This window comes from Dyella marensis, assembly GCF_900112865.1.
GTDB lineage: Bacteria > Pseudomonadota > Gammaproteobacteria > Xanthomonadales > Rhodanobacteraceae > Dyella_D > Dyella_D marensis_A.
In genome coordinates, this window is record NZ_FONH01000020.1 from 1 (window position 1) to 56,423 (window position 56,423).

Here is a 56,423-nt window from a genome sequence, read left to right on the forward strand (position 1 = left end):
CCGGGAGAAGGTGGCGGCAGCCGGATGAGGGTGCGGGCGGAGCGGTGCGCATCACTCTTGCGCTCCGCCCGTACCCTCACCCCAATCCCTCTCTCCCACGGGGACTACCTGCGGGTCGCCGCTGGGAGAGGAGCTCACATCGAGGTTCGCTCAACGCACGTCCACATACCGCACCCCCTCATCCCCCGACACCACCAACACCAACTGCCGCGGCTTCACCCCAGCCAAGCGCTTCATCGTGGCCAGATTCGGAATCCGCGCATTCCCCACACCGATCACCACATCGTTAGTCCCCAATCCAGCCAAGGCCGCGCGGCTCCCCGGCTTCACACTCTGCACCGCCACCCCAGCCACCCCCTGACCGCGCAAGCTCTGCGACAACTCGCTGAACATCACCCCCGCCAAGCGCGGATCCAACGTCGCCCCATCCACCGTCGCCAGCTTCTCCGGCGTCAGCTTGGCGGTCACCTCGCGGCTGGCGCCATTGCGCTGCAGGGTCAGCTTCACCGTGCTGCCTACCGGCAGCAGGCCCTCGGCGTTGCGCAGTTCCTGTGCGTTGCGCAGCGGCTTGCCGTCGATCGCGGTGATCACGTCGCCGGTCTCGATGTCGGCGCCGTCCGCGGCGGAGCCCGCGCTCACCCGCGTCACCACCGCGCCGCTGGTGTTCTTCAGGCCCAGCACCTGGGCGATGCGCGGGGTGATGTCCTGCGTCTCCACGCCGAGGTTGCCGCGGCTCACCTTGCCGTGCGCGATCAGCTGCTCCATCACGTCGCGGCTGAGATTGGTCGGGATGGCGAAGCCGATGCCGACGTTGCCGCCCGAGGGCGAGAAAATCATGGTGTTGATGCCCACCAGCTCGCCGCGCAGGTTCACCAGCGCGCCGCCGGAGTTGCCAGGATTGATCGACGCATCGGTCTGGATGAAGTTCTGGTAGCCCGTGCCGCCCAGGCCCGAGCGGCCCAGCGCCGACACGATGCCCGAGGTCACCGTCTGACTCAGCCCGAAGGGATCGCCGACAGCGACTACGAAATCGCCGACACGCAGCTTGGATGAATCCGCCACCGGTAACGCCTGCAGTCCGGTGGCCTGGATCTGCACCACCGCCACGTCGGTATCCGGATCGGTGCCGATCAGCTTGCCCTTGAAGTCGCGCCCGTCCTGCAGGCTCACCGTGATGTCGTCCGCACCGCCCACCACATGGTTGTTGGTGAGGATGTAGCCCTTGGCCGCATCCACGATCACGCCCGAACCCAGGCTCTGCGCCACCCGCTCGCGCTGCTGGCCGGGCAGGCCGAAGAACTGGCGGAACACCGGATCGTCGAAGAACGGATCGCGCACCTGCACGCGCGTCTTGGTCGAGATGTTCACCACCGCCGGCGTCACCTTCTCCAGCATCGGCGCCAGCGAGGGCAGGGCCTGGCCGTCGACGGTGGCGGGCAGGGAGGCCTGGCTGGCCAGCGGCACGGCAGTGCCGAGCAGGGCGGCGAACAAGGCGGCGAACGGACGGATACGGCGGTGCGACATGGAAAGCGACTCCCTTTCGAGTGAGGCGCGTGCACGAGGCGCGCGAAGGTTCGGATCGATCGGCAGGCGGAGCATCTTAAGCCGCGCCCTGCGGCGCTTCTGTTGGGATGACAGGCGTGTCAGACAAGCCCTACCGAAGCCTCCGGAAGACGCCGGCAGATACGCAAACAACATGCCGACACACTCACCGGAAAGCCGCTCACTTCGACGTAACTCAACGCCGACAGTTCCAAACGTGATCCCGCGCAAAAATCTTTGACATCGGCCGGCCTCGGGGGTAACTTGCACCTCCGTTCGCACCACAACATCTTGTGTATGGGCGCCGGCGCTCCAACTAATGCTGGTGCCAAGATGACAGCTCTAGGGGGAGTTGTCGCAGAGTCGGCAGGGGGACGTCAGGCACGGCCTCGCATAGAGCGACGTACGCGCGGACGGTCCAAACCATAAAAGAAGAAACCAACGGGGCCGCAAGGCCAAGCCGGGAGGTCAGGAAGCCGATGAGCACTGTGCGTGCACCTGCTGTGGGTGCGGAAATCAATCGAGACGGCGTTGCCATGATTCCGCTGCAGCCTGCGTCCTACGACATCTGGGACAAGAAGTACCGCCTGAAAGCCAAGTCGGGCGATCCGGTCGACGGCAGCGTCGACGAAACCTACCAGCGCGTCGCGCGCGCGCTGTCCGAAGTGGAAGCCACGCCGGAGCTGCGCCAGCACTGGTTCGAGCGCTTCCTGTGGGCGCTGCGCCGCGGTGCGATTCCCGCCGGCCGCATCACCTCCAACGCCGGCGCGCTGGAGCACAAGCCCGCCACCTCGACCATCAACTGCACCGTGTCGGGCACCATCACCGACTCCATGGACGACATCCTGGAGAAGGTGCACGAGGCGGGCCTCACCCTGAAGGCCGGCTGCGGCATCGGCTACGAGTTCAGCACGTTGCGCCCGCGCGGCGCCTACGTGTCGGGCGCTGGCGCCTACACCAGCGGCCCGCTGTCCTTCATGGATATCTACGACAAGATGTGCTTCACCGTCTCCTCCGCCGGCGGCCGCCGCGGTGCGCAGATGGGCACGTTCGACGTGAGCCATCCGGACGTCAAGGAATTCATCCGCGCCAAGCGCGAGGATGGCCGCCTGCGCCAGTTCAACCTGAGCCTGCTGATCACCGACGGCTTCATGCAGGCGGTCGAGCACGACCACGACTGGCCGATGGTCTTCCCGGTGCACGTCAAGGAACAGGACGAGATCGACCTTACCGACCCCGCCAAGGTCGTGTGGCGCGAGTGGCCCACCCACCAGAACTACGTGTCCCGCGAGGACGGCCTGGTCGCCTGCAAGATCTACGGCCACATCCGCGCCCGCCACCTGTGGGACATGATCATGGTCTCGACGTACGACTACGCCGAGCCGGGCTTCATCCTGATCGACAAGGTCAACGAGATGAACAACAACTGGTGGTGCGAGCACATCCGCGCCACCAACCCCTGCGGCGAGCAGCCCCTGCCGCCGTACGGCTCCTGCCTGCTGGGCTCGATCAACCTCACCACCTTCGTGCGCGATCCCTTCGGCCCCAAGGCCCGCTTCGACTGGGACGAGTACCGCGAAGTGGTGAAGGTGTTCACCCGCATGCTCGACAACGTGGTCGAGATCAACGGCCTGCCGCTGGAACAGCAGCGCCACGAGATCCTGTCCAAGCGCCGCCATGGCATGGGCTTCCTGGGCCTGGGCAGCACCATCACCATGCTCAAGATGCGCTACGGCAACGCCGACGCGGTGGCCTTCACCGAGGACGTCTCCCGCGAGATGGCCGTGGCCGGCTGGGAAGTGGCGCTGGACCTGGCCAAGGAAAAGGGCCCCGCCCCGATCCTCGCGCAGGACTTCACCGTCACCGGCGACATGCTGCGCAAGCGTCCGGAAATGGCCGCCGACGGTTGGAAAGTGGGCGACGCCATCCCCGGCCGCGTGCTGCACGCCAAGTACAGCCGCTACATGCAGCGCGTGGCCTCGGTGGCGCCGAACCTGGTGGCTGAGCTCGCCGAAGTCGGCGCCCGCTTCACTCATCACAGCTCGATCGCGCCCACCGGCACCATCTCGCTGTCGCTGGCCAACAACGCCAGCAACGGCATCGAGCCGAGCTTCGCCCATCACTACTCGCGCAACGTGATCCGCGAAGGCCGCAAGACCAAGGAAAAGATCGAGGTGTACAGCTACGAGCTGCTCGCCTACCGCGGCCTCATCAACGCCGCCGCGGTGCCGTTCAGCGACGATCCGCAGGCCAAGCTGCCGGATTACTTCGTCGCCGCCGACGACATCACGCCCAAAGAGCACGTGGATATCCAGGCCGCCTCGCAGAAATGGATCGATTCCTCGATTTCCAAGACCGCGAACGTGCCCACGGACTATCCGTACGAAGATTTCAAGGACATCTACTTCTACGCCTATAAGCAGGGCCTCAAGGGCTGCACGACCTTCCGTTTCAACCCCGCCGCGTTCCAGGGCGTGCTGGTGAAGGAGGCCGATCTTGAGAGCACCCTCTACCGCTTCGAATTGGAAGACGGTAGCGTTATCGAACTGAAAGGCAACGAAGAAGTGGAATACGACGGGGAGCTGCACACCGCCGCAAACCTTTTTGATGCCTTGAAGGAAGGCTATTACGGCAAGTTTTGAGTACAGGCCGGCGGTTGCCCAGCAACCGCCGGCCTATGCCCGGAAAGCTGTTTTCAAGCCTTGATACACGCAGGCCCACGCCAAGTACTGAACTCACGTCGGAGGGGAAACCCAGATGTCCATTGATACCGATTTCGATTCGATCGCTACGCCGGCCATGCCGGAAGCCCCGGCTGCTGCCGAAGCCCCTGCCGCCCCCAAGAAGGCGCGCAAGAAGGCTGCCAAGAAGGCCGCTCCGGCCAAGAAGGCCGCCAAGAAGGCGGTGAAGAAGGCCGCTGGCAAGAAGACTGCCAAGAAGGCCGCCAAGAAAGCCGGCGCCAAGAAGACTGCCAAGAAGGCAGTGAAGAAGGCTGGCGCCAAGAAGACGGCCAAGAAGGCCGTGAAGAAGACCGCCAAGAAGGCCGCCGCCAAGAAGGTCGCGAAGAAGGCGACCAAGAAGGCCGGCGCCAGGAAGACCGCCAAGAAGGCCGTGAAGAAGACGGCCCGCAAGGCTGCAAAGAAGGTCAGCACCAAGAAGACGGCCAAGAAGGCCGTGAAGAAGACGGCCAAGAAGGCCGCCGGTAAGAAGACCGCCAAGAAGGCGGTCAAGAGGTCCACTGCCAGCAAGAAGGCCGCCGTCAAGTCCGCGCGCAAGCCGGCCAAGAAGGTCGCCCGCAAGAAGAAGTAAGCCGTACCGCGTGCCGGCCCGGCCTTAAGTGCCGGGCCGGTGCCGTTTCAGGGCTACGCAGCTGCAGCGCCGTTCTCCCGCCAACATTGAAAAAAGAAGCATCCCTATGGCGATCAAGATCGAAAAGAAGATCAAGGGCTACAACGTCGTCAAGCCCGAGGACAAGGCCGCGCCCGCCGCAGTAGCCGCTCCCGCCGCGCCCAAGGAGGCGCCCAAGGCGGAAGTCATCCAGATGCACGAGAGCCTGGAGCGTCCCGAGACGCTGGTCGGCTCCACCTACAAGATCAAGTCGCCGCTGTTCGAGCATGCGTTGTACGTCACCGTCAACGACATCGTGCTCAACGCCGGCACGCCTCACGAGCAGCGCCGCCCCTTCGAGATCTTCATCAACTCGAAGAACATGGACCACTTCCAGTGGATCGTCGCGCTCACCCGCATCATCTCCGCCGTGTTCCGCAAGGGCGGCGACGTCACCTTCCTGGTCGAAGAGATGAAGGCGGTGTTCGACCCGCGCGGCGGCTACTTCAAGCCCGGCGGCATCTACATGCCCAGCATCGTGGCCGAGATCGGCGCGGTGATCGAGCAGCACATGAAGACCATCGGCCTGATCCACGACCCGGAGATGGACGAGTCGACCAAGCGCCTGATCGCGGAGAAGCGTGCGGCCTATGAGGCTGGCGCAAAAAAAAACACTGAGGTGAGCCAGGCGGGGCCCAGCGTGGAAGCTGAGGCGGCCGCGGGCGAATCGAGCAATGGGTTTCCGCCGGGGGCGACGTTGTGCGCCAAGTGCAATACGAAGGCGTTGGTGTTGATGGATGGGTGTCAGACTTGTTTGAATTGTGGGTATTCAAAGTGTGGTTAAAGGGCAGCACATAAATGAATTGACTCTCAAGCCGATGCGGCTACAACAGGGGAGGGATTCTTATGAAGGCATGTGTGGTCTATATCTCGGCCATGAAGGGAGAGGCCGAATCGCTTGAGGCACAGCTAAAGAAAGCTGGTGCTGAAGTATGTAAGGTGCTTGTCGATGCTGCAGTAGCAGAGGCGCTCCAAAATGCAGGCGGCGCTGTTCCGGCAAATGTGCGGGACTGCATGGCGGCGTCGGATGTCTGTTATTTTCTATTGGACGGGAATCCGGCGATTGTGGGCATTGGTGAAGCCCTACTGCTTGCTGCAACGCTAGGAAAAAAGATTGTTGCTGTCGTGCAGGGCGACGACCTGCCCTCTGACGTCGATGATGTCGCTCATACCGTTTTGGTACCTGGCTCCCCCTCTGCAGTTGCTGCTGGTAAGGAGGACATTCCCTCCGATCATCCCGCCAGAAAGGGGCGCAAGCGCGAAATTGATCGAGTTAGGTGCCAGTGATATGGCTCGCGTGTTTTCGTACAAGCTTGTACGAGATTATGGCTTCGCACCAAATCCTTATGGCGGATGTTGCACATTGGCAACATGTAAGCCACAGATACGGGCGGTAGCTCAAGTCGGAGATCTAATTATTGGCTCCGGCAGTAAGCAAGGTTCATTGGCAGAACGAGCAATATTTGCGCTTGTTGTTGGTGAAAAGCTTACATTTGATGAATATTGGGTTGACGATAGATTTCAGATTAAAAAGCCAGTCTTTAATGGCAGTCGTGCCGAAGCATTCGGTGACAATATTTATCACCGCGAGAATGGAGTGTGGATTCAATCCAATTCTCACCATAGTCATGTCGACGGCACAACTAACGAGCTAAACCTAGATCGAGATACCAGCCAGAATCATATAATTATTTCGAGGAGCTTCGTTTATTGGGGCGCGTCGGCAGCCATCTTTCCTGAATATCTTAGGGATTGCGATGGGGACGATATTTATCCTTCCGTCCGAGCGCATCGAAGTCGCTTTTCTCCAGAAATGATTCGAAGAGCTTATGCATGGTTCAACGAGCAGCCTCGTGGCTTACAAGGTCGACCTTCTGATTGGTAGCTCCAGTTAGAATAGCGCTCGCTGTGCACTTCCAGAGAAATCCCTTTCGTAAATTTTTTCCATGCCCGAAATGAAGTCGGCAGTGCCGCCGTAACTTGGATGGCGAACCGTGATGCATCTGAGTCCTGCTTCATTGAGGCCAGCAGCGGCATCGTTGCCTATTGCAATCAAATCGCAATCTCCAGTCCACTCGAGAATGGCCTCTAAAAGGGCGGTACAATCTCGTCTTTCTTGCCGGCGATGGGATCTATTTGAGCTTTGATTCCCTTCTGAATAAGGATGGAAAGGGAAGATGTTCCATAAAAAAGGCATGTGTTCCAACTGCTCAAGTATTCTCCAAATGGTTCCTGCAGTACGCTCCGCTATAGCGGGGCCGGTAGTTGCCCGGCGAATGTCCAGCGCTCCAGAAATTTGCATCAAGTTTTGAAGGTGCGCTTCATCTGTAAGTGCTATGCCTGTGCGACGACCGCCGAGATAGCCTAGGTCGCGACCAAACCAAATAGTGCGCACTCTTCCATCAAGCGCTTCCATAAGCGAAGCGAGATTCTTCTCTCGGATTCTGGGGGCGCCCGGAGTGTCCCAGTCTGTGCAATAGTCGGTATAAGGATTAAAGACAAAAGGGAAGCTGAGCCTCTTCAATTGTTTAAGAATTTTATCTCGACTTGCCATGACTTCGCTCCGGTAAGAAAAACATTATACCTGAACGTCCACCGCTACGATCCTACGCCGCTTGCCTTCCTCTCTAATCAGATTGGCTGTCTTTCGGCGATCCGTAAGGGTGGGCTTCCTAAGCAAGATGGTCTGATCATCCATATCACATATTAAGCTGCCGCCCATATTTCTATTCAGCCAGGAAAACGTCTTCCATCCTAGTAATACAGCTTTCTGCCATTCGAACGACGAAGTCTTCTTGATCTCTAGGCGCCTAGTCATCTGTCGAAGAACCAGTAGGAGTTCATCGTCAATGATGTGCCTGCCGCTTGCTAAACCGTTATCGCTTCCGTATTCGAAAATAAGCGCAGCTATGCCCTCTTCAATGACTATTGCGCGGCCACCGTCCTCGTTTTCATCTTTCTGAGGATCCTTTTTGCGTTTCTTGTTCATTAGCTTGCGAAGAACAGGGGACCAACCAAGGACTGTTAGAAACGCCACATGAAATGCATCGTGGAAGCGATAGCCATCGGCTTCATCGGCATTATCAGTTAGAGGGTCGCCTAGCAAGGTGTCATTCATACACATTACTGCCTTCGTTTTACCGTCGATGGTGTGTTGCGTTACAGTAATTTTGAATTTTCTTGGAAGCTTCTGGGACTTTGGCATTCCTTTATCATAATTCATTGCAGCCTGAACGCCTTCCTTCCATCTGCCGTCAATTTTTTCGATATTAAACTTTGCGACATCATCTAACTTAAATCCAAATTTATCGGCGACTACGGCTAAGTACCAAAGAATATCTCCCAGCTCCTCTTTTATATGATATTTGTGAAATTGATAATCTTTACCGTCCCGCAGATATTTCTTGTATGTGGCGCAAAGGGTGCCTAGCTCTCCCGCTAGACCTAATAAGGAGACTACCGAGCCTCTATCAATTTTTGTATCAAATCGCTTCGCGGTATGGTCGGTGGAGAGCGCGCGCTCTTGGTACTTTGCTAGCTGCATAGAACATTCCTTTGCCCTTAGCGGGTCCCGTTGCTATAAAGTAAGTTAAGCCTCCTACTTCGCCGGCTCGGTTGCAATGGGGCTAACGGAAGGTAGTAGGAATGGCGGGTGCGTGGGCGATAGAGCATATGCAGAAGTAGGGCATTCGCCCATAGTGAAGTATTGCCGATTGCCGGCAACATACGGCCGCGGAAACCTAAGGCAGATCTTTTGCGCTCAATGTTGGAGGAGGGGACGTGGCGCTATTTCATTTCCTTGAGGACTTGAAGCCGTCGAAGCTCGCAGACTTCTGGCGGCTTCGCGAGCACGATATTCCCGCGCTTCCAGGTGTCTATGTGTTGGCCGCAAAAGCTAACGTGCGTTATCCCTACCCAACTGGAAATAGCCCCATTTTCTATATTGGACAGGCCAAGTCGCTGAGGCAGCGCTTGCGAACGCATCTTTTGTACTCAGAGCAAGCAAGCGGAGACCGGCGTATCCCGCTCTACTGGCCGCGTTATGAGTTCGCTGCCGTACATGGCGGCCGTTATTGCTATATCCGTACATGGCAAGGTATGGGCCCTAAAGTTCTTGAAGATACGGTGCTGGCTCGATTCGCTAAACGATTCCGTGCTTTTCCTATAGCGAATGGTGCGGGCGCTTGGAGCCGAATTGACTTAGAAATGCGTTAGATGGGATGTGGCTGTTGAGGTCGCAAAGTTGCCTCTCGCCCCTCAAGTTTTCCTCAAAGGGCGAGAGTCAAAAGGGATGAGAGTATTAAATGAGTCCGCAAGCCTCTGTTTTAGCCCGCACCTGCTGCCACCGCATCCGCATATGCGCCTGCGTCGCGCAACGCGTCCCCATATCCACGAACGCCGCGATGCCTTCAAGCATGATCGGAAGGCGATGTACATCGATGCTGCTGCGCTCGTCTACCAACTCGGCGAGCAGCTTCAGAGAGTTGTAGGCGTAGTGCAGCCACTCGGTGGCGTCGTTGAGCAGTTCATCCGGGCCGGCTGAGGGATCGGAGAAATAGTTGGTGTGACGGATGATCCATGGTTCGCCGAAAACGTTGTTCATAAGCAACTCCTTGCTGAGTGCCGCGCCTCCGCTCCGAGAACGGCACGCCGCAGACAACACGACGTGCCGCGATCACACGGACTCGAAGATTCACCGACGGCCCAAGGGCTGGGCGCCGGGCGGCTTGATTAAGAAAGTGGTGTGCGGTGCTGGGGGGGGCTTTAGAAACGGAGTCAGGTTCACTTATGCTGCGAGAAACGAGCTCTCCCCCTGTTTTGGCTTAAGGGACCTCGGCTTCTCCTAGGGTGTGTCTTGTGGCTGCATCCATTCCTTTTCCCTACGCACATCTTCTTGAACTGCTGGAGCGCTCTGACGCTTCGGCATGCACGGAACTGAAGAAGCAGCTGTCGCCAGATATCGCCCACTTGATCCTGTTAGCCGGCGAGCCATCGAGAGTGACGGCGGCGGCGGCGTCACTGACTTCTCTTCTGAAGGCACGCATAGCTGTCACGCAGGCGGCCTTCGATACCAGGCTGGTGGCCGATGAGCTACGCCGTTACCAGAAGTTCGCCAAGCCAGGTAAACCGGAGCCTCACATCGTTCAGCTTCGGCGCAAGCAGGCGGCAGCGCGGCAGGCCGGTAGCGTGGCGCGGCAGTCACTGATCAAGGCTGCCACGGTGTTCGTGCGCGACGCCGGCCTGGCTGTTCCCCCGCGCATTGCGCTGGATGTATTCATCACCAACTGGATGGACGCAAACCTGCCGCGCTAAAGCTTTAGAGGGGGCGGAGGTAGTTAAGCCAAGTGCGACGGGGCATCACGTCGATGCTTGAGCCTCTGAAGGGTTACCGTTGCGCCGGCGGACACACTTGCATGACGGACGATACGGCTGCTTGCACGAGCAATTGTTGAATGGTGGAGGGGGCATATATCGCCCCCTTCTCTTAGGCGGGTTAGAGAGGGATCTTCATGTTGGCTCGGCTGTTATGTTTCTTCGTAGTGATCACCAGCATGCTGTTTGCGGGTTCGGCGCGCTCAAACGACGACGAGCTCACCGGCTGGGAGAAAGCCTATGCAATAACGGGGTCAGGTTCACTTGTGACTTTAGAGGTGAGCCCGACTCGTTGAGTTGGCAGAGAACGGGGGAGATGTGCGGAAATATCTTTTGGTTATAGCGAGCGCGATGCTTCTGGCCTGCCTAGCGGCATACGCCCTAGTCCGAGCGCCGGGCGCTGAGAGTGCGAAGTACGAGGTTCCTGGGATTGGCGTCAAATTCGCGCTACCCGTCGGCGTGAAGCCGCCTCTCTTAGGCTCGATGTTCGTCAGTGATGATCGGGCAATCAGGATCGTCGTGGAGGTAAGCTCGATAGAGCTACCCAGCGAAAATCTGACTGCTCTGGAACGAACGTTTCCAGATCCTGCGGTTCCGTTTCATAACGGCAAGCTTGACGGAATGTTGCGAAGTCGAGCACTAGTTGATGGCCGCAGTTGGGGTGGTTGGTGGCTGACTGTAGACCGAGGTAAGCAGAAGCTTAGTTTCATGATCAGCTATCAAGGTGAGGATCCGGCAAAGCTTGATCAGCTGAAATCGCTTCTATCGACGATCTCTTGGGACGGCCGCACCGCTGATTCTGAGGTTGCGTTTGGGGCCAAGTTCGAGGTCCCGGGGTTGCAGCTTGTAGCAGGTCAGGGCGGTGCTTTGTTGTACACCGCGAACGGCTCCTCGGATTGGCATCAACCTTTTATCTACCTGATGGCACAGCCCAGCAAGGTGGAGGGTGATCAACTGAGGAGCGCTGAGCTCTGCGAGCTTGCTGCATCAAAGATTCTGAAGGGCAACAGCACCGCAGCACCTCGATATACCGAGACGAAAGAGATCAGAATGTGCGATGTCTTTGGTGGCACTACCGAAGAGGGCGTGAACTACTATGCGATCGTGGCTTTTCCTGATGGCGCTGCTTTTCATCTCCTGGGGCAAGGTGACCCTGATGTAATTCGTAACGCGATCCAGAAGGGTAGGCGATAGAGCAGTGCCAGGTTCACTTATAGCGAGTTAGGTCAACGCCGTTTTGATCCATTTGATCATTGGATGGTATCGGCGACGGAGGTTGGTAACCCCCGTCGCGTCACTCGGGCAGTGAAGGAGTTGGGCGCGTTGTCTACGATCCCATTGTCGGTAGCTCTCTCTCGCTCCTCACCCTCTGCAACTGCATCCGCATATGCGCCTGCGTAGCGCAACGCGACCCCATATCGATAAACGCCCCGATCCCTTCCAACATCACCGGCAACCGGTGCATGTCGACGGTGCCGCGCTCATGGGCCAGTTCCGCCAGCAGGTGCACGGCGTTGTAGGCATAGCGCAGCCATTCGGTAGCGTCGTTCAACAGCGCATCCGGCCCCGCGTCGGGATCGGAGAAATAGGTGGTATGGCGGATGATCCAGGGTTCGCCGAAAACATTGTTCATAAGCAACTCCTTGCTGAGCGCCGCGCCTCCGCTCCGAGAACGGCACGCCGCAGACAACACGACGTGCCGCGATCACACGGACTCGAAGATTCACCGACGGCCCAAAGGCTGGGCGCCGGGCGGCTTGATTGAGGAAGTGGTGTGCGGGGTTAGGAGGCTTCGCTATCGCACAAGGCAACGCGCCGGGTAGGTCGGCTCGGAAAACTTCCAGCGAAAACTCTTAGTCCGCGGTTCGTCAACCGTGTCCGCGATGTCGTCGGACGGCCCGGATGGTCGGTGGGTGTGTCGCCGAGGGGATCGGCGAGCGCGTAGGTGCCGTATGATCTGGGGTAGCCATGATCAACTCTCTGATAGTTGGTGATGGTCAGCGGGTCAGGGGTGTTAGCGCACCCTTGGCCCGCGCTCTCACAGCATTGCTGCCATGGTTGCCCGCGATGCGTATCGAGACACTGCGCGGACAACGCCATCGACACTATCAAATCGATTTTTGGTTGTCTGTAGGCGCGCGCCCGCATGGAGCGTGCATGACGCAATTTGCGGATATGTCCGATAGTTCCGTCGAACCGATGCGGAAGGTTGCCATGCGATTTTTCTGTGTGCGCAGACCAGAAAGCACCACAGCGCCCGGCGATCTTTGATCAGAACGCCTTGGACTCTATGAGTCGACTCAGTACCGCAAGACTAGGTAATCACTTGCAGCCGACCTCTCGAATGCCTGGACCGCCGATCACGTAACCGGCTCGGCCATCCGCAGTCTTGACTTTATATAGGTGGAAATCCTTCTCGTAGCGATCGTCCAAGACAACAGCCTTCTGCGCGATGAGTTCGGCCAGGACTTCATTCTGAGCAGGCTTGGAAGTTGGGTATCCCATGGGATAGGGCTCCCGGAGCAGCTGAGTCCTTCCATCCATAAACAGCTCACAGTGGTGGACATCACAACCACAGAGCGCAGCGATGGAAATCACTAACGAGCACCGGAAGGTGATCATCGCTGCTTCCTTAGCGCAGAGCTTCCCAGGCATCAGCCGCCCTGGATAGTTTGATTGAGGGATACTTCCTGGCGACAGCATCCTGATCGAAAGGCCCCTCAACTTTCTTGCTCGCGATATCCAGAACCATCGGCCCATCCGGATCCCCGCCAGACAAAGCCTTCCGATCCGCAACGATCACCTGCTCGTTCCACCCAATGGCCCGCACGGTCCCTTCCAGCACCCCTCCACCCGAAGCCAGCTCACCAGCCGGCTCGATGTAGAACACGACGGGCCCGTTTTCCTCTCGGCAGAGTGCATATCCGGATTCGCCGATCGAGCGGCAGTCGGAATTGAATAAATCCACATCACAACCAGGCAGCGCCAGGACCAGGAGGATCGGCAAGAGTCGCGCAAGTTTTGCGCTGGAGCTGGCCTCCTCAGCCAGAAGCAGGTGACTGCCGCTCGATCTTGTAGGAGCCTTCGACATGCACGTCGTCACAGCGAGCTCCTAATCCGATGGGGTCTTTTCTGGCGAAGGTGGAATTCAAAGTGACGATCCAATGCTCGCCGTCCTTTTTGATCGAGAGCTTTCCACTCGCGGCATAGCCGAAGCACCCGCTATTTCCCCGGAAGGCGTCGCTAAAGGTGGAGTAAAAAGCGATGACGCCGTTCCTTCGTTCGGACAGGTCGATGGACAGCTCCTCAGGAGCGCCTTCCGGCACGTACACGGAGAGCTCCTCAGTGTAGGCACCGTCGGCCCCTCGCTTTGAATCGTGCTTCTGTCTGAACTGAAATACGCGCCCCGCTCCTTTTGCCACCTCGTGGCCGGCGACAAGGAAGCCGAAAGGCACTTTTTCTTTTGTGCTGCCATCAAGCTCCGCACGATGAACATCAGCCAGATTCAGTCCGGCGTTGCTGAACAAGTCCGCCTGCTCCGGTGCGCGACAAGAAAAAGCGCACAGAACCAACACAGCCAAAAGAGTTTTCATTTTCCACCTTTTGAGCAGTCGCATTGAGCGCGAATTAGACCAAACTCGTCCGCCACCGTTTGTGACAGTTCGAAAGACCACATGTCCACCTGGGCGTGCCAAGCCACGTACGTGGGGTTGGAGGCTTGCATGATATAGAGCGTGGTGGACTCTGCCCGGTGCATGCTCTCGTGCAAAAGCGTCCAAATCAGCTGATCCGCATCCTTCGCATCCAGTTTCTTATTGAACGAACTATCAATAGTCACAGAGCGAAAAAGTCCGGTCGTCAAGCCCCAGGCATTGTCTGATTTGATCGTGTCGCCAGTACTGACGCGCGAAGGAACATCGATTTCCGGGAACCTGCTTGTTGGAAACTTTTCACGTAAGAAGGCCAGCGCCGTAGAGATGTCGCAGGGCGTCAGACCGAGAATATCCACCAGGTGTGTAGGGTTTGCCCGAGCGTAGATATAAGTGTTCACTCCACCGCTTTGGCCCACGGGGTCACCTTGCAGATAACGCCCCAGCCGGCTGTCATAGTCCCGGAATCCGTTCTGCCAGGTACCTGACTCGGCATCCAGGTATTGGCCAGGGAAACCTATGTTCAAGCCGCCAATGGCGTCCTGCAGCACGGTGCGGCCGAAAGCGTAGTTGGCGGCGCGCCAAGTCGTCTGCTGTGCTCCATTGGTCACCAGCTCCGGGCGTCCCAGGTGGTCGGTATGCACGAATCCAAGGCCGGCGCTGGTGCTGTATACGCCGACCAGCTGCCCGCCAAGCCACAGGTAGCTCTTCCATCCATTGGGGCCGTACTCGGCCAGCAGTTGCCCTGGTGCGCCGTACACATAGCGTGTCTGGCCATCGGGTCCGCTCTTGCCTACACGTTGATCCTGCGCGTCGTAGAGATAAGACCAGCTGCCCGCCGGATGATAGATGGCTTCTCCATTCGGCCCGTTCGGTTCGCCGAAAGTCGTGGCGACATTGCGGCTGTATTGGCTCAGGCGGTTGAAGGCGTCGTAGGTATATGTGGCCGTCGACGCGTCGTATTGGAAATAGTAACTGGAGCGATTGCCGCGCGCGTCGTAGCCATAGCTGTGCGGCCCCATGCTCGTCGCGCGATTGCTGGCGGGATCGATGACGGGATATTCGTCCCACGGGCCGTTGTTGTGAGTCAGATTGTCCGACGCGTCGTACTCGCGCAGCTGCTGTCCACCTGAGCCGTACGTCTGCTTGGTCAGCCGCGAAAGCGCGTCGTATGCGTATTGCTGGCTCAGTCCCGTATTGAAGCCGTTGGTTGCCGCGGTCATCTCGTCGGCCGCGTTGAAGCCATAGGTCAGGCTTTGCAGCACGCCGCTGGCGTTTCCGGTGCTGATACCGGTCAGGCGGCCATCGCTGTCGTAGCCGTAACCGCGTGCAAGGCCGTTACCCACGGTCCACCCCGCGACCGGTCCCAGCGGCTGGTAGTTCACCCCGGTGGCGAGGTTGCTGGTGGTTCCGTTGGCGGTGACCGTTGCCGCGCTCAGCTTGCCGTACGAGTAGGCGTATCCCACGCTGACGCCACTGGGATAGCTGATGCCCGTGACGCGGCCGGAATCGTCATAGTTATAAGCCGTCAAGTTCTCCGTGCTCTGCATGGCATCGTCGCGTGTTGCGATCAGGCCATCGACGGTATAGGTGAATTGGGTCCAGGTCTGGGTGGTCGCGCCGACGGCCGAGCTGAAACCACACAAGCGCCCCTTGCCATTGGTGCAAGAGTCATACGTATAGCTACGCACTTGCTGACCGCCGCTGACGCTGGTCAGCCGCCCCATGCCGTCGTATCCGTAGGTGAGCGAGCTGCCGTCGTTGCGCACCATGCCGGTGCGTTGGCCGGAGGCATCGTAGGTGTAGGAGGCGGTTCCCGTATCCGGACTGACCTGGGTCCATAGCTGGGCAAAGCCGTCGTAGGTATACGTGGTGGCCTTGCCGCGCGGGTCGGTCACCTGGACGAGGTTATCGGCGGTGTCGTACGCGTACTGGGTAATGCCACCGGCCGGATCGGTCGACTTGATCGGACGACTGAACGCATCGTAGTCCACGGTGGTGGAGCGATTGAGCGCGTCGGTCACCTTGGTGATGTTGTTGTCGGCATCGTAGGTGTAGCTGACCTTGACGTTGCCGGCGCTGTCGCGTCGCGCGATCACGCGCCCTAGCTCGTCATAGTCGACGCTGCTGTAGGTCGATACCACCGGCGGTGGCGGGCTGACTGCGATGACGACGTTCGGGCTGAAGTCGCCGAACCAGGTTACTCCCTCCTGCAGCATCCTCCACTGAAAACTGAAGTTGCCGGGAGGCGGGGCCTGAATCTGGAAGCTGAAGGTCGCGGTCTGCCCCGGCGCGATATCGGCCGGCAAGGCCACCCGCGCGATAGCCCAGGTACCGTTGTTCTCGGGATTCTGCGAGCCGAGCTTGAACGCATCGGCCGTCTTCCACGTGCGCGTGCCGGTGTTCTTGAACTGCAGTGTGACGGTCTGCGTGGTTGCAGTCTGCATCGCCGTGTTCACAGACTGGCTGACGAACTGGGCATTTGGCGTGGGCGTCGGCACGACCAGGTTGCCCGAATTGCCGATCAGGTTATTGGCCGCGCCTACGGGAGAGATGCCATGGATGTAGATCTTCTGGCCCGCGTACTGCAGTCGTTGGGCTTCGCTCAGCGGAATATTGAAGCGGAAGCTGCCGCTGCCAACCTTGCAGGCGCTGGCCACGCCGGGCTCGCTGGACTGGTTCGCCAGGGTGCGAACGATGCCAGTACCGGTGCCATAGGGGCCGCCAAGATAGAGGTCGACGTTAATCGAATCCGTGCGATAGGTGGAGCAGGCCCAGCCGCTGATCCAGCCGTCGGCGGAAACACTGTCGATGTTGCCGGTCACGACCGTGGACACGACCGTCACGACGACCGAGTTGTCGGAGGTGGCCGAGTCATAGGCGCCATCCACTGTGGCCGAGAAGCTGTGGACCCCGGCAGGCACGTTGCTCCACGTCGTCGAGAACGAGTAGTTGAATCCGCCGCCGCTCATGCCCGGTGAAAGGATCTGCTGGCCGTTGTCGAATATCCTCAACTGCAACGGCGTATCGCAGGTGATGGTTCCTGAGAGCGAGATCGAGACGCCAGGTGGCGTCACCAAAGTCTGGCCGTTCTGCGCCGAATTGAGGCTGATGGTGCACATCGGTCGCGCGGAGGCTGTCGGCGCCAGCAATGCGCTCAGGCACAGGCACAACAGCACGCCGAGCAGGCGAAGCATTCCCTTGCCACTCATGGCGTGGTCCCCCGCTGCGGCTCTACAAAGCTGCGCTGCTTCTTGACCGAAGTCGGCAGCGACATGGCGTTGTAGGTGTAGACCGTCTGTGCGAATGTCCCGCCCGGCTCCGGTTCGTACTCCGAGAGGAGACGGCCGGCGGCGTCGTACTGGTAGGAGTGCGTCATGCCGTCCGGGGCGGTCATGCGCGAAAGACGGCCGAACCCGTCGTACTCGTAATAGGTATGCTGCGTTCCGCCGTTGCGGAAGGTCTGGCGGTCGACAACACGACCACGGCCGTCATAGACGTAGGCCTCCTTCTCGCCGTTGGGGCCCGTGATGCTTCCGGGCAGGCCGAGGTTGTTGTAGCCGTCGTAGGTCGTGGTCTGACCGAGGCCATTCTTCGAGGACAGCAGGTCGCCTGTCTGCGAATACGTGAGCACCGTAGCGTCACCCGAGCCCGCCAGCGGACCATCGATCGTCATCGTGGCCAGCAGGCCGTTTGGCCAGGTGGTGTAGGCGTAGGTCGTGGCGCGCGTCTGGCCTGCACTGGCAGCCACGGTGGACGACAGGTTCTTCACCGTGGCGGAGGCAAGCCGCTGGTCCGCCCCATAGACGTAGGCGATCTCGCGCTGGCCTGCCAAGGTTTCCTTGGTCTGGTGGTTGTAGTCGTCCCAGACATACGTCCTGACACGCTGTGCGCTCGGATCGGCACCGGCATTCTCGGTGACCTTCAATACCTGGCCCTTGGCGTCCGATTCGTAGGCGGTGATGTTGCCCCTGAAATCGGTCGATGCAGACATATAGCCGTTGGAGTCGTACTGCCGCGCAGCGTAGCTGGCGGAGCAATGCGTCGAGGCCTGGCCGTCGATCGACAGCTGATTGCCGCTGGCGTCGAAGGAGTAGGTCGTTACTTTGCCAAGGGGGTTGGTAATCGCCGTTGCGGTCACTTTGCCGTTGGTGTCGAGCGTGTAGGCGAACTGGTAACGCTCCATGCCATAGGCATGCTTGGTTTCGATCGCACGGGCATTGGCATCGTAGGTGAACCACGAGTAGCGCACGCCCTGGATGGTCTTGCCGGTCAGCGCGGTTTGGAACCGGCTGTCTTCGTACAGATAGGCCAGCGTGGTGGAGGGCGAACCAGGCTGTGTCACGCCGGTAAGCAACGCCACCATCGTCTGGATCGGCGGATTGACCGGCGTCGGCGGCGGATCGTCCAGGTCCGGCTGCATCATCAGCATCGGTGCGAGTGACCTGGAGGCCGTCTGTGCCGACGCCATCTGCATCGTGTTGGACGAGGTCAGGGCAATGGTCTTGTAGGTGTACTGATAGACATTGCCGGCCGGGTCGGTGATCTGCGTGAGCAGGCCTCCGCTCCAGGTGAAATCCACATGGCGTCCTGAGTCATGAGTGACCCGGGTCAGGTAGTGATTGCCGTCGTAGGTGAAGTTCCAGCCGATGCCCTGCTGGTTCTTGATGGTGACGGGAAAGCCGGCGGCGTCGTACAGCTCGACCGTGTGGTCTTCGCTATAGAGCTGGTAGTTGCCGCCGACCTTGAGGATCTTGGCGATGGGCGACGGCTTGTCTTCGTACCAGCCCGGCACTGGTGAGGTTGCATAGTTGAACTTGATCTTGCGCCCGTCGGGGCGCTGCGCCCAGATCGAGGCGCCGGTGGGATCGCAGGTGCCATTGCCGGGGCGTGGATAGCAGGCGGAGGTCGGGTCGTCCGTGGTGAACAGCAGTTTGTAATCGAAGCTGCTCAGCCAGCGGCGGCCGAAAATGCCGATGCCGTCCCAATAGAAATCGTAGGTGCGGTTGAGGGTCAGGGGCATGTCCCCGCCGCTGCGAAAATCGACTTCGGGTTCGATCTTGTTGCCAGTGGAGAAGACGACTGGATTGCCCGCGGCTTGAGGGGATCCCGACTGGTCGCATTTGGTCTTTATGGAAGCGTCGCGTTTCTGGTTGGGCGAATTGCCGGGATTGGGCGCTGTCGTGCCGCCGCCACCACCGCCAGCGCTTATTCCGCCGCCGCCGCCATAACCACCGCCTGTGTCGGCATATACGGGGTCGCAGAAGCCCGGGTTATACGTGCTTCCGTCGCTGGTGGTCACGGTTCCGCCGCCATAGCATTTCCAGCCGACGACTTCGACCTCCGCATGCAGCTGCGTCGGAACGTGCAGCAGTGCCAGCGCCGCCGCCAAGGCGGTGAGGTGGTATCCGACGCGTGTCGCGCGGCGTGGAGGCTCGATCCGGCGACATCCATCACCTTCGTGCTGCAGGGTCTCAAGGCCGACACCGTCAAAGAGCGGTTGCCGCTCGCTGCGATGCTGGAACGTACTGAAAACAGAAACGCAAGGACGGATTAGCCGTCCCCATGGCCATTGCAGCATCCCTATTGTCCCCTTGTTTAGAGCCATGCATTGCGCAAGGCTGCGAGCATTTGACATGGGTGATCGGCGAGCGTCAAGAGCAGGTGATCGTCGCTATCTGCCGGCTCGCGGGCGGCTTGCGGCGGTTATCCGGGCACAAAGCCTGATGGGGGTTCCAAGGCGTCTTTGCTTGCCTTTTGGCTAGGCCGAGGAGCGCTATGACGCTGGATCAGAACGGGGGCATCCCATAGCGGCGGGTTAATGAACCTCGTCTCCGCTTCCTTGCGATCCCTTTCCCTTCGCCAGATTTACGGCAAACATAGCGACGCTCAGGACCGAGAAGCGTTGCACCGAAACTTATTACCTAACCGTATTGCGTCAGGTCCTTTCGCTATGAAACGGAATCACCTCGTAATCCTCTCTGTCGGCCCACTGGCCGTGGCTACTGCAGCCTGGGCTATCTGGCATTCAGCCGACTCGAATGGACGGGATCACAAGCCCGTTGCAACAATGCCTACTGCTGAGGTGGAGTCAGCGGCAGGTGATGCGCCAGAGGCTCCGCGGGCGAGGCTTGAGAGCTCCCTAGGCCAGGCTGCGTCAGGCAAGCAACTGACCGCGCAGTTCGAACAAAGCCGTCGATGCTATTTCTCGCATGGCCAAGCCAATGCACGAAAATCCGTCGCCAAGGCCTGCCAGGAAATCGCCAAGGGTGGACAGGCGAAGGCGCAGGCGGATAGCTGCATGGCCAATATAGCTGCGGATGAGGATGAAGCGGCCAGGAGCAACCAGCAAGATGCGGCCGATTGTCCTGGCGATGTCGCATCCGCCAAGCATTTCTATGAGATGACCAAGGCGGCCGCATCGAGTGGCAACGCCGATGCGCAGGCCTGCTACGTGCAATCCGTATTCCAGAACAACGGAGTGGCGCTCACCTATTCCCAGCAGGACATAGCCGACTATCGCCGCGATGCGCCCCGCTATATATCCGACGGCCTCGCCCGCGGAGACTGGAGGATCGTAAGCATGCTCGCCCGAGGCGGTCACGGCGACAACGATGGCTTGCTGCCGCTGGTCACGAAGAATGATGTCTATGCCCAGTACGTGATGAACCGGCTGCTTCAGCAAGGAGCGGAAGGACCTTATGCGCTGGAATTGGAGCGGTCCATTCGAATGTCCTACTTGTCGCCTGGCATAACCACTCCTCCGCCATTGACGCAACAGCAAGTTGCCGACGGTACTCGAGAGGCACAAGGGCTCTACCGCAAGTCTTTCGATAAGCAGCCAAAGTTGCAGGCCGCACCGATCGCCTGTCGCGGGATTTGAGGATGGCAGATGCGTCCATGGGAGGCGCTGTCATCCCCCGGACAGGACTATCACGCCGTATTAGGGGCGACCTGCTCGGTGATGATGCGCGGAGGATCAAATTGATGGGCATCAGGGTTCCTAGATTCGGACGAGCCTAGGGCGCATGAACGGTACTCCTGCTTTCCTGGTCCTTTTCCTCCTCTACGTTTATGGCAAACATATAGGTCATCAGGAGCAAGGGAGAATGGCAGGGATGTCTACAAAAGCCGGGAAGCAGATGACTTACTTGTGGATACCCGGCACAGGGCCGGATGCTCAGGCCCTTCGTCGGCTGCAGGAGCACGCCCGCAAGCCAGCCCGCCCCATGGGCGAAGCCTGGTTCATGGCGGAGCATCGTCGGTTTTTTACTGAGCTGCTGACTGATGATGCCAGCCGGTGGGAGCGTGAGTTGATCGAAACCGCCCTGATGACCCTCACCTCAGGTCCCGGCTGTTTCGGTCTCCGGCGAGAGTGGTCAGATTGGCTGCATTACCTGACGCCAAGGCTGCTAGGGCGCATCGACGGCCCGCAATGGAAGAACATCTACGAAAGCCTGATCAGTGCATTCATGGCGCGATACCCGGATGAGCGCTCGGAGTATCCGTACGATCGGTTCCTGGAAGACACATTGGCCACACTCGGCCGGATGCCCATGGCTCCATCTAACTGGAATGACGGCGGCCTTGTCATGGACGGATTGATTCCAGCCGTTGAAGAAATGACGTACGGGCTAGCCCTTTTCTGCGGTGGTACGTTTTCTGCGGCGCTCTTCCTCCATCTAAAGTATCTGGATGAAGGGCTCCTTCCTGACTGGCTCGCATCGGTGCTGGCGATCGAGGATGCGGTCTGGCGCGTCAAGATGGTCCTGTGGGTCGCGAAGTCACGCGAGCTTCTACTGCAATCCGGCCAACAACCAGGCGTCCTCGAAATGGAGCCAAGCTATGGATCCGGCTGGGATGGCTGCTGGGGCCTGATGGGCAGCAATCCGTCACCGGAAGTCGACCCGTCGCAGATCGCCATTCCATTTCTCAGCGACGCGCGCAGGCAGTGCTTCCAGAGCGTGCTTCGACGTCATTTGACTCGTGCATCGCTGGAACGTCTTGGCGCGGAAGTGGCTGAGGCCGAAGAAGCTCAGCCGAGGCTTTACGGCATTCGTGTCCAGTTCGATCAAGCGGTACGCGAGATCGTTCTGGACTATCAGTTGCGGTAGTGCAATTTGTTGCGGATACAACACGACAATCAACCTAGCCACCCTGTAAAAATCGCCCGATTAGAGATTGGATCTCCTTATATGAGTGACGCCCCGCCAACCGTACGCATGTGGCTGGAAAGCCTCGTAGTCGCTGCCGCCACCGCGCGGCCGTTGGCAGAGCTGTCGCCCAACGCGCATATCCACGGTGGCCTGCGGCTTGAGATCCAGGGACGTATCGTTCCGTACATGGGCTATTGGAGACCGGACGACGTCTGCATGCACGACTGGCTCGTGGAGTTGCAGTGCGCGGCGATCGCGCTTGGCCAGGAAGGAGGCCGCCATGTCTTCGACGAGGGCGAGCAGGGACAGCCGGCTTTCGTATTCTCCCGGCGAGAGGGGCGCGGCTACTTCTCCATCGTGGAATCTGAAATCTCCGACGCCGAAGGGGACGAGGCTTGGCAGGAGGTGGCGTTCGATCCCGATGAATTCATCGAAGCGCTGCGAGTGCTGCTGGAGGACTTCAAGGGGCGTCTGCTATCGGAGAGCCCGGGCGTGGCGCCGCGTTGGTTGGCGAGGGTCCGGCTTGATCAAGGATAGAGGCCATGCCGTGTCTACGGCGATGAATGCGGTGTCTTGGCGATAGCTATAGCATTCGGAAACGATACCGACACAATGGCCGCGGCAGCCGGCGGTGTGGCAGGCATTCGCTTCGAACTATCAGGGATACCGGAGACATGGCGCGAACGCACGAGAGGAAAGGATGTATTGGCTGAACTTCAGCACGCGCTACTTCTGCGCGCCGTCGGCCCTGAAGGGGCATAGGAGAGGGGTTGTGCAGCAGGACGAGACAGGGTTTTGGCGGAACGTTGGAGTGCTTGCGGGGGTTGCATTCATTGCGCCCTTGCTGACGGAGATCACGAAAGAACCTGTCGGCTTCGACAAGGTCTCATGGTCGTGGCCTTGGGTGGTGGCGAGCCTTTGCTTTATCGGCATCGTTGGCTTCATGGGGGTGCAGGCCATGAATATGTCGGATCAGCACCGATGGAGGCTTCCTTCCCTGCATTTGAAGTCCTCAGGTTCCGAGGAGCCTGTCCAAGTGCACTACATGAATGCGCTAGGGATGTTCTCGATCGGTGCTGGTTACTTTGTGCTTGGGTGGTTTGATCCCGAAGTACGTTGGCTCTGGGAAATTCCGGTTTCGGCAGGGATCGGGATATGGCTAGGCATGCGGTTCTACATCTGGGCCTTTCCGAATCGGTTTGAACAGCGAGAGGGCGCGTCGCGCCGAAAGATTCGGCATCGTTGAAGGGGCGACAAGGGTCGCTATCCTCTTAAGCGCTGACTTTCGCTGTGGCTCTCACGGAGCGGAGGCCATGGCGTAAAGACCTGACAACGTGATTGCCCTAATCAAGTCCGCGCGGGAGTGCAAGACATGGAATACCGCTTTCCAAGATGGATTTCCTACCTTCTTTTGTTTTTCATCGCCGCGATGGTCGGCCTTGCTGCTTATGCCGTACGCACGCCAACGCCGAGTTCGAGCGTTGGATCAGATATCGTCATCGGTCTGATCGTAGTTTGTCTTGCTACCGTGTCGGCATGGGGCTACCTGTACGTAAGCCGCTATGTCATTGAAGTTGGCGCCGAGAATGTAGCCATCACCGGCGTGTTTCACACCAAGCTCATTCCGCTTGGTTCGATTGCGCAGGTCATCACGGTGAGCTCGCCAAGAGCCGGGACAGATTCATGGCTATTGAACAAGCAAGACGTCAGCCTCGCAAAGATCGATGGAGGATTGATCGGGTTTGACGAACTTCTAGGAGATCTTGGTAAAAAACTGCAGCCATACCAGGCGCTTTTCTACCGCAGCAGGACGTGGGGTCCATGGGAGATGCAGGTTGCTGGCGACTCGAAGTGGGTGCCGACCGAGGCGCCAAGCCTGGCGCGCAGGACTAACCGGCGACTAGCTGTGATTCTGATCGGTGGGTTGCTTCTCGTTATCGCGGAAGTAATGGCCAGTGCTTGGCTGTAGATCGTAAGATTCGCTTCGGACCCATCTCAGATATTGGCCATGTCACAGCCGAGGAGCGAAAGCAACGATGGGGAATGTTCTTCGATTCGTCTTTACCACGTTGCTACTCGTGTGGTCTTTCGTGACCTTCTGTACGGGTTTGTGGAGCATAGCCGGTACATATTTCTTTACCGATCGATTTACGATCGAGTCGCGCCATGATGTTTGCGAGCAGCCACTCAATAACCGTTGTGTTACCCACTATGAAGTAAGTCGGGGCAACGGGAAGCTGGATGACTTTGTGCCATTCATCTATCAATTTGACCGGGGCTACCTCGTAGAGGGCTGGACGGTTGCCAAGGTTCGATGGGGGTTCTCGTACGAGATCAATGGTGTGCAAAAGCCATGGCCTTATCTCTGGTCGCGTGTGGAATGGTCGCTGCTGGGGCTCGCAGGAATGCTTGCCTGGTACTTCGCCGGTGGCCCTCGGGCGCTGAGAGGTTGGCTGCGTAGCTTTAAACACAAGATATTTACGGGGCCCTGATGTTCGCTTTCGACCCAAAGCAGGCCTGGCGATCTTGAGTAACCATTTCTCCTTCACCGGTACTGGATGGCCAGATGTCGCTGACTCAGAAAGAACGCATGCTCTATCTCCGGGTAGAAGAAGTGCTGCACTACATGTGGGATCCGATTGGTATAGCGGGTGTCCCACAGGCGCGGGACGAATACGAAAGCTACGCACCCAAGGTCTTCGACCTTGTAAGAGGCACCACGGATGGCAAAGACGTGGCTGCATATCTGTCTTGGGTGAGCATGGATCTTATGGGCCAAAGGCCAGACCCAGATGGTGACTCGGCGGTGGTTGAGGCGCTGCTTGCCTGGAGAGACTACCTCAGGTGATGCCCATCCTTAGGGCAATAGGTGAGCATTAGATTCCCTCCAAACGAACCGCAGTTGATATGACAACCCCCAACGAATTGACGGTGATGTACCGCCCAGTCGGTCCTGAAGAACTGGAACTATTGAGGCAATCCGATTTCAAGCGGTGGCCTCCGCGTCTGCCGGAGCAACCCATTTTCTATCCAGTGACCAACGAGGAATACGCGGCCGAGATCGCGGGCCGTTGGAATGTGCGTGACGGTGGCTACGGCGCGGTCACCCGCTTTCAGGTGCGGACGTCATTCATGATCAGGTACCAGATTCAGCGCGTTGGCGGATCCCATCACACGGAATGGTGGGTGCCGGCCGAGGATCTGGAGGATCTGAACGACAACATTGTCGGCTCGATCGAAGTCATACGGGAATTCAAGTCATAGTTGGCGAGAAGACGCCGACCGGAAGCAGATGTCAGGAGTAACTGAGTTACACCTCAGCCAAGGCTTTGAGCATGTCCATCCAAAACGATCATTCCCAAGCATCGCGCATCGCCCAACGTATCGCCGCACTCCGCCAGGAACGGGAGGCAGTCCAGACGCAGCTGAGCGCGCTCGAAGCACGCAAGCACGAACTGGGGAACCTTATGCTGCGCATCAACGGCGCCATCGCCGTGCTGGAGGAGATGGAGGCGGAGGGGCGGACCGCTGGCGACGAAGGTGCGCAGCTTTAAATGGCGTAGCGGCGTAGGTTGGGGTGAGCCATCGGCGAACCCCAACAGGCCAGCTGCATAGGCACGGTGACGTTGGGGTTCGCCGATGGCTCACCCCAACCTACAAAGATGTCAGGGTCGTTGCCGCAGGCATCAATCACCGGCGCGCTCTCTGATGTTGAATGCGTTGCGGTTTCGTGGGGAGGGCTAGCGCCCTGAGAGGTTGGATGCGATTTCGCTGTTGACTCAAAGCAAGCCGGTCGGATTCTTCAATTGCGGCAATACAGGTGTCGACGAATGCATCGAACCATCCTCAACTACAACGAAGCGCTTCTTCGTCAGGCTGTTGGCGGCTTTTGGTGGCGGGTCACCGGCTTGCGCTTTTTCCTGGCCTGGGCAGCCGTCGCTTTTGGTTTTGCCATGGCCATTCGCGAAGGCGACGTTTCGTGGTTTACAGGTGTGCTTGGCAGCGTTTTGATGGTTGGCACGCTCTTCCCGATCGCCCTGTACGCTATGCACTATCGCAATGCTGTCCAAAAGCTTAGGGCCATGGGCAATGCCCAGGCGACGCTCGAGGCCTCTGATAACTCGCTGTCGATATCTTCCGGCGCCGGTAGCGCGTCCATCCCGTGGTCGGCAATCGCTGAGATATGGCAGCTCAAGGCTTGCTGGCTGCTCCTGCTTTCCAAATCGCAGTTCATGACTCTTCCACTCGCAGACGTGACGCCGGAATTGGAGGCTTTCATTCTTGCGAAGGTGCGCGCCTCGGGAGGAAAAGTTGCCTGAGAGAACGAAACTCGGCGTTTTCGAGACCATCCCGCCTCTTCTTGCGTAGTGGCGTAGGTTGGGGTGAGCCACCGGCGAACCCCAACAAACCAGCTGCATAGGCACGGTGACGTTGGGGTTCGCCGATGGCTCACCCCAACCTACAGAGGTGTCAGAGTCCCCAGTGTGTTGTCACGTAGTTGTCGAACTTCCCCATATCCAGACTCCCCCATCCCGCACAGGGCGTCCAGCCACTATTGGCGCAAGCGGCGCCATTCCACGTCCCGCCACCAAGGTTGTGCAGTGGACTCACATCAGTGTCGAAGTTCGCGTACATCTGCGGCGTCGGTAGGCCAAGCCGGTTGCCATGTGCCGATTCGATACGCGCAAACAGCCCGGTAAAGATGCTCGATGCCAGCTCTGAGCCATTGAACAGATGCTGCTCGGCGCCGTTGACGATGATGCGCGCGCCGCTGGTGGCCGGCAGCATCAGGGTCGAATCCCAGTTGCTTGGCACGTTCTTGTACGCATCGAACGCGATGTCGGGGACCAGTCGTCCGGTGACAGGCGGCTGCGGGCTGCCGGGCAGGGGATTGCCGAGTGACGTCTGCCAGAACGGTATCGGTGCATAGGTGCTGGTTCCGGTGGGGTCGAGCCAGTAGTTGACGTAGGTTCGGCCACCGGGGTCGGCGGAGTACGACACCTCGTACCACGGCGATTCGCTCGACCAGTGGCTGGCGCCGTCGTCAGTCACCTGGGAGCCGCCCACGGCGACGACGTTGGGCGAGGTCGATGGTGCGGTCGGCGGTGCGAAGGGAACGAACATTTGCATATCCATGAAGACGGCGCTGCCGGCCGTGGCCATCACCACCTGCCCTTGCGCGCGGGACGCCAGGAAGATCGTGTCGTCGATCGCCTGCTGGCCAGTGAGGTGGGAGCTTTCTTCGTCCAGCGACCACGAGGTCTGGATGAGCTTTACCGCGTCGTCGGCCACGGCGCGGTTGTATGTGGCCGTGACATCCGCCTGGGTCGGCTTCGTACCGGTGGGCGCCATGGCGTAGAACACCATCTGCTCCAGTTGCCCGGCGGTGGCCGCGATGACCTGGCTCTCGTCCTGCGCGCCACCAGCGCCTAAGCTGCCATGACCGACTTTCACCACGCTGGTGTTCACTCGCGGCATGGACTCGCGGTCGGTGAAGGTATTCAAGTCGGCAATGGTCTGCGTCATGTCGCCGGCGGCGATGATGCCTACCGACGTGGCATGGCCGGTGCTCACCGCATCCGCGCCATAGATGGTGCTGTAGGCGAGCGGGTTGCGGCCAAAGCTGGAGATCGGTCCGTCCGGTGGCGGCTGGTAGTCCGCATGATGGTTGCTCGGTGCCGACAGGAAATCCGTCAGTCCTAGCACTCCGGTGACAATGCCGCCCAGTGCCGCCGGTACCTGTGCCGGTCCGACATTGACCATGAACTGCGGTGGGTAGTAGTCGCTGTCGGTCAACGTCGCCATGGTCAGGTTGAACGCGGAAGACACGCCGCCTGCCGTGCCGTCGGCCGTGATGGTCAGATGATTGGAGGCCACTTCGATGCCGCTGAAACCGTGCTGGCTGAGATACGCGACGACGGCAGCTACTTGTTCGCTCGTGGGTGCGTAATCGCGCATGAAGGTGTCGCGGTCCAGGTACTGCGCATAGACGGGCGAGCCCGGTTGCGTTACGTCGTGCAGATAGGATTCGAGCTGTGTCCGGTTGCGCAACTGCAGGCCGAGGGTGATGTGCACCGGTGCGTTGGCGGCCAGGGCGGCAACGTTGGCTGGATCGAAGCATCGCAAATACGTGAAGTTCAATTCGTATTTCGCGCCGCAATGGGTGGTGGGCGGTGCATTGATGACCGCCTGCGTGGCGGTGGTCGACCATGTGGTATCGGCCCATGACGGCGCCGTTCCAAGCAGCGCGACGCACGCCGCAACGAGCGGCAAGCCGGATCCGGGCCGGTGTATGGAATGCGGACGATGGGGAAGTGGGACAGAGCAACGGCGCATGACTGCCTCCGATGACGGGCACGCGCCATGTGCGGCTTGCGCCCGGTCGCGTGGTGGTCATCCGGTCCCTGTGTCCGGCGGCGAGTCTAGGTCGCCGGTTTTGCGGCAATCCGAGTACTGGTTGGTGTTGGCGAGGAAAGCTCGGTTCAGGTGATACGGAGAGTTGGCAGAGTTCGAACTGCGGCTGGCGCCAGTCGCGCTGACGCCAACGGAAAATATTGCGAATTCCGTTCGCCCTCAGACCGCTTGTTTGCCCTTGCCGAGCATCTGCGTCACCGCCTCAAGGCCGCAGAACGAAGGCTCGTCGCCGAGTTCGCCCGCTTCGATCCACGCAACTTTCGCTCGCAGATAGCTCTGCAGCTTGCCCAGTTGCGCCGCCTTCTCATCCACTTGCGCCAGCTGCGCTTGCATCACGGCCAGCCGGCGCGGCCGGTCGATGCCACCGGTCTCGTATTCGCGGTTCAAGGTGACAATCTGCTTCAGCGTAAAGCCGAGCTGCTGGCCGACCTTGATCAAGGCAACGCGGTCCACATCGCTCTCGTGAAAGTGCTGGTAGCGATTGCTGCCTGCTCCCCCTGTGCTCGGCCTGATCAGCCCCAGCTTCACGTACAGGCGCACGGCATCGCGAGTCAGTTCGGCGCGCCGGCAGAATTCGGCAATCAGCATGGCGGGGCTCTTGACTAGGGGGTTAAGGCCCTAGTTTAGACTCATCCTTCGCAACCCACCAAGTGAAGGCCATGAGCAAAACCGTACTGGTTACCGGCGCATCGTCGGGCATAGGCGAAGCCACCGTGCGTCGCCTCCTGGCGGATGGATACAAGGTGTACGCCGCGGCGCGGCGGGTGGATCGAATGAGCGGCCTGGCCGAGGCCGGCGCGCAGGTGCTGTCGCTGGACCTGACGGACGATGCCTCGATCGTTCAGGCGGTGGAAGCCATTTCCCGGCGCGAAGGCCGCCTGGATGCGCTGGTCAACAACGCAGGCTATGGCTCCTACGGCGCGCTGGAAGACGTGCCCCTGGACGAAGGGCGGCGCCAGTTCGAGGTGAACGTTTTCGGCCTCGCGCGCCTTATCCAGTTGTGCCTGCCCATGATGCGCGCCCAGCGCTCGGGCACCATCGTCAACATCACCTCGATCGGCGGCAAGATGCACGAGCCGATGGGCAGCTGGTATCACGCGACCAAGTTCGCCGTGGAAGGACTGAGCGATTGCCTGCGCATGGAACTGGCGCCGTTTGGGATCGATGTCGTGGTGGTGGAGCCGGGTGGCATTCGCACCGAATGGAGTGGCATTGCGCAGGAAGGCATGTTGCGCTACTCGGGTGACACCGCCTACGCCGAACAAGCCCGGATGCATGCGCGCATGTTCTCCGCGGGTGACAAGTCGTCCATCGTGTCGCCGCCGGAGGTGGTGGCAAAGACGATCGCACGCGCCTTGCGCGCCTCCCGGCCCCGCACGCGCTACGCCACCGGCGGCGGCGCGCGGACGATCCTGTTCCTGCGCCGCTGGTTGAGCGATCGGGCGTTCGATGGATTCATGCGATGGGTCGAGAAATCGATGGCGCGGGCCTGACGCAGGACATCAAGCGCGCGTCCCTAGGGTTCTCGCCGCCCCGGCAGCGTCAACAGCACCTCCAGCCCGCCTCCATCGCGCAAGCGGGCGACGACGCTTCCGCCGTGCATTTCCATCGCGCGCCGTGCAATGGCCAGTCCCAGGCCCGACCCGTGGACGGCGTCATGGCCGGGCAGGCGGGTGAAGGGCTGGAAGATGGCTTCGAGCAGGTGTTCGGGTACGCCCGGGCCGCGGTCCCGGACCAGGGTCTCCAAGGTTTCGCCGTCGTCCGAGGTCCGGCAGCGGATTTCCACGGTGGAACCGCCGGGACTGAACTTCACCGCATTGCGGATCACGTTCTCGAAGGCCCGATAGATCAGTTCGCCACGGACGGCGGCAACGAACTGGGTGGGCGCCTCGATGCTGACGGTCTTCGAGGCGCTGCGCGCTTCGAAATCGGCATCCTCCGCGATCGACTGCAGCAACTCGATGATGTCGACGCGCTCGCCGCAGGGTGTGCTTTCGCTGGCTTCCAGCCGGTGCAGGACCAGCAGTGCTTCGATCAGCTCGTCGAGCCGCTCGCTTTCGCGGCCGATGCGCTGGACCATCGCCTCCGACTGCCCGGGCTCCTGTCGCAGCAGGCCGATCGCTGCCTGGATGCGCGTCAACGGCGAGCGCAGTTCATGCGAAATGTCATGCAGTAGCACTTTGCGCGACTCGGTCAACAGCTGCAGCTGCGCGGCCATGCGATCGAAGTCCTGCGCCAGGTCGACAATCTCGTCGCTGCGCTTGCCCATGAGGGGTTGCACGCGCGTCTCGAAATGGCCTTTGGCGACTTCGCGCAACGCCCAGCGCAGATGCTGCAGGGGGCGCGACAGATACCAGGCCAGGATGAGTCCACCGCCGGCGATCGCCAGCAGGCCCGATACGACCGGCACCACCGGAACGCCGCCGATCCGCGTCAGCTCCTCCGGCGGCGGCAGGCGTTGATTAGTGATCTGCAGATAAGTGGACATCCCTGCGATCGATAGCAGCATGCTGGTCCAATGGGCCAGCACCAGTTTCCAGAACAAGCGGCCGGGCGCCCATCGGAACATGTCAATCCTCCAGCAGCTGATAGCCCAGCCCACGCACGCTCTGAATCCAGGACTGGCCGTCCGGACGCGTTCCCAGTTTCTGGCGGATGCTGCTGATGTGCACATCGATCCTGCGATCGAAGCGCGCCAGCGGACGGTCGAACGCCTGCAGGGAAATCTCCTGCTTGCTGACCAGCTGTCCGGAATGCCGCACCAGCACTTCCAGCAGGCTGAACTCGGTGCCGGTGAGTTCCAGCGGTTCGCCGCGCCAGGTCGCGCGGCGATTGCCCGGCCATAGCATGAGGTAACCGGCTTGCAGCGCACGCGCGTTGCCGGAGCCGTCGAACCGCTCGCCGGTTTTCGTGCGCCGGAGGATCGCGCGTATGCGCGCCACCAGCTCGCCCGGCGTGCAGGGCTTGGGCACGTAATCGTCGGCGCCCAGGTCCAGCCCCACGATGCGGTCGATATCGTCGCCACGGGCCGTGAGCATCAGGATCGGCACCGCACTGTTGGCGCGAATGCGGCGCAGCGCATCGATGCCCGATAGCCGCGGCATCATGATGTCCATCACCACCAGTGCGTAATCGTTGGATGCCGCTTCGGACACCCCGGCCTCGCCGTCGTGCACGGTGCTTACATCGAAGCCCTCCCGCACCAGATATTGCGAGAGCATGGAAGTCAGATCGACGTCGTCGTCGACGAGAAGAACCCTGGTCATGGCGCCAGTATCCGCCCGGATTCCCCGGAAAACACGCGCTCCGGCAGGACTTTTACCCAGTTTAACCTTGCCGAACCGCGGCCAACGATCGCGCCTCCTACGATGCGGCCCATCTCACCTGGCCCGTCGTGCGCATGCAGAAATCCGCCCTCATCCGTACCCCCTGGGCAGCAGGCCTGGGCCTGGCCCTTGCCGGCTGTGCGGTGGGCCCGGACTACCGCGAGCCAGCCCCGGCGGCACCCGTGGCGTGGAGCGCGCCGCTTCCGCATGGCGGTGCCGTGGGTTCGCTCGATGCATGGTGGGCGCAATTCGACGATCCGCTGGTGGCCAGGCTGGTGGCGATGGCCGAGGCCGACAGTCCGTCGCTGGCCAAAGCCTGGGCGAATATCGAGAAGGCTCGCGCCACCCTGGTGTCCGCCAGGGCTGACGGCCTGCCGACCCTGACGGGCGGCAGTTCGATCACCCGCAGCAAGCAGCAGATCCTGCCGGGGAGCGAAACCACCAGCAGCACACGCAGCGGCGAGCTGGACGCGTCCTGGGAGATCGACTTGTTCGGCAAGGTGCGCCGCACTACCGAGGCCGCCCGCGCGCTCGTCGGCGCGCGCGTGAGCGACTGGCACGATGCGCGGGTCTCGCTGGCGGCGGAAGTCGCCGATACCTATGTCGAATACCGCGGCTGCGCGCAATTGGCCGATGCGTACGAGCGCGAACTGCAGTCGGAGACGCAAACAGAGCAGGCCACGGCCAGCCTGGTCCGCGCCGGTTTCAAGTCCCCGTCGGACGGCGCCCTTGCACGCGCGGGCACCGCCGACACCCGATCCACTCTTGTTTCACAGCGCGGTCAATGCGAGCTGCTGGTCAAATCGCTGGTAAACCTCACGGGATCCGATGAGGCCCAGTTGCGCGCATTGTTGGTCATGGGCGATGGGCACCTGCCGCAGCCGGCAATGCTGGCGGTAGAGAGTGTGCCCGCGCAGGTGCTGCGCCAGCGCCCCGATCTCGCCTCGCTGGAGCGGCAAGTGGCAGCCGCCAGCGCGGATATCGGGGTCGCCCAGGCCGATCTTTATCCCAGTCTTTCGCTGTCCGGTTCCATTTCGGTGTCGGCCAGCAACAGCACCCGTCCGGCGACGGGCTGGTCGCTCGGGCCCTCGCTGTCCATCCCGATCTTCAATGGCGGCTCGCGCCGCGCGGCGGTGAAAAGCGCTTATGCGAGTTACGCCGTGGCGCTCGCCGATTATCGGCAAGGCGTGCGCGATGCGGTGAAGGAAGTCGAGCAGGCCCTGGTCAATCTCGACAGCACGGACCGTCGCGCCGCCGACGCCGCCACGGCCGACGACGAATACCGCCGCTATTTCCTGGCCACGGAAAAGAGCTGGCGGGCAGGGCGCGAGACCCTGCTCACGCTGGAGGAGGCGCGGCGCTCGGCGCTGTCGGCCGAAGTCCAGCGCATCACGCTGCAGCGCGATCGCGTCGCGTACTGGATCGCGCTGTACAAGGCGCTCGGCGGCGGATGGGCGCCGGACCGCCCTGCGCAACCTCCGACGGCGGCGCTGCCGGCGTCACCGATCAACCACCCGCGGAGTGCGTCTTGAATCGCAAGTCTCTTATGGCCGCCATCGTCGCGATCGTTGCCGCGGTTGCCGGCGTGGGCATCTGGCGCGGGGCGCACGGGCGCGCCGATGTCACTTCAGGCGGGGATGCGACGCGCGCCTTGACCGTGGAGATCGTCGCACCGGAGCTCCGCACCTGGCCGGGCACCGAGCAAGCGAGCGGGCCTGTCACCGCCTGGCAGGAGGTGATCGTCAGCCCGGAAACCGGCGGGCTGCGCATCGCGGATCTGCAGGTGGATGTCGGTGCGCGCGTCAAGCGCGGCCAGCTGCTGGCCAGCCTGGCGGATGACAGCCTGCGCACGGACCTGCACAAGCAGGAAGCTCTGCTCGCCCAGGCCAACGCTTCGCTCGAACAGGCCGTCTCCAACCTCCGGCGTGCCCAGATGGTGGGCGACAGCGGCGGGCTGTCGCCGCAACAGTTAGAGGAATACCGGATCAACGAAGCCACCGCCCGCGCCTCCATGCGTTCGGCGAAGGCCGATGTGGACAGTGTCCAGCTCAAGCTGCGGCAGTCCCGCGTCGTGGCGCCCGACGACGGCATCGTCTCGTCCAAGTCGGCCGTGCTCGGCAATGTGGTCAGCGCCGGCGCGGAGATGTTCCGCCTGATCCGCCAGGGCCGGCTGGAGTGGCGTCCGGAAGTGGATGCCCGCCAGTTGAACGCGATCCATGTCGGCCAGCTGGCCGATGTGATGCTGCCGTCCGGGCAGCACGTGCAAGGCCGGATCCGCGAAATCGGCCCGGCGCTCAGCACGGACACCGGCCGCGCCACGATCTATGTCAGCCTGCCCGCGGACAGCGCCGCGCGCCAGGGCATGTTTGCCAATGGCGCCATCGAGTACGAATCGCGCGCTGCGACGACCTTGCCGCAGTCGGCCGTGGTGCCGCGCGATGGCCGTTCCTATGTCTACATGGTCGATGCGAACGGCCGGGTCAGCAGCCGTGCCGTCGATACCGGCCGCCGCTCGGGCGACCGCATCGAAATCCTCACCGCGATGGACAAGGGCGCGCGTGTCGTCGCCAGCGGCGGCGCGTTTCTGTCGGAAGACGCGATCGTGGACGTCGTACCGGCCACGCGAGATAAGGCGAGGAGTGCGCCGTGAACTTTTCCGCCTGGGCCATCCGCAAGCCGGTGCCTTCGCTGCTGTTGTTTGTCCTGCTGACGGCGCTGGGCCTGATCGGTTTCCGGCGCCTGGACATCCAGGACTTTCCCGACATGGACCTGCCCACGATCCAGGTAGCCGCGACGCTCGAAGGCGCCGCCCCGGCGCAGCTGGAAACCGAGGTCGCACGCAAGATCGAAGACAAGCTCGCCTCGCTCACCCGGCTCGATCACATCACCACCACGATTACCGAAGGCTCGGTGCGCATCAGCGTCAGCTTCGAGCTGGACAAGAATGGCGAGGAGGCATTGAGCCAGGTGCGCAACGCGGTCGACAGCGCCCGCGCCGACCTGCCGAGCAGCATGGCTGCGCCTACGGTTTCCAAGCAGACGTCGGCCAACTCATGGCTGCTCACCTATGCGATCGCCTCCGACCGGCTCGACGAACGGGACCTGTCCTGGTTCGTCGACAACAAGCTGTCCAAGGCGCTGCTCGCGGTGAAAGGCGTGGCGTCGGTGACGCGCGTGGGCGGCGTGGACCGTGAGGTCCATGTGGATCTCGATCCCACCTTGATGGCCGGCCTGGGCGTCACGCCTTCCGATGTGTCCACCCGGATCAAGGCGGTGCAGAAGGAGAGTTCGGGCGGCGAGGGCAGGGTCGGCACGGAGCGGCAGGGCAGCCGGACCATCGGCACGGTCGGCTCGGCGGCGGAAGTCGCCGCCATTACCGTGCCGCTGAGCGATGGGCGCTACATCCGGCTGGACCAGGTGGCCCGCATCAGCGACAACCATGCCGAGCGGAGCACGCTGGCCTTTCGCGACGGGCAACCGGTGATCGCCTTCCAGGTCACGCGCTCGCTCGGCTATTCGGATGTCGGCGTGACACGTGGCGTGCGGGCCGCCGTGGAGGCTTTCGCCAGGGAGCACCCGGAAGTCGCCATCGACGAAGCGAGCAACACGATCGACCCGATCGAAGAGAACTACCACGGCTCGATGTCCCTGCTGGGCGAGGGCGCCTTGCTAGCCATCGTCGTGGTGTGGTGGTTCCTGCGCGACTGGCGCGCCACGCTCATCTCGGCCACCGCGCTTCCGCTCTCGATCATCCCGGCCTTCCTGTTCATGGCGCTGGCCGGCTATTCGCTCAATACGGTGACGCTGCTGTCGCTGTCGCTGGTGGTCGGCATCCTGGTCGACGACGCCATCGTCGAGATCGAGAACATCGAACGCCACCTCAAGATGGGCAAGACGCCTTACCAGGCGGCCATGGAGGCGGCTGACGAAATTGGCCTGGCGGTGATCGCAACGACGTTCACGCTGGTCGCGGTATTCCTGCCGACGGCGTTCATGAGCGGCATTCCCGAGCTGATCTTCCGGCAGTTCGGCGTCACCGCCTCGATCGCGGTGCTGGCCTCGCTGCTGGTGGCGCGGCTGCTCACGCCGATGATGGCGGCCTACCTGCTCAAGCCGGCAAGGCAGGGCGAAGCCGACGCGCCCGATGGCCCGATCATGCGGCGCTACCTGCAGTGGGTGCGGGCCGCGCTGGTCCGGCGCCGCACCACCGTCGTCGGCGCAGCGCTGTTCTTCGCCGTGGCGCTGGCCGTGTTGCCGCTGCTGCCTACGGGTTTCATCCCCGCCAAGGACCAGGCCCAGTCGCGCGTGACGCTGACCTTACCGCCGGGAAGCCGGCTGGAAACCACAGCGGCGATGAGCCTGCGCGCGGCGAACCTGATCCGCTCGCTGCCCGAAGTCCGTGGCGTGTTTGCCGCGGTGGGCACCGCAACCAGTGGCGCCGACATGTCGGCCAGCTCCACCAATGACGCCACCGGCGCCACGCTGACCGTCGACCTCGCCCCCAGGGCGCAGCGCAAGCTCACCCAGCCGCAGGTCGAGGCCCGTATGCGCGACCTGCTGCGCGCGCTGCCGGGCGTGCGCGTGTCGGTCGGCAGCGGCGCCAGCGGCAAGACCCTGGATATCACGCTCGCCAGCGACGATCCCGCCACGCTGACCGCGGCCGCCATCAAGGCAGAGGCGCAGTTGCGCACGCTCAAGGGCATCGGCAACGTCACCTCCAGCGCCGCCCTGCAGCGACCGGAAATCCAGGTCAGGCCGGATTTCGCCCGCGCCGCCTCGCTGGGCGTCACCTCGGAGGCGCTGGCCGATGCGGTGCGCCTGGCGACGTACGGCGACTATTCGACCGCGCTGCCCAAGCTCAATCTGCCCGAGCGCCAGATTCCGATCCGTGCGCGCATGGATCCCGCCATCCGGAACGACCTCGCGGCGGTAGCGCAGCTGCGCGTGCCGGGCAGCCATGGCACGGTGAGCCTCGGATCGGTGGCCGCTGTGTCGATGGGCAGCGGGCCGGCGCAGATCGATCGGCTGGACCGGTCGCGCAATGTCACGCTCAGCGTGGAACTCAATGGCCGCTCGAGCGGCGAAGTGCAACGCGAGGCAATGCAGCTGCCGGCACTGAAGAGCCTGCCGGGCGGGGTGCGCCTGGTGGAACAGGGCGAGCTGCAGCACATGGCGGAGCTCTTTCAAAGCTTCGGCCTGGCCATGGCGATCGGCATCTTCTGCATCTATGCGGTGCTGGTGCTGCTGTTCCACGACTTCCTGCAGCCGGCCACGATCCTGTGTGCATTGCCGCTTGCCCTGGCCGGCGCCTTGATCGCGCTGTGGGTCACCAGCCAGTCGTTCTCGATGCCCTCGGTGATCGGCGTGCTGATGCTGATGGGCATCGTGACGAAGAACTCCATCCTGCTGGTGGAGTACGCCATCCTGGCGCGGCGCGAACGCGGCATGAGCCGGCTGGATGCGATCGTCGACGCCTGCCACAAGCGTGCACGTCCGATCGTCATGACGACCATCGCGATGGGCGCCGGCATGCTGCCCAATGCACTGGGCATGGGCGCGGAGCCGAGTTTCCGGCAGCCGATGGCGATCGTGGTGATCGGCGGACTCCTGACCTCGACCATCCTCAGCCTGCTGGTGATCCCGGTGGTTTTCACCTATGTCGACGATATGCTCGAGTGGGGGAAGCGGTTGTTCGTGCGCGGTCCTCGCCGCAACGGTGCCACGGACTGGCGCCCCAAGGTGGATGGCATGCCGTGAGAGGCTGAAGGCCTGTGTCGAAGGGCGGCCGTTCACCGACCCTTGAGATCTCGAGCAGCCAGTTCGCTTCGCGGGAGTAGTTATCGAGCAAGGAGCTCGCTATGCGTGGGAAGCACGCGGGCTACGGCCCGCTTTTCACGTCAGCCGGCTACTGACACTCGGCGACTTCGAGGCTGGATATGGACGTAGCCTTTGCGCGCGCAGCGAGCATGGCTACGTTAACCGATGCCACGAGCAACAGGGGGGCAACCCCGAGCGTGGCATGGTAGCCGCATGGCACTACCACGCGTAGGCAGCGGGCGCCTCACCTCCAGGCCCTGGCCAGATCTCGTCCAGTCGTGCCAAGGTTTCATCGGACAAGCTCAGCGAAGGCGCCTTCAGGTTCTGGCGCAACTGCTCGACCGTGCGAGGTCCGCTGATCACGGTCGTGACCACTGGCTGATGAAGAAGCCAGGCGAGCGCCACATCCGATGGCGCTTCCCCGATGTCGTCGCATAGCTTCTCGTAGGCTTCCAGTTGCGGACGCAGCTGCGCGATGCGCTGCTGCAGGTGCGGCGTCGCCCTGCGCCCGTCGGATATCTTGCGCAGCACGCCACCGAGCAAGCCCATGCCGATAGGGCTCCAGGGAATGAGGCCGATACCGAAGTGACGCAGCGCAGGAATCACTTCCAGCTCGATGGTACGTTGAGTCAGGTTGTAGAGGCTCTGTTCCGATGCAAGGCCGAGCGTATGCCGCGCATTCGCCATGCACTGCGCCGTTGCGATGTCCCAGCCAGCGAAATTGCTGCTGCCGACATAAGTGATCTTTCCCTCGCGGATCAGCTGTTCCATCGCCTGCCAGATTTCTTCCCATGGCGTGGCCCGGTCGACGTGGTGCATCTGGTAGAGATCGATGTGGTCGGTCTTCAGCCGCCGCAGGCTGGCCTCGCAGGCGCGGCGGATGTGATAGGCCGACAGGTATTTATCGTTCGGACCGATGTCCATCGGCTGGTACACCTTGGTCGCCAGCACGATGCGGTCGCGGTGGCCTCCCTTTGCCAGCCAGCGGCCGATGATTTCCTCGGAAGTGCCGAAACCCTTTTCCATGTCGGGCGTCTGCGGGCCACCATAGACATCTGCCGTATCGAAGAAATTGATGCCCGTGTGCAACGCCTCGTCCATGATCGCGAAGCTGGTGGCTTCGTCGGTCAGCTCGCCGAAGTTCATGGTGCCGAGCGAAAGCCGGCTGACTTTCAGGCCGGTGCGGCCCAGGTGTGCGTAATCCATCGATATGTCTCCCGGGAAACGTGTCGTGAGAACAGCGGCGTATCAGTGCATCGTCACGGTTGCAGCAACGCCTTGATCGCGCGGCGTTCGTCCATCGCCTTGTAGCCTTCGGCAACCTGGTCCAGTGGTAGAACGAGATCGAAGACGGCCGAGGGATCGATTTTCTGGTCGAGAATGAGATCGATCAGATCGGGCAGGTAACGACGCACCGGCGCGGGACCGCCTTCCAGGTGGATGTGCGAGAAGAACAGCGCCTGGCCCTCGATCTCCACGCCATGGGGCACGCCGACGAAGGACATATGCCCGCCCTTGCGCGTGACGCGCATCGCCTGCTGCATCGATTCGCCGGTGCCCACGCACTCGAGGACGCTGTCGGCGCCCAGGCCGCGCGTCAGTTCCATGATCCTGGCCACGCCTTCCTCGCCGCGCTCGGCCACGATATCCGTGGCGCCGAAATCGAGCGCCAGCTTCTGTCGCGCGGGATGGCGGCTCATCACGATGATGCGTTCGGCGCCCATCTGTTTGGCGGACAGCACCGCCAACAGACCCACGGCACCATCGCCCACGACCACGGCGGTGACGCCCGGCCTTACCCTGGCCGCATCGGCCGCGTACCAGCCGGTGCCGAGCACGTCGGAAGACGCAAGCAGGCCCGGCACCATCGAGGCATCCGGTGCTTCGCGGGTAGCGACCAGTGTCCCGTCGGCATGCGCAACGCGCAGGTACGGCGACTGCGCCTGGCTGACGAATTCACGCTGCACGCAGGAGGACTGGTAGCCGATATTGCACGTCGGGCATGTGTTGTCGGAGGTGGCAAAAGAACCCACCACGAATTGTCCTTTCTTTATCGCCATTACGGCGCTGCCCACCTCTTCGACATAGCCGCAGTACTCGTGTCCCATGCGTGTGGGTCCGCTGCCCGGCGAAATGCCACGATATGGCCATAGGTCCGAGCCGCATACACAGGTGACTGCGATGCGGATAATCGCATCGGTAGGCTTTTCGATCTTGGGCTCGGGGACTTCCTCGAAACGGATGTCGTTCGGGCCGTGCAGTACGGTGCCTTTCATGTCTGAGATCCTTTGATCGTTTGCGAAGCGACGCTCGTCGCCTCGATCGTGACGGTGAGTGCGCCGGGCGCGGCCAGAACGTCCAGCCCGGCGTCGATCCGGCCGAGCCTCACCAAACCGTCGGAATAGCGAAACTCGTGCAGGAATATCGCGAGGTTTCCCCAAGGCGCATAGAAGGCAACGTCGCCGGTCGCGGGGCTATAGCCAGCGGCCTCCGCGGCTACGTCGAGGCTTCGCGGAAGATCGGCGATCTTCTCGACCTTGCCGTAATCGCTCAGCTCAAGCTTCAGAGGCAGAAAGGCGGCAAAGTCACGTGCGATAGCCGTGTCATCCAGGATGACGGCTACGGAACGCCCAGCTGTCCGGATAGTCACCTGCACAGATCTGCTACCTCAGGTTGGTCTTGAAGAAGCTGGTCAGCTTTTCCCAGGGAATGAGATCGACACGATCGTAAAGGTCCACATGCCCCGCTCCCTTTACCCAATAAAGTTCTTTCGGCTGATCAGCCCGCCGATACGCCTCTTCGCTGAAACCACGGGAAAAGGACTGATCGCCACTGATGAACAGCATGGGCCGCGGTGAGATCGCGTCGATGTCATTGAGCGGATAGAAATTGAGGAACTTCACATTGCTGGTCAGCGTTGGATGCGTCGTCGTCGCCGGCGAAGCCCCCGCGGGCGTGTATTCGCCGCGTGGCGTGCGATAGAAATCGTAAAACTCCCTTTGCATGGCAGGCGTATCCACGGTCAGTTCGTTCACGGTACCGCCGGTGTACTCCGCTTTTCCGCCGCTGAACTCGACCCATCGCTGCGCAGCAGCTTCCGCCGTGATCTTCTTACGCTGCTCCAGCGTTGTCAGGCTGCGAGCGGCCGAACCCATATCGACCATGGCGACCGTGGCGATGGCCTTCATGCGCGGATCGATCTTCGCCGCGCTGATGACGAAGCCACCGCCCGCACAAATCCCCAGTACGCCGATGCGCTCACGATCAATGAATGACTGCGTTCCCAGGAAGTCCAGCGCTGCGCTGAAGTCCTCGGCGTAGACATCCGGAAGCACCGCGTTGCGGGGCTGGCCGTCGCTCTCCCCCCAGAATGAGAGATCCAGTGACAAGGTTACGAAACCTTGTTCCGCCAGTTTCTGTGCGTATAGGTTCGCGCTCTGTTCCTTGACGGCTCCGAACGGGTGTCCAACGACGATGGCCGGATGTTTCGTACCCCGATCCAGGTGTTGGGGAACGAATAGATTACCGACGACCTTCATCTTGTACTGATTATCGAAGGCGATTCTCTGCGAGGTCACTCGGTCGCTTTTGTAAAAATTGTTCGCACCGTTGGACATGTCTTGGCCCATTGCGATGAAGGGGGACGCGGTAGCCAGCATCACGGCCAGCAGGAGGTGTTTTTTCATCAGAGCGTCCTCGACTGAACTTCAGGCCGCGACCGGCTGGAGCCTGGCCACTGTCTCTGCCACGCGCAGGCCGAGATAGGCAGCAGTCTCCAGATCGCTGGCGATCGGCGATATCTCGGTGGACACGTCATCGGATTGCGCCATCGCGCCCAGCCATCCGCCGATCCGGTTGGGCTCCTCGGGCGAATTCCCTGGAAATAGATCGAGCCCGACCCAGACCATGCCGTGCTGTGCGGCGAACAACGCCAGCGTGATCAGTGAATTGAGCTTGTCGCCGTGCTGGGCTCCGGAGTTGGTGAAGCCGGCGGCGATCTTGTTGCGCCAGGTCTGCCTTACCCAGGTGGGATGGGTCGAGTCCTCCATGAATTTTTTGAGGCGCGCGCTCACCGTGCCGTTATAGGTGGGCGAACCGAAAACGATGGCGTCGCTTTCAGCCAGTCGGTCCCAGGGAATGTTGCCATCGGCCACGGCGATCAACTGGGCCTCGGCACCGGCGGCGCGGCGAACACCTTCGGCCACGGCCTCGGCTTGCTTCTGTGTATGGCCATGGCCACTGTCGTAGACGATGCAGACAAGCATTCGATGTTTTCCTGGATGTTGCGCTATCCGCATCGTGCGCGTCATGACTTCAAACAAGAAGTAGTGTTCTGGTTGATTGGCTAGAAACTGGAAGTTGATAATCAGGGCGCACTAAGCTGTGCGGAAAGAAGCATTGCTTGGATTCATCGCGCTCGAATGAGCGGTAGTACCGTTCTTGAAGCAGCCCCATGACAAAGGCCCGTGAAGCACGGGCCAATGTTTCATGCGATTTCGCGGATAACGGGGAAATTCAACGCACGCGAGTCCACGTTCCCGCAAGCTGGATGAATTTGCCGCCGACCACCGAGCTGGCCATGCAGACACCTTCGTTGTAATCCTCGATGTGGGTGACGAAGTCGTTGGAGTCCGGCTCGGTCCAGCGGACCAGGTACAGGCCGTCGCGGAGCTTGGCCGTGGTGTAGTCCATGGACTGGGTTCGGCCTTTGATGGCACCTCCCGTCACCAGGAAGCTGACGCGCGTCGCCGACTCGAAGGTGATCTCCACCGTGAAATGACCCAGTGGGGTATTCGGGCCCAGGTCCGCGAGCCAGGTCTGGCCCACCGAGGGGAGGACTGCGTTGGTATCGATTGCCATGATCGTTGGTTCTCTCGTTATGGAAGGTGTGGGTTCTAAGCAGGGCCTATGCAGCCGCCGAGAGGCGGCGCCTGTTGGGTTCCCCAGCTGACTCAGAACGTCAGGACGATGCGGCCCGGCAAACCGCCGATCTCAAGCAGTCGATGGGCCTCGATTGCCTGCTCGACTGGCAAGGTCCGGGCGACCCTGAGGGTGAGGCGGCCCTGCTCGGCAAGTTGCCGCAGCTGGTCGAGGGCAACGCGATGACGCGCGTAGTTCGGGACGAAAGTGCGCTCGGTAACGATGCCGCGTTCCGTGGCGAGGGCTGCACCAGGGGCAGAGGTCGCCACCCGACCGCCGTCGCGCACGGCGCGAGCGACGGATTGGGCGATCCCCGCAGTGTCGACAAGTCCATCGACACCGTCCGGAACTTCCTTGCGTACAAGTTCCGGAAAACTTTCGCCGCGCGGCAACACGACATCAGCGCCCAGATCGTTGACCAGTTGGACGTCCTTGAGCGCCGCGTCAGCGATCACCCGGAGGCCATCCGCCTTGGCCAACTGCACGGCATAGCCGCCGACAGCACCTGCCGCGCCAGTGATCGCCACCGTGGCGCCGACGGGTAGCTCCAGAAGATCCAAAGCCATGCGTGCCGTCAGACCATTCATCGGCAGCGTAGCGGCCTCAATGTCGGTGGCCCCTACAGGAGCACGAACCACAGACTCTGCAGGGACCACGAGCTGCTCGGCATATGCGCCATGCGTGCCGGACACCACTGCAATGGCAATGACGCGGTCGCCGATGCGCAGATCGGTGTCGGTGCCTTCGCCGATCTGGTCGACCACACCCGCCGCCTCCATGCCCGGGACATACGGTGGCGCGGCGTCGGAAACGAAGGCCAGCCCTCGGCGCACCATGGTGTCGACGGGGTTGACGGTAGCGGCGCTCACGCGAATCCGAATCTCGCCCGGACGAGCCTGCGGGGCGGGCAGATCCAGAAGATGCAGTACTTCAGGCCCACCGAATTGGGTCAGTCCTATCGCTTTCATGACGACTCCTTAAGTCAGTCCGTTCGCGCGCGCGGATGTCGCACTCAACGCAGGGCCTTGAGCACTTCCTTCGCCAGCGGCGCGGAGGAAGCAGGGTTCTGGCCGGTGATCAGGTTGCGGTCGACTACCACGTGCGGGGCAAAAGGCTCGCCAGCGGTGTAAGTCGCGCCGGCCGCGACCAGGCGATCTTCCAGCAGCCACTTGGCACGATCGGCCAGCCCAGAGAGCTGCTCTTCAGCATTGGACAGGCTGGTCAGGCGGTAGCCGGCGAACGGAAAGCGCCCGTCCGTATCGATGCTGGCCAGCAGCGCCGCCGGGCCATGGCAAACCAGGGACAGCGGTTTGCCCGAACGCAGCGCCTGCACCATCAATTGGCCGGCGGCGGCGTCACAGGAAAGGTCTTCCATCGGACCCCAACCGCCAGGGACGAACACGGCTGCATAGTCGTCGAGCCGAACTTGCTCGATGGACAGCGGATGGGCCAGTTCCGTCGCGTCGTCGAGTGCCTGTTTGCGCTGCTGCGCGCCTTCCGTCCCGCCGTTGTATTCGGGCGAGAGACTCTGCGCGTCCACCGTCGGTGCGACGCCGCCCGGCGTGGCCGCCACGATCTCATACCCCGCCTCTTTAAATATCTCGTAAGGAGCCAAGGCTTCCTCAGCCCAGAACCCTGTCGGCTGCTTGCTGCCGTCGGCGAGCGTCCAGTGGTCGGCGGCCGTCAATAGAAAAAGAATCTTGGACATGTGCGGAGCTCCAAAAGCATGAAGAAAAGGGCGACGTGCAGGCCCCGCGATCGAGGCCTGCGATGTTCCGTTCCGATGAGGGCTTAGTTGCCCAGCGCGTGCTGGACGATGTGGCTGTCGGCGGCCTGCTTCAGGGCAGCGAGCTTGCCGTCGCGCACCGTCCACAGATGGATGAAGCGGACGTCGGCCTTTTTGCCGTCCTTGGTCACACCGTGGTATTCGCCGACCACAAAGACGTGGTTGTCGTCATCGCCGTAGTACTCCTTCGCTTCGCTGCTCCACGAAGCGAACAGCGGCATCACCTGCCCGAAAAAGTCCTTCATCGTGCTTTCGTAGCCGTGATAGACGCCGCCGTGGGGGAAACCGGGAGAGATATCCCAGACGAGGTCGGCGGCCATGACCTCTCGCGTAACTTCCGGGGCGGCGCCGGAGTCGTAGAGCCGGCGAGCGAGGGCGATGTTGGCGGTCTTGGACATGGGGTTCTCCGTGGTGTCCGTTGCGGGAATGGCCCGCATCATCCGCCGCGCCAAATTCAACGAGAAGTAATGAATGGGTTGATTAAGAATCAACCCATAGTTGAGAATGTTCCGCGAGCCCAGCCCCTCCAGCCAGCTAAAGGGAGCAGTCATGGATTCACATCGGGTACGGGCCATCCTGTGCTTCGTGCAGGCGGTCGATACCGGCAGTTTCGCCGCGGCCGGGCGCGCGCTTGGCGTGACCTCGGCAGCGATCAGCAAGAACGTGGCGACCTTGGAGAAGGCGTTGGGCGTGCGCTTGTTGAACCGCACGACGCGGACCCTTGAGCTCACCGAAGAAGGGACCGCGTTTCTTCGGCAGGCGCGGGTGGCTCTTGAAGCGCTGGATGCCGCCGTCGACACGATTGCCATGCAACGTGCGCAAATCAGCGGGCGCGTTCGCATCTCGACGAGTTCGGCATTCGGGCGCGCGCACCTGATGCCCGTGCTGTCCGGACTCCTGTCCCAACACCCGGGTTTGTCCATCGAGGTGGATTTCGACGATCGCCTGGTCGATCTCGTGCGTGATCGTTACGACATTGCCCTTAGAGGCGGAAACATTCGCGATTCCGCCTTGATCTCGCGACCGGTCTGCCGCCTCAACACGCTGCTGGTGGCATCATCGGATTACCTGGCTCGTCACGGCGTACCACACGTACCAAAGGATCTGCATCGGCACAGCTTGATCGCGCGACATTTTCTTGGCGGCGCAGTAGCGACGTGGAGTTTTCAAGCAAGCGACGGAAGCATCACCACGCTAGACCCGGTGGATACGGCGACGCTGACCTTGTCTGCGCCGGAAGCGCTGGTCGAAGCGGCGCTCAATGGCATCGGCATTGCGCAGGTCGGCGTGCATCTTGCCCTGGAACATCTGGCAACCGGGAAATTGAAGATCGTTCTGCACGGCCGGTATCACCCCGGCACTTACGAGATGGTCATTCAATATCCCCACCGTGTACTGATCGCCCCGCGCGTACGTGTCACGGTGGACTACCTGCTCGAGGCGTTCTCGGGAGACGAAAGGTTGCATGTGCCGTTGCAGACGCTGGATGCATACGCGGCGTGAGCCGCCGATGCGATGATCAAAAGCCTTGGCTTGACGCGGCGCATGGCGCGCCGCATCAGACGGCTAGTGGCTTCTCACCACTTCGAGGCGAGGCACGGAGACGGCCTTCGTGCGTGCCGCAAAGATGGCTGCACCTACAGAGGCAACCAACAGAACGGCACTCGCGCTGAAGGTCGCGCGGTAGCCGCTCGTATCGAACAGGACGCCGCCGACGACCGCACCCAGGGTGATCGCCAGCTGGATGACGGCCACCATCAGGCCACCGCCAGCCTCCGCATCATGTGGGAGCGTCCGCGCCAACCAGGTCCACCAGGCGACCGGCGCCGCAGTGCCGACGAAACCCCAGACGCCGAGGAGGATAGCGGTTGCACTCACTGAGTGGCCTGCCATGACCAGCAGCATGGCAATCGCCGCCATCAGCAGCGGAATGAAAGCCAAGGTGCGGTAGAGCCCGAACTTCAGCACTTCCCCGATCGCACTCGTGCCTAGCAGACCGGTCACGCCGATGACCAGCAGCAGCAGCGACAAGGTGGACGCATTAACGTGCGTTGCTGTCTCCAGGAACGGGCGCAGGTAGGTAAACAGCGCGAACTGCCCCATGAAGAACAGGCACACCGCGAGCATGCCCATCCTCACCTGGCGATGCCCCAGCAGGCGCAGCACGTTGCCGGACCGCGTACGCGGCGCGACGGCCATGGGCGGCAGGCTGAACAGTTTCCAGCCCAGAGCAATGGCCGTGACCGGAACGACGCAGAAGAACGCCCAGCGCCAGCCCACGAACGCGGCGATATAGCTGCCCAGCGGCGCCGCGATCACGGTCGCCAAGGCATTTCCGCCGTTGACGACCGCCATCGCGCGCGACACCTGATGCTCAGGCACCAGACGCATGGCCACCGCGGTGGACATCGACCAGAAACCGCCGATGGCGACGCCGATCAGCGCCCGGCCCAGCATGAACACCACATGGTTCGGCGCGAAAGCGACGATCGTGCCGGAGACCATCATCAGCACGGCCATACCCAGCAACAGGATCTTCCGGTCCAGGCGTCCCGCCAGCGCCGAAACGAACAGGCTGGTCAGCACGGCGAAAGCACCGGAGATCGATATGGCCTGACCGGCCTGCCCTTCGCTGACATGCAAGTCAGCTGCGATCGGCGTGAGCAGACTGACCGGCATGAATTCGGAGGCGACGAGTGCGAAGGCACCCAGTGCGAGTGCGAACACGCCGCCCCACGCAGCGGTGCCCTGGCGAGTATCGTTGCCGCTCTTTGAGATGTTTGGGTTCATGACTGTATCGGTAAGTGCGAAAGGTTTTGCGGGTTCATTCGAGATGGCTGCGGAAGAAAGCGGTCAGCTTGTCGAAGGGGATGAGATCAACGCGGTCGTACAGGTCCACATGGCCCGCGCCAGGCACGACGAAAAGCTCCTTCGGCTGCTTCGCCAGCCGATAAGCGTCCTCGCTGAACTCGCGCGAATGCGCGTTCTCGCCGGTGATGAAAAGCAGCGGCCGCGGCGAGATGGTCTCGATGTCGTTGAACGGATAGAAGTTCATGAACTTCACGTTGCTGCTGAGCGTTGGGTGCGTGGTCAGCGCCGGCGAAGAGCCGGGCGGCGTGTATTCGCCGCGCGGCGTGCGGTAGAAGTCGTAGAACTCGCGCTCGATCGGCGTGGAGTGCTCGTCCAGCTGGTGCACCGTGCCGCTGGTGTAGCGCTTGTCGCCGCCGGCAAACTCTACGTCGCGTTGCGCCGCTGCGTCCGCGATGATCCGCTTGCGCTGATCGAGGCCCAGGCCGTGCCGGAGTCCGTTGCGATTGGCGGCGCCCATGTCGTACATGCTGACGGTCGCGATCGCCTTCATGCGTGGATCGATCTTCGCCGCGCTGATGACGAAGCTGCCGCTGCCGCAAATGCCAATGACGCCGATTCGCTGGCGATCGACGAAGGGCTGCGTATCGAGAAAGTCGACCGCCGCGCTGAAATCCTCGGCGTAGATATCGGGCGATACGGCGTTGCGCGGCTGGCCTTCGCTTTCGCCCCAGAACGACAGGTCGAGGGACAGCGTTACGAAGCCCTGTTCGGCCATCTTCGTGGCGTAGAGGTTCGCGCTCTGTTCGTTCACCGCGCCCATCGGATGGCCGACCACGATGGCGGCATGCTTACGATTGCGGTCCAGGGTCTTCGGCACGAAAAGGTTGCCGGCGACGGTCATCTGATACTGATTCTTGAACGTCACCTTCTGGATGACGACGAGGTCGCTCTTGTAGAAGTTGTCGGCGTGGTTGGACATGTCTGCACCTGATGCGGAGAACGGGCCCATGAGCAGGGCGAATAACGCGATGAGCTTTTTCGCCTGGGGTTCCTTGGGGCGAATGGCCGTGACGGCGCGGGAGCCGCATGGCGATGCGGTTCCCTGGGGCGCTCTTGCCGAGAGGGCGCGGTAGCGAAGGCCTGCAGGCGTCGCACATGCCGCTTTCATGGAGGGCATTCTCGCGGGTGCGTAAGCCCTTGACTATCTAATGAAATCTTATGGAGGATATTAGTCAGGCTAATGAATGATCCGGAGCCCCGACGTGGCCAGGCGCAACCTCAACGATCTGCTCGCCTTCGTCACGGTGGCGCGGGAGGGCAGCTTCACGCGTGCGGCCGCCGTGCTGGGCGTTACCCAGTCGGCGCTCAGCCAGACTATCCGCGCGCTGGAACAGCGCCTCGATATCCGCCTCCTGACGCGAACCACGCGCAGTGTCGCTCCGACCGAGGCCGGCGAACGCCTGGCGCAGGCCATCGGGCATCGCTTCGAGGAGATCGAGGCGGAACTGGATGCGTTGTCCGCCATCCGCGGCGAACCGACCGGCACGGTGCGGATTACCTGCGCCGATCATGTGCTGCGCACCACGATCTGGCCCAAGCTGGTGCCTGTGCTGCGGGAGCATCCCGGCATCAACGTCGAGTTCGATGTGAGCTACGGCCTGCGTGACATCGTCGCGGATCGCTTCGATGCCGGCGTGAGGTTGGGCGAGGCGGTGCACAAGGACATGATCGCCATGCCGATCGGACCGAAGGTGCGTATGGCCGCCGTCGCTTCGCCCGCCTACTTTGCCGCGAACCCGCCGCCAAAGACGCCGCGCGATCTGCTGCAACACCGTTGCATCAATCAGCGACAAGGCGCCGGCGGCCTCTATGTCTGGGAGTTCGAGCGGAAGGGGCGTGAGCTGGAGGTGCGCGTGGAAGGCCAGGTAATAGTCAACACCTCGCCTCTTATCGTCGCGGCGGCACTCGATGGGATGGGCATTGCCTTCTTACCCGAAGAGGAATTCGCACCGCATATCGAGGAAGGACGGCTCGTGCGGGTGCTGCAGGATTGGTGTCCGCCGTTTCCGGGGTTTCACCTCTACTATCCCAGCCGCCGGCATCCGTCACCGGCTTTCTCGCTGGTGTTGAATGCGTTGCGGTTTCGTGGGGAGGCTTAGAGCCATAGAGGGGTTTGTCGGAGTCTTTAACTACGCGCCCGACACCTATAAGAAATCACAGGACCCGTAGTAACCTGCGCCGACGGAGTTTCCCCCGACAAGGACTTTCATGGTCATCCTGTCAGCGATCCTGTATTTCCTTACCTATCACCCCTTCTGGTCGTGGCCGGTGCTCGTTCTGGTGGGGTGGCTGTTGGCGCGCGTACTGGCGAAATGGCGCAAGAACAATGGCTGGTATGCGCTGCTCCTGGTCTTCTTCATCTATGCCCATGTCAATGTTTTCACCGCGCACATCTTCAATGCCTTGTTTCTCGAGGCGTTCGGCGTGGACGGAACGGCGGTCATCACCCACATGGAAGAAACCAGTTCGACCCTGAATGACCAGAACGTCTGGGATTATGACGCGGTGATGAAAACTGCGGACGGTCGTGACGTGGTGGCGCAGTTCGACACGATGTCCGCCAGTATCTATCCGATCACCAACGCGATCCTCATACCGCCCCAGGGCGAGACGTTCGCGGTCCGATATATTCCGGGGTTGCCGCGCAATTTCGTCATCATGCGAGACCATTCACCCTATGGGGTCAGGTATGTGATCGGCGAGGATCGTGGCCCCGTCGAGAAGGCGGCGGCGCAGTTTGCCGCCAGCCCGGGCAACCGCGCTTTCATCGCGGAATATCGGGAAGCGCTGACCACGTTCATCGCCAAGCACCACGATGACGCCGACCCCGCCCTGATCGAGAGCTATAAAGATCAGCTCGACGCGTTGCCGCCGTCGAATTGAAGCGCCGACCGCCGTTCCGAACCTGGTTGACGTCGATCGCCTCACCGCAGGCACGCGTTTCGGCGATAGGGGCAGGCTTATAGCCTGGGCGCCCTGCGGCCAGGCCCCGTATATGGAAGCGCAGAGCGTTCAGACAGCCACCGCCGCGATAGGCAGCCATGAAGCGGCCACGTGGCAAATCGATCCCTGATAATGATCGGCACTGCCAGCATGGTTGCCGGCAGGCTTCAGCCCCCACCCGCATACCACCCAAGGAGTTATCCATGCAGGTCATCACAAGCACGCCCCCCTTGCCGCTCGATGCCCCTCAATGGGCCCGGTTCCGGCAACGGGAACAATTGCGAAAGGCGATGCTTGAGGGACGCTTTGACGAGGTCGAGCGCACCATGGCGGCGCTGGAGGCGGCATGGTGGCAATCGACCGGCGCAACAGATGACCACTACACGTTCCTGGCCACCGGTGGCGGTCTGTTCGACTATGCCAGCGTCGACGCGGGCCTGCGGCTGGAACGGCTTCATGCCTGGAGAGAAGCCTGCCCGGGCTCCTACCATGCGAGGCAGATCCTCGGTCAGTATTATTTTCGTCGGGCCTGCGACATCCGGACCGCGGGCTGGGCATCCGAGGTTGGCGAAGACCAGTGGCTGGCGGCGCACATGGCCTGCGTGACAGCGGCCGAGCACCTGTTGGAGGCCATGGCGCTCTCGGAGCGGCCGGCGCTTGCTGCCGAAACCATGATGCAGATAAGCCAGTATCTCGGCCAGCCGGACTTTGTCGATGCGCTGTTTCGCGGGTCGCCCATGGAACAGACCATGCAGCGCGAGGCATTCGAGCCCGACCTATACGAGGCGGCCTGTGCCCGGCTTGCCAGACATGGATTGAAGCCGCCAGGAACGCTGACGGCGACGCTCCCTGCGTCTCTTCCTCCCCTGCAGAAAGGGGATGCCCAAAATCCGGGCTACTACTGGCTGCGTTACTGCCTCTCGCTCAGGCCCCGCTGGACCGAAATCCTGGCGGCCTACGCCCAGTACCTGAGCCCACGTTGGGGCGGCGACGATGGAGAGGTCGAAAAATTTGCCACGGGTCCTTTGTGTTCTGCACTCAATGAGCAGGAGCGCAATACCGTCAGGTGGCCTGGCGTGCATGATGCATTGACGCTGCCCGATTACCCGGAGCCGGGCGATGTTCGCGAAATCGCCGCCAGGGAGAAAATCTTCAAGAAGTGGCTTGCCCGGGACCTTTCCGATGGCTTGCGTTTCATGTCGCTCGGGAAGTACGCCAATTTCACCCACTACTCGCTTGCCGACGCGACACTGGCGCATGAGCGCCATGTCGAATCCATTCGATATTGCAAGCCGCCCGAGACCTATCTGGTCGTTGATGGTCCGTTTCGGGATTTCACCAACTTGATGCTGATCAAGCATATCGGTGACGCGCATCTTGAAGACACCGAGGGCGCTTATGCGAGCGTCCTGCAAACCGCCGTCCGCCATTTCGACGAGCCGACCATTCTGACGGTGGCCGCCTTCGCCTGGCAGTTCGGCATGTGGGGAATCGAGGCCGATCCGGCCATTGCAACGAAGTTGATCGACCGGGTCGCGCAGCTCGAACCGCTCTATGAGCCTGACGCATTTACGCCGATGCACGCCTGTCGAATGATATGGGATGGAGGATTTCAAAAGGAGGCGACCTATCTCACCCGCGCCTTTGCAGAAAGACGCGTGTACTCCGGCGCGGCAAGCATGTACGACATCACGGGGGGCATCCGGGCCGATGCCGATCCGTCGCTGCTCGACAGGAGCGAGGCGGATCGTTGGCTCGTGCAGGCGGTCGAGGAGGGCGAGCCGGTTGCGCTGTACAACTACGCCTGGCGTCTTGAACATGTCGACAAGCTCGATCTGACGGTCCGCGAGAATTTCGAACGCGTCCGCGATCTGTATGTGGGGGCGATGCATGGCGGCGTGGACATGGCCATGATCAGGCTGGCGAGCATCGACCGCCGGCATGGAACGGCGGAGGGAAAGCAGCAGGCCGTCGCCCATATGAAATCCCTGGTCGCCCACGATGACGATCATATCGCCGGCGAGGCCTATGGCGAGGTCGTGCTGGCCTATAAATATGGCGACGGGGTTCCCCAAAGCGAATTCATCGCCATGCAGTGGTTTGACCGTTACAAGGAACTCTTCCCCAATCATTCCGCACTGGAGTGGATGGAGACGCAGGTCTATGGGTCGACGGGGTGGCAGATGGCCGGGCGGGCAATGCGAGCCTTCTTCCTCGGCAAGAAACTCTCGAGCGAGCATCTTCCGCCGAAATGAGCGGCGCCATGCTCCAGCCTCCCCGTGAAGGCAGGTGGCGAGCCTTGGTCTGGCTCGCCTTTGGCGATCTGTGCCTGCTTGTCTGCGGCGTTGTGCTGGTCACGTCGCCTCTTTGGCTGGCATGGCTGGTGTCTTCGTGGCTTCTGTTGGCGCTGCTTGCCTTGCCTTCGCTGTCATGGGTGATTTACGGGCTGATGGTTCTGCGTGCCTATGCGAAGGCGCCGCCGGCATCGGTCTCGAGCGGCATGGAGCTGGATCTCGACAAAGTTCCAGCGCTTGCCGGGGCGCTGGAGCGCTTGCGGCTTGCCTGCGACGCGCCGGCCTTCACGGCCGTCCATATCAATACCGAACTGAATGCCTCCATCTACCAGGCGGGTTCCCGTGCGGGCCGGTCAAGGCACATCCTGGTGCTCGGTTTGCCACTGCTTGCCTTGTTGACGAGCGAGCAGGCCGCCGCCGTCATTGCGCATGAATACGCCCATATTTCCCGACGGCACGGCCATTTTGCCCGCTGGGCTTATATGGCCCGGCAACGCTGGGCGGCACTCGCCGCCTTGCATGAGCGCAATCATCGGCTGATCACCGCGCCGCTCAGATTGTTTCTGTCCTGGTACGTGCCGCGCATGCTGCGTGAAACCCTGGAGTTCTCGCGTCGTTGCGAGGCCGTGGCCGATGCCCAGGCCATGCAGGTGTGCGGCGCCGATGTCGCTTTCGCGACGGAAGTCGTCCTGGTATTGAGGCAAAAGGCCCTGTCCGAGCAGTTCTGGCCGGACACGTTCGCGCAGGCAGGTCGCGATGACATCTCGCGGGCGCAGCCATTTGCGCAGTTGTTGACGGAGCCGGCGAACAGCGGGCCGCGCGATGATGCGCAGGCCGCGGTCTGGCTGCACGAGAGTCTCTGCGAGCCACCGGATAATCGCAGCACGCATCCCGTCCTCGCTGAGCGCATCGCGGCGACAGGCGCGGATCCGGCCGCCCCGCTTCCGGATCGTCTGCCCTGGCGCCTTGGCGGGACCTCAGCGGCGACGGATTGGTTGAAAGGGGAGGCTTCCGGCATCGCCACCCAGCTTGACGCCGATTGGCGTGGACATGCGGCCGATGGCTGGCGGGATGCAAAAGAATGGCAGGCGCGGCAGCACGAAAAATTCCTGAGGCTCCTGCAACGTCGCGAGCAACAGGTATTCGACGAGCACGACTGGTTGCAGCTGGCGCAGTTGGCGGAGAAGTTCGATCCGGCAGGGACCCTTCGCGCCGAGGCCATTGCGCAGGGCTTGCAGGAGGCGCCCGACGACTGGGCACTACTCCAGCTCAAAGCCCTTGATCTGGAGCAAGGCGGCGATATTCATGGGGCGATTTCGCTATGGCATCGCATCAGCCACGACGCATCCTCTTCGGAATATCAGGCTCACCGTCAGCTTTGCGAGCTTTACCTGCGGCTGGGCGATCGGATGGCGGCGGAACGCCATCGGCAGATCGCCGACCGCTTGTGGACGGGCAGCGATGGAAGCCGGCCGGCCTTTGAAGGTTTTTTCCCGCACGGGATGCATGCCTCCGAACTCGCATTGCTGCAGGAGAAGCTTCAACCGCTCTTCCAGCACGCGCGCGCCATCTGGCTTTGCCGCGACACGCCGCCGGGCACGGCCGAGCTGCCGCGGTGGGTCTTGTATATCCAGGCTTACGAAGGTTGGTTCATGCGCATGGTCGGCAAGCTGACCGGTGAGGAGGATATGAGTGCCGCCGCCTGCAAACGCCTGCTGGAGCGATTACAGGCGCGACTGCATCTCTACCTGGAGGTGCAATTTATCGGTCCGGAGGACCGGATTCCCGCCCATTGCACGCATGACAGCTTGATTGCCCAGGCCGGCGTTGCCGCTCGGCCAGGCAGCGAGGCTTAGGCGCAGGCGGCCGTCTTTGATGATGGCAAGAGGGACTGTTCGTCCCTTGATCTTCGAATTCTCGTCCCATCGCCATGGAAAAGGACCTGAGCGCCGTGGCCGGCTGCGCGAGGGAGCAGCGTTCGCTGATCATGCTGATGCTGCACCGCGCCCAGCATGGCGGCACGGTCCAGTGGCTGCGCACACGGCCGGAGCTTGCCGCGAAAGTGTACGGGCTGGACAATCAGCCCTGTTGCACCGACGAGATGAAGCCTGGCCTGGAGGTTTGGTTTCAGGCGCGACACGTCATCGCCATCATCCGGAGTGACAAACCCGCTCAGGTCTCCGCAGAGGCAGGTTGAGCGGTTCTATACCAAGTATCGGTGCTCGTTCCGTTTAACGTCAGTCAACCAGCGCTCGGGGGCAAGTATGGAAAACACATCAGGCGGCGGCCGCAACGCAGTCGTGCCGCCGGAAATCGACAACTGGAACTGGGGCGCCTTCCTGCTCACCTGGATCTGGGGCCTGGGGAACAACACCTTTATCGCGTTCCTCATGTTCGTACCGTTCGTCAATATCCCGATGTGGTTCATTCTTGGCGTCAAGGGAAGCGCGTGGGCATGGAGGAACAAGCGCTGGGAAAGCGTGGAGGCATTCAAGCGTACGCAACGGAAGTGGGCCATGTGGGGCCCGGCTGTCGTGGTCTTTTTCGTGCTGTTCTCCGGAGGCATGTTCTGGACCATGGCGACGATCTTCAAGAACTCCGATGCGTACAAACTCGCCCTCAACGCCGTGCAGGTGAATCCGGAGGCAACCCGGATACTGGGCGCGCCGATCAAGCCGGGTTTTCCCACGGGCAGCATGCAGACCTCGGGCCCTGATGGAAGAGCCAGCCTGGCGTTCGATGTGGAAGGACCTAAGGGCAAAGGCACGGTCTACGTCATGGCGATCGAGGCGATGGGGCAGTGGCGCCTGGATGAAGCGGTGTTCGAAGATGAGGCAACAAAGCATCGGATCGATCTGCGTGCCGAGAGTGATCCCGGCAAGTAGCCGGTTTGGGAAATGCCTCTTTCGGCAAGTCACCGCTGCTCGATGAAAGGGTTCTATTTCCCCACCGCCAGATACTTCGCAAACCAATCCATCGACCGTTCCAGATAATCCTGCACATGCTTCGAGTCGGCGAAGCCATGCCCCTCATCGGGATACACCACCAGCTGCGTCGGCACTCCCAGGGTCTTCAGCGCGTGCCAGTACTCGAACGATTGCGACGGCGGGGCTTCCTCGTCGCGTTCGCCCACCATGATCAGCGTGGGAGTCTTTGTCTGCTTGATGAAATTGATCGCGGAGCTCTTTGCATAGGGCGCGGGATCGTCATATAGCGAGGCGCCGAAGTAGGGAATCAGCCACTGGTCGATGCGGTTCTCACCGTAATAGCTCTGCCAGTCCGACGCGCCGGCGGCAGCGACCGCGGCGTGGAAGCGCTGGGTCTGGGTGGGGGCGAACATGCTCATGAAGCCGCCGTAGCTGGCGCCGGCGATGCCGATACGGCGATCGTCCACCGGCGCCTGCTTCTCCACCGCATCGATGCCGGCAAGGATGTCGCGCAGGTCGCCATAGCCGAAGTCCTTGCGATTGGCCTGCACGAAGGCCTCGCCCTGCCCGAAGCTGCCGCGCGGGTTGGGCATGAACTGGAAGTAGCCGCTGGCCGCGTACATCGCTTCCATGCCGGGCCAGTACGGCAGCACGTCCCAGGACGGACCGCCGTGCACGTTGACGATCAACGGGTAGGTCTTGTGCGGGTCATAGTTCGCCGGATACATCAACCAGCCCTGCACACGGTGGCCCTCGTTGGTCCATTCCATCGATACCGCCTTGCCCCAATCCGGCTTCACCGCGGCGTTGAGCGAAGTGATCGCCGGCGGCGGCGTGTGGCCCAGCGTGCCGGCATGCACCTCCGGCGCTTGTTCGAATGTGCTCTGCTGAAATGCCAGGCGCTGGTGATCGGCCGAAAGCGACAGCGAAAGGGCGGAGCTGCCCGTGCCGATGGTCGCCGGCAGGTTGAAGTAGGGCGCCTGTATGCTGGCGCGGTCTCCGCTCAAGGTATAGGCG

The 56,423-nt window shown here is 61.5% G+C and carries 56 protein-coding genes (1 of these 56 running past the window's edge); 30 read left to right on the forward strand and 26 right to left on the reverse strand.

Annotation, left to right across the window (positions count from 1 at the left end):
- Window positions 1–150 precede the first annotated feature (150 nt).
- Complete coding sequence (locus BM172_RS18565; protein ID WP_026635682.1) at window positions 151–1,524, reverse strand: DegQ family serine endoprotease; 1,374 nt, start codon at window positions 1,522–1,524, stop codon at window positions 151–153.
- A 497-nt stretch (window positions 1,525–2,021) separates the two neighbouring features.
- Between BM172_RS18565 and BM172_RS18570 the strand changes: the two genes are divergently transcribed.
- From BM172_RS18570 to BM172_RS22285, 5 genes are all read left to right on the forward strand, one after another.
- Entirely contained in the window at window positions 2,022–4,184 is a 2,163-nt protein-coding gene (locus tag BM172_RS18570; protein WP_026635683.1) for an adenosylcobalamin-dependent ribonucleoside-diphosphate reductase, read from the forward strand.
- Window positions 4,185–4,341: 157 nt separating this feature from the next.
- Window positions 4,342–4,851, forward strand: a complete 510-nt coding sequence (locus BM172_RS18575; protein WP_090423617.1) for a histidine biosynthesis protein HisIE — start codon at window positions 4,342–4,344, stop codon at window positions 4,849–4,851.
- Window positions 4,852–4,957: 106 nt separating this feature from the next.
- The gene (locus BM172_RS18580) at window positions 4,958–5,713 is read left to right on the forward strand and encodes a TSCPD domain-containing protein (RefSeq protein ID WP_026635685.1); all 756 of its coding nucleotides are present in this window, start codon (window positions 4,958–4,960) and stop codon (window positions 5,711–5,713) included.
- A gap of 62 nt (window positions 5,714–5,775) precedes the next feature.
- On the forward strand, window positions 5,776–6,216 hold the full coding sequence (locus tag BM172_RS22280; protein ID WP_143096548.1) for a hypothetical protein: 441 nt from the start codon (window positions 5,776–5,778) through the stop codon (window positions 6,214–6,216).
- 1 nt (window position 6,217) lies between these two features.
- Complete coding sequence (locus BM172_RS22285) at window positions 6,218–6,814, forward strand: Nmad2 family putative nucleotide modification protein (RefSeq protein WP_143096549.1); 597 nt, start codon at window positions 6,218–6,220, stop codon at window positions 6,812–6,814.
- 6 nt (window positions 6,815–6,820) lie between these two features.
- On the opposite strand, the gene BM172_RS22290 is transcribed toward BM172_RS22285, so the two are convergent.
- Entirely contained in the window at window positions 6,821–7,483 is a 663-nt protein-coding gene (locus BM172_RS22290; RefSeq protein ID WP_143096550.1) for a uracil-DNA glycosylase, read from the reverse strand.
- Window positions 7,484–7,507: 24 nt separating this feature from the next.
- Complete coding sequence (locus BM172_RS18585; protein ID WP_081805195.1) at window positions 7,508–8,473, reverse strand: nucleoside triphosphate pyrophosphohydrolase family protein; 966 nt, start codon at window positions 8,471–8,473, stop codon at window positions 7,508–7,510.
- Between the two features lie 236 nt (window positions 8,474–8,709).
- Here BM172_RS18585 and BM172_RS22295 point away from each other — a divergent pair, with 236 nt between their 5' ends.
- Window positions 8,710–9,144: a GIY-YIG nuclease family protein gene (locus tag BM172_RS22295; RefSeq protein WP_143096551.1), complete on the forward strand. Its 435-nt coding sequence runs from the start codon at window positions 8,710–8,712 to the stop codon at window positions 9,142–9,144.
- Window positions 9,145–9,229: 85 nt separating this feature from the next.
- Here the strand turns inward: BM172_RS22295 and BM172_RS18590 are convergent, their stop codons facing one another.
- Complete coding sequence (locus BM172_RS18590) at window positions 9,230–9,532, reverse strand: hypothetical protein (protein ID WP_026635686.1); 303 nt, start codon at window positions 9,530–9,532, stop codon at window positions 9,230–9,232.
- Between the two features lie 254 nt (window positions 9,533–9,786).
- Between BM172_RS18590 and BM172_RS18595 the strand changes: the two genes are divergently transcribed.
- The gene (locus tag BM172_RS18595; RefSeq protein WP_081805196.1) at window positions 9,787–10,242 is read left to right on the forward strand and encodes a hypothetical protein; all 456 of its coding nucleotides are present in this window, start codon (window positions 9,787–9,789) and stop codon (window positions 10,240–10,242) included.
- A gap of 768 nt (window positions 10,243–11,010) precedes the next feature.
- On the forward strand, window positions 11,011–11,496 hold the full coding sequence (locus BM172_RS18600) for a hypothetical protein (RefSeq protein WP_026635687.1): 486 nt from the start codon (window positions 11,011–11,013) through the stop codon (window positions 11,494–11,496).
- Window positions 11,497–11,629: 133 nt separating this feature from the next.
- Here the strand turns inward: BM172_RS18600 and BM172_RS18605 are convergent, their stop codons facing one another.
- The 6 genes from BM172_RS18605 to BM172_RS18630 all read right to left on the reverse strand — a co-directional run bounded on the left by BM172_RS18605 (window position 11,630) and on the right by BM172_RS18630 (window position 19,533).
- Window positions 11,630–11,935, reverse strand: coding sequence for a hypothetical protein (locus tag BM172_RS18605; protein ID WP_026635688.1), 306 nt, complete (start codon window positions 11,933–11,935; stop codon window positions 11,630–11,632).
- Window positions 11,936–12,624: 689 nt separating this feature from the next.
- A complete protein-coding gene (locus BM172_RS18610; RefSeq protein WP_026635689.1) occupies window positions 12,625–12,924 on the reverse strand; it encodes a hypothetical protein in 300 nt (99 codons plus the stop codon).
- A gap of 10 nt (window positions 12,925–12,934) precedes the next feature.
- On the reverse strand, window positions 12,935–13,309 hold the full coding sequence (locus tag BM172_RS18615) for a hypothetical protein (protein WP_026635690.1): 375 nt from the start codon (window positions 13,307–13,309) through the stop codon (window positions 12,935–12,937).
- Window positions 13,310–13,343: 34 nt separating this feature from the next.
- Window positions 13,344–13,895 carry a hypothetical protein gene (locus BM172_RS18620; RefSeq protein WP_026635691.1) on the reverse strand — a complete coding sequence of 184 codons (552 nt, stop codon included), beginning with the start codon at window positions 13,893–13,895 and terminating at the stop codon, window positions 13,344–13,346.
- Window positions 13,892–17,164, reverse strand: a complete 3,273-nt coding sequence (locus tag BM172_RS18625) for an RHS repeat domain-containing protein (protein WP_081805197.1) — start codon at window positions 17,162–17,164, stop codon at window positions 13,892–13,894. Before BM172_RS18625 ends, BM172_RS18620 begins: the two co-directional genes overlap by 4 nt.
- Window positions 17,161–19,533, reverse strand: a complete 2,373-nt coding sequence (locus tag BM172_RS18630) for a DUF6531 domain-containing protein (protein ID WP_177218837.1) — start codon at window positions 19,531–19,533, stop codon at window positions 17,161–17,163. The genes BM172_RS18625 and BM172_RS18630 overlap by 4 nt, the downstream gene beginning before the upstream one ends.
- A gap of 372 nt (window positions 19,534–19,905) precedes the next feature.
- Here BM172_RS18630 and BM172_RS22300 point away from each other — a divergent pair, with 372 nt between their 5' ends.
- The 11 genes from BM172_RS22300 (at window position 19,906) to BM172_RS18675 (ending at window position 26,427) form a co-directional block, all read left to right on the forward strand.
- A complete protein-coding gene (locus BM172_RS22300) occupies window positions 19,906–20,835 on the forward strand; it encodes a hypothetical protein (RefSeq protein WP_143096552.1) in 930 nt (309 codons plus the stop codon).
- Window positions 20,836–20,980: 145 nt separating this feature from the next.
- Complete coding sequence (locus tag BM172_RS18640) at window positions 20,981–22,066, forward strand: hypothetical protein (RefSeq protein ID WP_143096553.1); 1,086 nt, start codon at window positions 20,981–20,983, stop codon at window positions 22,064–22,066.
- Window positions 22,067–22,147: 81 nt separating this feature from the next.
- On the forward strand, window positions 22,148–22,645 hold the full coding sequence (locus BM172_RS18645; protein WP_026635695.1) for a hypothetical protein: 498 nt from the start codon (window positions 22,148–22,150) through the stop codon (window positions 22,643–22,645).
- A 36-nt stretch (window positions 22,646–22,681) separates the two neighbouring features.
- Window positions 22,682–22,870 carry an ADP-ribosylglycohydrolase family protein gene (locus BM172_RS22990; protein WP_366236309.1) on the forward strand — a complete coding sequence of 63 codons (189 nt, stop codon included), beginning with the start codon at window positions 22,682–22,684 and terminating at the stop codon, window positions 22,868–22,870.
- 10 nt (window positions 22,871–22,880) lie between these two features.
- Window positions 22,881–23,354 (forward strand): hypothetical protein, encoded by a 474-nt coding sequence (locus tag BM172_RS18650; protein WP_143096554.1) that lies wholly within the window; start codon window positions 22,881–22,883, stop codon window positions 23,352–23,354.
- A 126-nt stretch (window positions 23,355–23,480) separates the two neighbouring features.
- Window positions 23,481–24,077 (forward strand): hypothetical protein, encoded by a 597-nt coding sequence (locus tag BM172_RS18655; RefSeq protein ID WP_026635697.1) that lies wholly within the window; start codon window positions 23,481–23,483, stop codon window positions 24,075–24,077.
- Window positions 24,078–24,144: 67 nt separating this feature from the next.
- Entirely contained in the window at window positions 24,145–24,600 is a 456-nt protein-coding gene (locus tag BM172_RS22305; RefSeq protein ID WP_035323551.1) for a hypothetical protein, read from the forward strand.
- A 74-nt stretch (window positions 24,601–24,674) separates the two neighbouring features.
- Window positions 24,675–24,956 carry a hypothetical protein gene (locus BM172_RS18660; protein WP_035323553.1) on the forward strand — a complete coding sequence of 94 codons (282 nt, stop codon included), beginning with the start codon at window positions 24,675–24,677 and terminating at the stop codon, window positions 24,954–24,956.
- 59 nt (window positions 24,957–25,015) lie between these two features.
- Entirely contained in the window at window positions 25,016–25,372 is a 357-nt protein-coding gene (locus BM172_RS18665) for a hypothetical protein (RefSeq protein ID WP_026635698.1), read from the forward strand.
- 71 nt (window positions 25,373–25,443) lie between these two features.
- Entirely contained in the window at window positions 25,444–25,662 is a 219-nt protein-coding gene (locus BM172_RS18670; RefSeq protein WP_035323556.1) for a hypothetical protein, read from the forward strand.
- 276 nt (window positions 25,663–25,938) lie between these two features.
- Entirely contained in the window at window positions 25,939–26,427 is a 489-nt protein-coding gene (locus BM172_RS18675) for a YcxB family protein (RefSeq protein WP_026635699.1), read from the forward strand.
- 151 nt (window positions 26,428–26,578) lie between these two features.
- Here BM172_RS18675 and BM172_RS18680 read toward each other — a convergent pair whose 3' ends face one another.
- Together BM172_RS18680 and BM172_RS18685 are read right to left on the reverse strand one after the other, a co-directional pair.
- Window positions 26,579–28,381, reverse strand: coding sequence for a protease pro-enzyme activation domain-containing protein (locus BM172_RS18680; protein WP_026635700.1), 1,803 nt, complete (start codon window positions 28,379–28,381; stop codon window positions 26,579–26,581).
- Between the two features lie 300 nt (window positions 28,382–28,681).
- On the reverse strand, window positions 28,682–29,110 hold the full coding sequence (locus tag BM172_RS18685; protein ID WP_051548798.1) for a helix-turn-helix domain-containing protein: 429 nt from the start codon (window positions 29,108–29,110) through the stop codon (window positions 28,682–28,684).
- A gap of 71 nt (window positions 29,111–29,181) precedes the next feature.
- Between BM172_RS18685 and BM172_RS18690 the strand changes: the two genes are divergently transcribed.
- Window positions 29,182–30,015, forward strand: a complete 834-nt coding sequence (locus BM172_RS18690) for an oxidoreductase (protein ID WP_035323558.1) — start codon at window positions 29,182–29,184, stop codon at window positions 30,013–30,015.
- 23 nt (window positions 30,016–30,038) lie between these two features.
- Here BM172_RS18690 and BM172_RS18695 read toward each other — a convergent pair whose 3' ends face one another.
- On the reverse strand, window positions 30,039–31,091 hold the full coding sequence (locus tag BM172_RS18695; protein ID WP_035323559.1) for a HAMP domain-containing sensor histidine kinase: 1,053 nt from the start codon (window positions 31,089–31,091) through the stop codon (window positions 30,039–30,041).
- Window position 31,092: 1 nt separating this feature from the next.
- The gene (locus BM172_RS18700) at window positions 31,093–31,788 is read right to left on the reverse strand and encodes a response regulator transcription factor (protein WP_026635702.1); all 696 of its coding nucleotides are present in this window, start codon (window positions 31,786–31,788) and stop codon (window positions 31,093–31,095) included.
- 134 nt (window positions 31,789–31,922) lie between these two features.
- Here BM172_RS18700 and BM172_RS18705 point away from each other — a divergent pair, with 134 nt between their 5' ends.
- The 3 genes from BM172_RS18705 to BM172_RS18715 are packed head-to-tail and all read left to right on the forward strand — an operon-like array spanning window position 31,923 to window position 37,605.
- Complete coding sequence (locus BM172_RS18705) at window positions 31,923–33,380, forward strand: efflux transporter outer membrane subunit (protein ID WP_035323560.1); 1,458 nt, start codon at window positions 31,923–31,925, stop codon at window positions 33,378–33,380.
- 14 nt (window positions 33,381–33,394) lie between these two features.
- Window positions 33,395–34,498 carry an efflux RND transporter periplasmic adaptor subunit gene (locus BM172_RS18710; RefSeq protein ID WP_026635703.1) on the forward strand — a complete coding sequence of 368 codons (1,104 nt, stop codon included), beginning with the start codon at window positions 33,395–33,397 and terminating at the stop codon, window positions 34,496–34,498.
- On the forward strand, window positions 34,495–37,605 hold the full coding sequence (locus BM172_RS18715; protein ID WP_051548800.1) for an efflux RND transporter permease subunit: 3,111 nt from the start codon (window positions 34,495–34,497) through the stop codon (window positions 37,603–37,605). Before BM172_RS18710 ends, BM172_RS18715 begins: the two co-directional genes overlap by 4 nt.
- Window positions 37,606–37,884: 279 nt before the next feature.
- On the opposite strand, the gene BM172_RS18720 is transcribed toward BM172_RS18715, so the two are convergent.
- From BM172_RS18720 to BM172_RS18760, 9 genes are all read right to left on the reverse strand, one after another.
- Complete coding sequence (locus BM172_RS18720; RefSeq protein WP_026635704.1) at window positions 37,885–38,871, reverse strand: aldo/keto reductase; 987 nt, start codon at window positions 38,869–38,871, stop codon at window positions 37,885–37,887.
- A gap of 53 nt (window positions 38,872–38,924) precedes the next feature.
- Window positions 38,925–39,941 (reverse strand): zinc-dependent alcohol dehydrogenase family protein, encoded by a 1,017-nt coding sequence (locus tag BM172_RS18725; protein ID WP_026635705.1) that lies wholly within the window; start codon window positions 39,939–39,941, stop codon window positions 38,925–38,927.
- A complete protein-coding gene (locus tag BM172_RS18730; RefSeq protein ID WP_051548801.1) occupies window positions 39,938–40,321 on the reverse strand; it encodes a cyclophilin-like fold protein in 384 nt (127 codons plus the stop codon). Before BM172_RS18730 ends, BM172_RS18725 begins: the two co-directional genes overlap by 4 nt.
- A gap of 7 nt (window positions 40,322–40,328) precedes the next feature.
- The gene (locus BM172_RS18735) at window positions 40,329–41,351 is read right to left on the reverse strand and encodes an alpha/beta hydrolase (RefSeq protein ID WP_026635706.1); all 1,023 of its coding nucleotides are present in this window, start codon (window positions 41,349–41,351) and stop codon (window positions 40,329–40,331) included.
- 21 nt (window positions 41,352–41,372) lie between these two features.
- A complete protein-coding gene (locus BM172_RS18740; RefSeq protein WP_026635707.1) occupies window positions 41,373–41,930 on the reverse strand; it encodes a flavodoxin family protein in 558 nt (185 codons plus the stop codon).
- 250 nt (window positions 41,931–42,180) lie between these two features.
- Entirely contained in the window at window positions 42,181–42,525 is a 345-nt protein-coding gene (locus tag BM172_RS18745) for a MoaF-related domain-containing protein (protein WP_035323561.1), read from the reverse strand.
- 92 nt (window positions 42,526–42,617) lie between these two features.
- The gene (locus tag BM172_RS18750) at window positions 42,618–43,553 is read right to left on the reverse strand and encodes an NADP-dependent oxidoreductase (protein ID WP_026635708.1); all 936 of its coding nucleotides are present in this window, start codon (window positions 43,551–43,553) and stop codon (window positions 42,618–42,620) included.
- Between the two features lie 44 nt (window positions 43,554–43,597).
- Window positions 43,598–44,293 carry a type 1 glutamine amidotransferase domain-containing protein gene (locus BM172_RS18755; protein ID WP_026635709.1) on the reverse strand — a complete coding sequence of 232 codons (696 nt, stop codon included), beginning with the start codon at window positions 44,291–44,293 and terminating at the stop codon, window positions 43,598–43,600.
- Window positions 44,294–44,376: 83 nt separating this feature from the next.
- Window positions 44,377–44,922, reverse strand: coding sequence for a nuclear transport factor 2 family protein (locus tag BM172_RS18760; RefSeq protein ID WP_197022872.1), 546 nt, complete (start codon window positions 44,920–44,922; stop codon window positions 44,377–44,379).
- Between BM172_RS18760 and BM172_RS18765 the strand changes: the two genes are divergently transcribed.
- On the forward strand, window positions 44,921–45,874 hold the full coding sequence (locus BM172_RS18765; protein WP_026635711.1) for a LysR family transcriptional regulator: 954 nt from the start codon (window positions 44,921–44,923) through the stop codon (window positions 45,872–45,874). The genes BM172_RS18760 and BM172_RS18765 overlap by 2 nt on opposite strands.
- Window positions 45,875–45,937: 63 nt before the next feature.
- Here the strand turns inward: BM172_RS18765 and BM172_RS18770 are convergent, their stop codons facing one another.
- Complete coding sequence (locus BM172_RS18770; protein ID WP_035323562.1) at window positions 45,938–47,161, reverse strand: MFS transporter; 1,224 nt, start codon at window positions 47,159–47,161, stop codon at window positions 45,938–45,940.
- 34 nt (window positions 47,162–47,195) lie between these two features.
- The gene (locus tag BM172_RS18775) at window positions 47,196–48,191 is read right to left on the reverse strand and encodes an alpha/beta hydrolase (RefSeq protein WP_035323564.1); all 996 of its coding nucleotides are present in this window, start codon (window positions 48,189–48,191) and stop codon (window positions 47,196–47,198) included.
- A 253-nt stretch (window positions 48,192–48,444) separates the two neighbouring features.
- Between BM172_RS18775 and BM172_RS18780 the strand changes: the two genes are divergently transcribed.
- From BM172_RS18780 to BM172_RS18805, 6 genes are all read left to right on the forward strand, one after another.
- Window positions 48,445–49,341: a LysR family transcriptional regulator gene (locus BM172_RS18780; RefSeq protein ID WP_026635714.1), complete on the forward strand. Its 897-nt coding sequence runs from the start codon at window positions 48,445–48,447 to the stop codon at window positions 49,339–49,341.
- 109 nt (window positions 49,342–49,450) lie between these two features.
- Window positions 49,451–50,125: a hypothetical protein gene (locus BM172_RS18785; protein WP_026635715.1), complete on the forward strand. Its 675-nt coding sequence runs from the start codon at window positions 49,451–49,453 to the stop codon at window positions 50,123–50,125.
- A gap of 263 nt (window positions 50,126–50,388) precedes the next feature.
- Entirely contained in the window at window positions 50,389–52,440 is a 2,052-nt protein-coding gene (locus BM172_RS18790) for a DUF4034 domain-containing protein (protein ID WP_035323566.1), read from the forward strand.
- Between the two features lie 44 nt (window positions 52,441–52,484).
- A complete protein-coding gene (locus BM172_RS18795; protein WP_197022873.1) occupies window positions 52,485–54,335 on the forward strand; it encodes a M48 family metallopeptidase in 1,851 nt (616 codons plus the stop codon).
- Window positions 54,336–54,409: 74 nt separating this feature from the next.
- Window positions 54,410–54,676: a hypothetical protein gene (locus tag BM172_RS18800; RefSeq protein WP_026635718.1), complete on the forward strand. Its 267-nt coding sequence runs from the start codon at window positions 54,410–54,412 to the stop codon at window positions 54,674–54,676.
- A gap of 67 nt (window positions 54,677–54,743) precedes the next feature.
- Window positions 54,744–55,364, forward strand: coding sequence for a cytochrome c oxidase assembly factor Coa1 family protein (locus BM172_RS18805; RefSeq protein WP_035323568.1), 621 nt, complete (start codon window positions 54,744–54,746; stop codon window positions 55,362–55,364).
- 53 nt (window positions 55,365–55,417) lie between these two features.
- Here the strand turns inward: BM172_RS18805 and BM172_RS18810 are convergent, their stop codons facing one another.
- Window positions 55,418–56,423 carry the 3' portion of a S9 family peptidase gene (locus BM172_RS18810; protein ID WP_331279773.1) on the reverse strand. The gene runs 893 nt beyond the window's last position, so the window shows 1,006 of its 1,899 coding nt (coding positions 894–1,899); its start codon lies beyond the right edge, outside the window; its stop codon occupies window positions 55,418–55,420.

What these genes read in the sequence shown, in the direction of transcription:
- BM172_RS18705 (WP_035323560.1), top strand. Translation starts at nt 31,923, where the DNA reads ATGCAGAAATCCGCCCTCATCCGTACCCCCTGGGCAGCAGGCCTGGGC.
- BM172_RS22285 (WP_143096549.1), top strand. Translation starts at nt 6,218, where the DNA reads ATGGCTCGCGTGTTTTCGTACAAGCTTGTACGAGATTATGGCTTCGCA.
- BM172_RS18770 (WP_035323562.1), bottom strand. Translation starts at nt 47,161, where the DNA reads ATGAACCCAAACATCTCAAAGAGCGGCAACGATACTCGCCAGGGCACC.
- BM172_RS18725 (WP_026635705.1), bottom strand. Translation starts at nt 39,941, where the DNA reads ATGAAAGGCACCGTACTGCACGGCCCGAACGACATCCGTTTCGAGGAA.
- BM172_RS22305 (WP_035323551.1), top strand. Translation starts at nt 24,145, where the DNA reads ATGGGGAATGTTCTTCGATTCGTCTTTACCACGTTGCTACTCGTGTGG.
- BM172_RS18805 (WP_035323568.1), top strand. Translation starts at nt 54,744, where the DNA reads ATGGAAAACACATCAGGCGGCGGCCGCAACGCAGTCGTGCCGCCGGAA.
- BM172_RS18590 (WP_026635686.1), bottom strand. Translation starts at nt 9,532, where the DNA reads ATGAACAACGTTTTCGGCGAACCATGGATCATCCGTCACACCAACTAT.
- BM172_RS22280 (WP_143096548.1), top strand. Translation starts at nt 5,776, where the DNA reads ATGAAGGCATGTGTGGTCTATATCTCGGCCATGAAGGGAGAGGCCGAA.
- BM172_RS18585 (WP_081805195.1), bottom strand. Translation starts at nt 8,473, where the DNA reads ATGCAGCTAGCAAAGTACCAAGAGCGCGCGCTCTCCACCGACCATACC.
- BM172_RS22290 (WP_143096550.1), bottom strand. Translation starts at nt 7,483, where the DNA reads ATGGCAAGTCGAGATAAAATTCTTAAACAATTGAAGAGGCTCAGCTTC.
- BM172_RS18620 (WP_026635691.1), bottom strand. Translation starts at nt 13,895, where the DNA reads ATGAAAACTCTTTTGGCTGTGTTGGTTCTGTGCGCTTTTTCTTGTCGC.
- BM172_RS22300 (WP_143096552.1), top strand. Translation starts at nt 19,906, where the DNA reads ATGAAACGGAATCACCTCGTAATCCTCTCTGTCGGCCCACTGGCCGTG.
- BM172_RS18765 (WP_026635711.1), top strand. Translation starts at nt 44,921, where the DNA reads ATGGATTCACATCGGGTACGGGCCATCCTGTGCTTCGTGCAGGCGGTC.
- BM172_RS18575 (WP_090423617.1), top strand. Translation starts at nt 4,342, where the DNA reads ATGCCGGAAGCCCCGGCTGCTGCCGAAGCCCCTGCCGCCCCCAAGAAG.
- BM172_RS18690 (WP_035323558.1), top strand. Translation starts at nt 29,182, where the DNA reads ATGAGCAAAACCGTACTGGTTACCGGCGCATCGTCGGGCATAGGCGAA.
- BM172_RS18665 (WP_026635698.1), top strand. Translation starts at nt 25,016, where the DNA reads ATGACAACCCCCAACGAATTGACGGTGATGTACCGCCCAGTCGGTCCT.
- BM172_RS18610 (WP_026635689.1), bottom strand. Translation starts at nt 12,924, where the DNA reads ATGATCACCTTCCGGTGCTCGTTAGTGATTTCCATCGCTGCGCTCTGT.
- BM172_RS18710 (WP_026635703.1), top strand. Translation starts at nt 33,395, where the DNA reads ATGGCCGCCATCGTCGCGATCGTTGCCGCGGTTGCCGGCGTGGGCATC.
- BM172_RS18625 (WP_081805197.1), bottom strand. Translation starts at nt 17,164, where the DNA reads ATGAGTGGCAAGGGAATGCTTCGCCTGCTCGGCGTGCTGTTGTGCCTG.
- BM172_RS18655 (WP_026635697.1), top strand. Translation starts at nt 23,481, where the DNA reads ATGGAATACCGCTTTCCAAGATGGATTTCCTACCTTCTTTTGTTTTTC.
- BM172_RS18630 (WP_177218837.1), bottom strand. Translation starts at nt 19,533, where the DNA reads ATGCTGCAATGGCCATGGGGACGGCTAATCCGTCCTTGCGTTTCTGTT.
- BM172_RS18775 (WP_035323564.1), bottom strand. Translation starts at nt 48,191, where the DNA reads ATGGGCCCGTTCTCCGCATCAGGTGCAGACATGTCCAACCACGCCGAC.
- BM172_RS18605 (WP_026635688.1), bottom strand. Translation starts at nt 11,935, where the DNA reads ATGAACAATGTTTTCGGCGAACCCTGGATCATCCGCCATACCACCTAT.
- BM172_RS18700 (WP_026635702.1), bottom strand. Translation starts at nt 31,788, where the DNA reads ATGACCAGGGTTCTTCTCGTCGACGACGACGTCGATCTGACTTCCATG.
- BM172_RS18600 (WP_026635687.1), top strand. Translation starts at nt 11,011, where the DNA reads ATGATCAGCTATCAAGGTGAGGATCCGGCAAAGCTTGATCAGCTGAAA.
- BM172_RS18660 (WP_035323553.1), top strand. Translation starts at nt 24,675, where the DNA reads ATGTCGCTGACTCAGAAAGAACGCATGCTCTATCTCCGGGTAGAAGAA.
- BM172_RS18570 (WP_026635683.1), top strand. Translation starts at nt 2,022, where the DNA reads ATGAGCACTGTGCGTGCACCTGCTGTGGGTGCGGAAATCAATCGAGAC.
- BM172_RS18565 (WP_026635682.1), bottom strand. Translation starts at nt 1,524, where the DNA reads ATGTCGCACCGCCGTATCCGTCCGTTCGCCGCCTTGTTCGCCGCCCTG.
- BM172_RS18670 (WP_035323556.1), top strand. Translation starts at nt 25,444, where the DNA reads ATGTCCATCCAAAACGATCATTCCCAAGCATCGCGCATCGCCCAACGT.
- BM172_RS18755 (WP_026635709.1), bottom strand. Translation starts at nt 44,293, where the DNA reads ATGTCCAAGATTCTTTTTCTATTGACGGCCGCCGACCACTGGACGCTC.
- BM172_RS18785 (WP_026635715.1), top strand. Translation starts at nt 49,451, where the DNA reads ATGGTCATCCTGTCAGCGATCCTGTATTTCCTTACCTATCACCCCTTC.
- BM172_RS18750 (WP_026635708.1), bottom strand. Translation starts at nt 43,553, where the DNA reads ATGAAAGCGATAGGACTGACCCAATTCGGTGGGCCTGAAGTACTGCAT.
- BM172_RS18740 (WP_026635707.1), bottom strand. Translation starts at nt 41,930, where the DNA reads ATGCTTGTCTGCATCGTCTACGACAGTGGCCATGGCCATACACAGAAG.
- BM172_RS18640 (WP_143096553.1), top strand. Translation starts at nt 20,981, where the DNA reads ATGAACGGTACTCCTGCTTTCCTGGTCCTTTTCCTCCTCTACGTTTAT.
- BM172_RS18760 (WP_197022872.1), bottom strand. Translation starts at nt 44,922, where the DNA reads ATGACTGCTCCCTTTAGCTGGCTGGAGGGGCTGGGCTCGCGGAACATT.
- BM172_RS18645 (WP_026635695.1), top strand. Translation starts at nt 22,148, where the DNA reads ATGAGTGACGCCCCGCCAACCGTACGCATGTGGCTGGAAAGCCTCGTA.
- BM172_RS18735 (WP_026635706.1), bottom strand. Translation starts at nt 41,351, where the DNA reads ATGAAAAAACACCTCCTGCTGGCCGTGATGCTGGCTACCGCGTCCCCC.
- BM172_RS18800 (WP_026635718.1), top strand. Translation starts at nt 54,410, where the DNA reads ATGGAAAAGGACCTGAGCGCCGTGGCCGGCTGCGCGAGGGAGCAGCGT.
- BM172_RS18580 (WP_026635685.1), top strand. Translation starts at nt 4,958, where the DNA reads ATGGCGATCAAGATCGAAAAGAAGATCAAGGGCTACAACGTCGTCAAG.
- BM172_RS18745 (WP_035323561.1), bottom strand. Translation starts at nt 42,525, where the DNA reads ATGGCAATCGATACCAACGCAGTCCTCCCCTCGGTGGGCCAGACCTGG.
- BM172_RS18685 (WP_051548798.1), bottom strand. Translation starts at nt 29,110, where the DNA reads ATGCTGATTGCCGAATTCTGCCGGCGCGCCGAACTGACTCGCGATGCC.
- BM172_RS18675 (WP_026635699.1), top strand. Translation starts at nt 25,939, where the DNA reads ATGCATCGAACCATCCTCAACTACAACGAAGCGCTTCTTCGTCAGGCT.
- BM172_RS18720 (WP_026635704.1), bottom strand. Translation starts at nt 38,871, where the DNA reads ATGGATTACGCACACCTGGGCCGCACCGGCCTGAAAGTCAGCCGGCTT.
- BM172_RS18695 (WP_035323559.1), bottom strand. Translation starts at nt 31,091, where the DNA reads ATGTTCCGATGGGCGCCCGGCCGCTTGTTCTGGAAACTGGTGCTGGCC.
- BM172_RS18790 (WP_035323566.1), top strand. Translation starts at nt 50,389, where the DNA reads ATGCAGGTCATCACAAGCACGCCCCCCTTGCCGCTCGATGCCCCTCAA.